Source organism: Arsukibacterium sp. (genome assembly GCF_041616895.1).
Lineage (GTDB): Bacteria > Pseudomonadota > Gammaproteobacteria > Enterobacterales > Alteromonadaceae > Alishewanella.
Map to the genome: position 1 here is coordinate 57,672 of NZ_JBFJPY010000002.1, position 45,485 is coordinate 103,156.

Annotated in this window: 41 protein-coding genes, 1 tRNA gene and 1 rRNA gene (1 of these 43 only partly in view); 14 read left to right on the top strand and 29 right to left on the bottom strand. The window is 47.9% G+C overall.

The annotated features are described in order from the left end of the window. Positions 1-216, bottom strand: partial view of a biotin synthase BioB gene (gene bioB / locus ABY802_RS00805; RefSeq protein WP_372625065.1) — the 5' portion only. 834 nt of this gene lie to the left of the window's left edge; 216 of the gene's 1,050 nt are visible here — the first part of the coding sequence; it begins with the start codon at positions 214-216; its stop codon lies off the left edge, out of view. Positions 217-331: 115 nt separating this feature from the next. Here bioB and bioA point away from each other — a divergent pair, with 115 nt between their 5' ends. Beyond that, positions 332-1,609, top strand: a complete 1,278-nt coding sequence (gene bioA / locus ABY802_RS00810; RefSeq protein ID WP_372625067.1) for an adenosylmethionine--8-amino-7-oxononanoate transaminase — start codon at positions 332-334, stop codon at positions 1,607-1,609. Between the two features lie 15 nt (positions 1,610-1,624). Here the strand turns inward: bioA and ABY802_RS00815 are convergent, their stop codons facing one another. Further along, the gene (locus ABY802_RS00815) at positions 1,625-2,008 is read right to left on the bottom strand and encodes a hypothetical protein (RefSeq protein WP_372625069.1); all 384 of its coding nucleotides are present in this window, start codon (positions 2,006-2,008) and stop codon (positions 1,625-1,627) included. Between the two features lie 103 nt (positions 2,009-2,111). Between ABY802_RS00815 and asnS the strand changes: the two genes are divergently transcribed. Continuing rightward, positions 2,112-3,512, top strand: coding sequence for an asparagine--tRNA ligase (gene asnS / locus ABY802_RS00820; protein WP_372625071.1), 1,401 nt, complete (start codon positions 2,112-2,114; stop codon positions 3,510-3,512). A 102-nt stretch (positions 3,513-3,614) separates the two neighbouring features. On the opposite strand, the gene ABY802_RS00825 is transcribed toward asnS, so the two are convergent. The 3 genes from ABY802_RS00825 to glgC all read right to left on the bottom strand — a co-directional run bounded on the left by ABY802_RS00825 (position 3,615) and on the right by glgC (position 7,049). Next, the gene (locus ABY802_RS00825; protein ID WP_372625073.1) at positions 3,615-4,172 is read right to left on the bottom strand and encodes an NAD(P)H nitroreductase; all 558 of its coding nucleotides are present in this window, start codon (positions 4,170-4,172) and stop codon (positions 3,615-3,617) included. 143 nt (positions 4,173-4,315) lie between these two features. After that, entirely contained in the window at positions 4,316-5,788 is a 1,473-nt protein-coding gene (locus tag ABY802_RS00830; protein WP_372625075.1) for a glycogen synthase, read from the bottom strand. A gap of 22 nt (positions 5,789-5,810) precedes the next feature. Then, positions 5,811-7,049: a glucose-1-phosphate adenylyltransferase gene (glgC, locus tag ABY802_RS00835; protein ID WP_372625077.1), complete on the bottom strand. Its 1,239-nt coding sequence runs from the start codon at positions 7,047-7,049 to the stop codon at positions 5,811-5,813. Between the two features lie 374 nt (positions 7,050-7,423). On the opposite strand from glgC, the gene ABY802_RS00840 reads away from it, so the two are divergent. Further along, positions 7,424-7,960, top strand: a complete 537-nt coding sequence (locus tag ABY802_RS00840; RefSeq protein WP_372625079.1) for a PEP-CTERM sorting domain-containing protein — start codon at positions 7,424-7,426, stop codon at positions 7,958-7,960. 181 nt (positions 7,961-8,141) lie between these two features. On the opposite strand, the gene ABY802_RS00845 is transcribed toward ABY802_RS00840, so the two are convergent. Both ABY802_RS00845 and ABY802_RS00850 read right to left on the bottom strand, forming a co-directional pair. Continuing rightward, positions 8,142-8,990, bottom strand: a complete 849-nt coding sequence (locus ABY802_RS00845) for a hypothetical protein (protein WP_372625081.1) — start codon at positions 8,988-8,990, stop codon at positions 8,142-8,144. Positions 8,991-9,022: 32 nt separating this feature from the next. Then, positions 9,023-9,205, bottom strand: coding sequence for a hypothetical protein (locus ABY802_RS00850; protein WP_372625083.1), 183 nt, complete (start codon positions 9,203-9,205; stop codon positions 9,023-9,025). A gap of 222 nt (positions 9,206-9,427) precedes the next feature. Between ABY802_RS00850 and ABY802_RS00855 the strand changes: the two genes are divergently transcribed. After that, the gene (locus tag ABY802_RS00855) at positions 9,428-10,147 is read left to right on the top strand and encodes a PEP-CTERM sorting domain-containing protein (RefSeq protein ID WP_372625085.1); all 720 of its coding nucleotides are present in this window, start codon (positions 9,428-9,430) and stop codon (positions 10,145-10,147) included. 214 nt (positions 10,148-10,361) lie between these two features. Here the strand turns inward: ABY802_RS00855 and ABY802_RS00860 are convergent, their stop codons facing one another. Beyond that, positions 10,362-12,380, bottom strand: coding sequence for an FAD-dependent oxidoreductase (locus ABY802_RS00860; protein WP_372625087.1), 2,019 nt, complete (start codon positions 12,378-12,380; stop codon positions 10,362-10,364). 168 nt (positions 12,381-12,548) lie between these two features. Between ABY802_RS00860 and sppA the strand changes: the two genes are divergently transcribed. Both sppA and ansA read left to right on the top strand, forming a co-directional pair. After that, positions 12,549-14,429: a signal peptide peptidase SppA gene (sppA, locus tag ABY802_RS00865; RefSeq protein WP_372625089.1), complete on the top strand. Its 1,881-nt coding sequence runs from the start codon at positions 12,549-12,551 to the stop codon at positions 14,427-14,429. Between the two features lie 65 nt (positions 14,430-14,494). Next, on the top strand, positions 14,495-15,547 hold the full coding sequence (ansA, locus tag ABY802_RS00870) for an asparaginase (protein ID WP_372625091.1): 1,053 nt from the start codon (positions 14,495-14,497) through the stop codon (positions 15,545-15,547). 13 nt (positions 15,548-15,560) lie between these two features. Here ansA and ABY802_RS00875 read toward each other — a convergent pair whose 3' ends face one another. The 9 genes from ABY802_RS00875 to ABY802_RS00915 all read right to left on the bottom strand — a co-directional run bounded on the left by ABY802_RS00875 (position 15,561) and on the right by ABY802_RS00915 (position 24,463). Next, a complete protein-coding gene (locus ABY802_RS00875; RefSeq protein ID WP_372625093.1) occupies positions 15,561-18,299 on the bottom strand; it encodes a DUF349 domain-containing protein in 2,739 nt (912 codons plus the stop codon). Further along, the gene (locus tag ABY802_RS00880) at positions 18,289-18,567 is read right to left on the bottom strand and encodes a DUF1315 family protein (protein ID WP_372625095.1); all 279 of its coding nucleotides are present in this window, start codon (positions 18,565-18,567) and stop codon (positions 18,289-18,291) included. The genes ABY802_RS00875 and ABY802_RS00880 overlap by 11 nt, the downstream gene beginning before the upstream one ends. A 4-nt stretch (positions 18,568-18,571) precedes the next feature. Continuing rightward, complete coding sequence (locus ABY802_RS00885; RefSeq protein ID WP_372625097.1) at positions 18,572-18,895, bottom strand: zinc ribbon domain-containing protein; 324 nt, start codon at positions 18,893-18,895, stop codon at positions 18,572-18,574. A gap of 29 nt (positions 18,896-18,924) precedes the next feature. Continuing rightward, on the bottom strand, positions 18,925-20,052 hold the full coding sequence (locus ABY802_RS00890) for a M14-type cytosolic carboxypeptidase (RefSeq protein ID WP_372625099.1): 1,128 nt from the start codon (positions 20,050-20,052) through the stop codon (positions 18,925-18,927). An 82-nt stretch (positions 20,053-20,134) separates the two neighbouring features. Next, positions 20,135-20,380 (bottom strand): DUF2960 domain-containing protein, encoded by a 246-nt coding sequence (locus ABY802_RS00895; protein ID WP_290613969.1) that lies wholly within the window; start codon positions 20,378-20,380, stop codon positions 20,135-20,137. Next, positions 20,381-21,232 (bottom strand): EamA family transporter, encoded by an 852-nt coding sequence (locus ABY802_RS00900; RefSeq protein ID WP_372625101.1) that lies wholly within the window; start codon positions 21,230-21,232, stop codon positions 20,381-20,383. It lies immediately after the preceding gene. Next, the gene (locus tag ABY802_RS00905) at positions 21,232-22,335 is read right to left on the bottom strand and encodes a 1-acyl-sn-glycerol-3-phosphate acyltransferase (RefSeq protein WP_372625103.1); all 1,104 of its coding nucleotides are present in this window, start codon (positions 22,333-22,335) and stop codon (positions 21,232-21,234) included. The genes ABY802_RS00900 and ABY802_RS00905 overlap by 1 nt, the downstream gene beginning before the upstream one ends. Positions 22,336-22,465: 130 nt before the next feature. After that, the gene (locus tag ABY802_RS00910) at positions 22,466-23,338 is read right to left on the bottom strand and encodes an EamA family transporter (RefSeq protein ID WP_372625105.1); all 873 of its coding nucleotides are present in this window, start codon (positions 23,336-23,338) and stop codon (positions 22,466-22,468) included. Between the two features lie 159 nt (positions 23,339-23,497). Continuing rightward, entirely contained in the window at positions 23,498-24,463 is a 966-nt protein-coding gene (locus tag ABY802_RS00915; RefSeq protein WP_372625107.1) for a DUF4382 domain-containing protein, read from the bottom strand. A 153-nt stretch (positions 24,464-24,616) separates the two neighbouring features. On the opposite strand from ABY802_RS00915, the gene ABY802_RS00920 reads away from it, so the two are divergent. Then, a tRNA-Pro gene (locus ABY802_RS00920) sits at positions 24,617-24,693 on the top strand. A gap of 96 nt (positions 24,694-24,789) precedes the next feature. Here ABY802_RS00920 and ABY802_RS00925 read toward each other — a convergent pair. Then, positions 24,790-25,167 carry a hypothetical protein gene (locus ABY802_RS00925; protein WP_372625109.1) on the bottom strand — a complete coding sequence of 126 codons (378 nt, stop codon included), beginning with the start codon at positions 25,165-25,167 and terminating at the stop codon, positions 24,790-24,792. Positions 25,168-25,280: 113 nt separating this feature from the next. On the opposite strand from ABY802_RS00925, the gene ABY802_RS00930 reads away from it, so the two are divergent. Beyond that, positions 25,281-25,970 carry a superoxide dismutase gene (locus ABY802_RS00930; protein WP_372625111.1) on the top strand — a complete coding sequence of 230 codons (690 nt, stop codon included), beginning with the start codon at positions 25,281-25,283 and terminating at the stop codon, positions 25,968-25,970. A 67-nt stretch (positions 25,971-26,037) separates the two neighbouring features. Continuing rightward, entirely contained in the window at positions 26,038-26,595 is a 558-nt protein-coding gene (locus tag ABY802_RS00935; protein ID WP_372625113.1) for a YaeQ family protein, read from the top strand. Positions 26,596-26,618: 23 nt separating this feature from the next. On the opposite strand, the gene ABY802_RS00940 is transcribed toward ABY802_RS00935, so the two are convergent. The 4 genes from ABY802_RS00940 to apbC form a co-directional block, all read right to left on the bottom strand. Next, positions 26,619-27,206: a glutathione S-transferase family protein gene (locus tag ABY802_RS00940; RefSeq protein ID WP_372625115.1), complete on the bottom strand. Its 588-nt coding sequence runs from the start codon at positions 27,204-27,206 to the stop codon at positions 26,619-26,621. Between the two features lie 42 nt (positions 27,207-27,248). Beyond that, positions 27,249-28,103, bottom strand: coding sequence for a DMT family transporter (locus ABY802_RS00945; protein ID WP_372625117.1), 855 nt, complete (start codon positions 28,101-28,103; stop codon positions 27,249-27,251). Between the two features lie 182 nt (positions 28,104-28,285). After that, positions 28,286-28,876, bottom strand: coding sequence for a dCTP deaminase (gene dcd / locus ABY802_RS00950; protein WP_372625119.1), 591 nt, complete (start codon positions 28,874-28,876; stop codon positions 28,286-28,288). 2 nt (positions 28,877-28,878) lie between these two features. Next, entirely contained in the window at positions 28,879-29,811 is a 933-nt protein-coding gene (gene apbC / locus ABY802_RS00955) for an iron-sulfur cluster carrier protein ApbC (protein WP_372625121.1), read from the bottom strand. A gap of 161 nt (positions 29,812-29,972) precedes the next feature. On the opposite strand from apbC, the gene metG reads away from it, so the two are divergent. Then, the gene (gene metG, locus ABY802_RS00960; protein WP_372625123.1) at positions 29,973-32,051 is read left to right on the top strand and encodes a methionine--tRNA ligase; all 2,079 of its coding nucleotides are present in this window, start codon (positions 29,973-29,975) and stop codon (positions 32,049-32,051) included. A gap of 4 nt (positions 32,052-32,055) precedes the next feature. Continuing rightward, positions 32,056-33,483, top strand: coding sequence for an MFS transporter (locus tag ABY802_RS00965; protein WP_372625125.1), 1,428 nt, complete (start codon positions 32,056-32,058; stop codon positions 33,481-33,483). A gap of 3 nt (positions 33,484-33,486) precedes the next feature. Here ABY802_RS00965 and ABY802_RS00970 read toward each other — a convergent pair whose 3' ends face one another. Beyond that, the gene (locus ABY802_RS00970; RefSeq protein ID WP_372625127.1) at positions 33,487-34,953 is read right to left on the bottom strand and encodes a hypothetical protein; all 1,467 of its coding nucleotides are present in this window, start codon (positions 34,951-34,953) and stop codon (positions 33,487-33,489) included. 65 nt (positions 34,954-35,018) lie between these two features. Further along, positions 35,019-36,017 carry an NAD(P)H-quinone oxidoreductase gene (locus ABY802_RS00975; RefSeq protein ID WP_372625129.1) on the bottom strand — a complete coding sequence of 333 codons (999 nt, stop codon included), beginning with the start codon at positions 36,015-36,017 and terminating at the stop codon, positions 35,019-35,021. A gap of 98 nt (positions 36,018-36,115) precedes the next feature. Between ABY802_RS00975 and ABY802_RS00980 the strand changes: the two genes are divergently transcribed. After that, positions 36,116-37,321, top strand: coding sequence for a class I SAM-dependent rRNA methyltransferase (locus tag ABY802_RS00980; protein WP_372625131.1), 1,206 nt, complete (start codon positions 36,116-36,118; stop codon positions 37,319-37,321). Between the two features lie 42 nt (positions 37,322-37,363). Here ABY802_RS00980 and ABY802_RS00985 read toward each other — a convergent pair whose 3' ends face one another. From ABY802_RS00985 to ABY802_RS01000, 4 genes are all read right to left on the bottom strand, one after another. After that, complete coding sequence (locus ABY802_RS00985; protein WP_372625133.1) at positions 37,364-37,663, bottom strand: PilZ domain-containing protein; 300 nt, start codon at positions 37,661-37,663, stop codon at positions 37,364-37,366. A 101-nt stretch (positions 37,664-37,764) separates the two neighbouring features. After that, complete coding sequence (gene hrpA, locus ABY802_RS00990) at positions 37,765-41,658, bottom strand: ATP-dependent RNA helicase HrpA (protein ID WP_372625135.1); 3,894 nt, start codon at positions 41,656-41,658, stop codon at positions 37,765-37,767. Between the two features lie 62 nt (positions 41,659-41,720). Beyond that, a complete protein-coding gene (locus ABY802_RS00995; RefSeq protein WP_372625137.1) occupies positions 41,721-42,140 on the bottom strand; it encodes a CBS domain-containing protein in 420 nt (139 codons plus the stop codon). A 63-nt stretch (positions 42,141-42,203) separates the two neighbouring features. After that, positions 42,204-43,217, bottom strand: a complete 1,014-nt coding sequence (locus ABY802_RS01000; RefSeq protein ID WP_372625139.1) for an isoaspartyl peptidase/L-asparaginase family protein — start codon at positions 43,215-43,217, stop codon at positions 42,204-42,206. A 187-nt stretch (positions 43,218-43,404) separates the two neighbouring features. Here ABY802_RS01000 and ABY802_RS01005 point away from each other — a divergent pair, with 187 nt between their 5' ends. Further along, the gene (locus ABY802_RS01005; protein ID WP_372625141.1) at positions 43,405-43,620 is read left to right on the top strand and encodes a hypothetical protein; all 216 of its coding nucleotides are present in this window, start codon (positions 43,405-43,407) and stop codon (positions 43,618-43,620) included. Positions 43,621-43,694: 74 nt separating this feature from the next. Then, entirely contained in the window at positions 43,695-45,128 is a 1,434-nt protein-coding gene (gene sbcB / locus ABY802_RS01010; protein WP_372625143.1) for an exodeoxyribonuclease I, read from the top strand. A 262-nt stretch (positions 45,129-45,390) separates the two neighbouring features. On the opposite strand, the gene rrf is transcribed toward sbcB, so the two are convergent. Beyond that, positions 45,391-45,485: ribosomal RNA gene (gene rrf, locus ABY802_RS01015) — 5S ribosomal RNA — on the bottom strand; the annotation flags it as partial.

A 45,485-nucleotide genomic window follows, 5' to 3' on the forward strand; every position in this document is an offset into this window, starting at 1 on the left:
ATTATAATGACCACTTTGTGGACAATATTTACAATCTTCGGCACATGCCCCGGTTTTAATCGACAGTAAGGTGCTGATTTGCACTTCATTCGGGGTAAAATATTGACGGTGCACTGTTTGTGCCTGAAATAATAAATCATTAAACGGCAGGGCATAAAGTGCGTTGACTTCAGCGAGAGTCCAGTTGTGGCGAACCTGAGTGGTAGCAGCGTGCATAGGGCGTGTCCATTGTTGTTCTGCGGTTTTTCGGCTAGTCTAACCGCCGGTTGCAGCTTGTCAACGCTGACCACAGCAAAAACTTTACTACTGGTTAATTTATGAGCATCGCATTATGACCGTTAACTTAGCATTTGATCGCGAACATATCTGGCATCCTTACACCTCAATGATAAATCCTTTGCCGGTGTATCCGGTCAGCCGGGCCGAAGGTTGTGAACTTATTCTTGAGAATGGCCAGCGTTTAATTGACGGTACCTCTTCCTGGTGGGCCGCTGCACATGGCTACAATCACCCGGTTTTAAATGCTGCGGTCACTGAACAATTACAAAAGATGGCCCATGTGATGTTTGGCGGTATTACTCATAAGCCAGCAGTCAATTTGTGTCAGCAGCTGGTGGAAATAACGCCGGCGGCATTAACCAAAGTATTTTTGGCCGACAGCGGTTCGGTCGCGGTAGAAGTCGCCATTAAAATGGCATTGCAATATTGGCTGGCAAGTGACACACCACAAAAAACCAAACTGATCAGCCTGCGAAAGGGATATCACGGAGATACCTTTGCTGCCATGGCGGTCTGTGATCCGGTAGATGGTATGCACGATATGTTTAGTGGCGTACTGAACCAGCACTTTTTTCTGCCGCCACCGGCCAGTGCTTTTGCAGCTGAATTTAACCCGGCAGATATGGCGCCGCTAGCAGCATTGCTTGAACAAGAGCACCAGCAGATCGCGGCGCTTATTCTGGAGCCGATTGTCCAGGGCTACGGCGGCATGCGTTTTTATCATCCGGAGTATTTACGTCAGGCCCGCGCACTGTGTAATCAGTATCAGGTATTGCTGATTGCCGATGAAATTGCCACCGGCTTTGGTCGCACCGGCAAATTGTTCGCCTGCGAGCATGCTGGTATTACCCCTGATATTATGTGTTTAGGTAAAGCCTTAAGTGGCGGCTATATCACACTGGCTGCCACCCTCTGCACTGATGAAGTGGCTCGAGGTATCAGCCACAGTGCAGCAGGTGGCCTGATGCATGGCCCAACCTTTATGGCGAACCCATTAGCTTGTGCCGTAGCAAATGCCAGTGTCGGTCTTATCCGTCAACATCACTGGCCAGCACAAGTCGCAGCAATTGAGCAACAGTTGCAGCACGAGCTGGCACCTTGCAAAGCCCTGCCGGCAGTGCAGAACGTGCGAGTACTTGGCGCCATTGGTGTATTGGAAATGCGGAAAAAGGTTGATGTTGCCAGGTTACAGCAGCAATTTGTTGAGCTGGGAGTATGGATCAGACCGTTTAACAACCTTATTTATATTATGCCGCCCTTTACCATCAGTCCGGCGCAGCTAACTACACTGACCCGCGCCATGGTAACGGTGGCAAAAGCCAGCAGCTAGCATGCTCTGGCTGGCTTAGCGCAGAATATAGAACAGCATGCCACTGGCGCTGAGTAATAAGAGAATAATATTAAAATGTAAATGATCGCTGCGCCGTTTCAGGCGCATCCGGTTAAGCACTATGCTGGCGACACTGACAAGTGCACTACCCCACAACAGATACACTAACCAAAACGTTAAGCGTGGCCGCCAGTAGTCACGAATATCCAGCCCCAGATAGCGTACCAGACCTGAATCCATTTCCGGCCTGGCATAATGGCTAACTACAAGGGCAGCGAAAAATAACAACCAGGCAATAATCGCCAAATATTTAAACGCCCGGCACAGTAAGTCTGGGCCTTCCCGGCGCTCAAACTCCGGCCCGCCTTTATCTGGCCCCACCTTGTTATATACGGTCATTTTTGGCTTCCTTCCAATTTTTACTTGTTTTCAGCTTCTGGCAAAGTATGATTACAGCTTTTATAAATATAGCCTAGTTATAACACCATCTGGAGTTTGTTGCATGACGCACGCCGTAGTTAAAGATGTGTTGGCCGGTCAATACCCTACCGGTTCACAGATCACCATAAAAGGCTGGATCCGCACCCGTCGCGATTCTAAAGCCGGCATTTCTTTTTTAGCTGTGCACGATGGCAGCTGTTTTGATGCGGTGCAAGCCGTCGCTCCGGCAGAATTAGCGAACTATGAAAATGAAATTAAGCGTTTAACCACGGCATGCTCAGTTATTGTTACTGGCACGGTGGCGCGCTCTGAGGGTCAGGGCCAGGCTTATGAAATCCAAGTTCAACAGGTTGATGTGGTCGGTTGGGTCGAAAATCCGGATACCTATCCGATGGCACCAAAACGCCACAGCATGGAATACTTGCGAGAACATGCCCATTTACGCCCCCGCACTAACGTGATGGGCGCAGTAACCCGGGTACGTCACTGCCTGGCTCAGGCCATTCACCGCTTTTTTCATGAGCAAGGTTATTACTGGATCAGCACCCCAATTATTACCGGTTCTGATACCGAAGGTGCCGGTGAGATGTTCCGAATCAGTACCCTGGATTTAGAAAACCTGCCGCGCACCGATAAAGGCAAGGTAGACTACAGCCAGGATTTTTTTGGCAAAGAAACCTATCTGACTGTGTCGGGCCAGTTAAATGGTGAAACCTATGCCTGTGCCATGTCGAAAATTTACACCTTCGGTCCAACTTTTCGTGCTGAAAACTCTAATACCAGCCGCCATTTAGCCGAATTCTGGATGATTGAGCCGGAAGTGGCCTTTGCTGAACTGAAAGACATTGCCCAGCTGGCTGAAGACATGCTGAAGTATGTGTGTAAAGCGGTACTAAACGAGCGTGCGGATGATATGGCGTTCTTTGCCGAGCGGATAGATCCAACCGCTGTGACCCGCTTACAACAGTTAGTAGACTCTTCTTTTGTACGGATGGATTACACCGATGCCATTGAAATTCTGCAAAACTGTGGCAAGGCTTTCCAGTACCCGGTTGAGTGGGGTGTGGATTTACAGTCAGAGCATGAACGTTATCTGGCTGAAGAGCATGTCGGTGCGCCTATCATCATGCAAAATTACCCTAAAGACATTAAAGCCTTTTATATGCGCTTAAATGACGATGGTAAAACGGTAGCAGCAATGGACGTGTTAGCGCCAGGCATTGGCGAAATTATCGGTGGCAGCCAGCGTGAAGAGCGTTTAGAACATTTCGACCGTCGACTAGATGAAATGGGCCTGAATAAAGAAGATTACAGCTGGTATCGAGATTTGCGCCGCTATGGCACGGTACCGCACGCCGGTTTTGGTCTGGGCTTTGAACGTTTAGTGTCTTATGTGACGGGTGTCGGTAACGTCCGTGATGTTATCGCGTTCCCGCGCACACCAGGCAATGCTGAGTTTTAAAGGGCTTAGCTGATATCCTTAATAAAAAAGGGAGCGTTATCTGCTCCCTTTTTAATAAGGTAAAATGACGTTAACAGCATGCATTTTCTGCCGCAGCAAAGGTTAAAAGTAAGAAAAAAACGCTTCTGGATCAGGATCGTTTCGCATTGGCGCGCTTCCTGCTGCAGTGCCTAAATATAAAAATCCTACTATTTCATCATCTTCACCGACATCAAGTGACTGCTTAACGAAATCTTGCTGGGCATAGCTGCCGGTGCGCCAAATGCCACCAAAGCCCTGGGCAAAAGCCGCCTGTTGCATCGCCATTACGGCACAGGCAGCCGACTGCACTTGTTCCGGAGCCGGAACCTTCGGGTGCTCGGTAACTTTAGCGATACAAACAATTACCATAGGTGCACGCAGTGGTAACTGCCTTGCCCGCTCGTGCATTTCAGGGGAAATACCCGGCGCATCTTCAATCGCTGCCTCTGCAAACACATCACCTAAGCGGTTAAGCGGCTCCTTGCCGGTAACAATGACAAAACGCCACGGACGTAAGCCGCCATGATCGGGTACCTTCAGGGCCGCCCGTTTAATTAGCTCAAGCGCGTCGCCACTGGGTGCCGGCTCGGTTAACCGCGGTGTGGAATATCGGGTGGTTAATAGCGTCAACGCATCCATAACATAACCTCTTTAAACAACTTTGCTATCAGGCTAGCAAACTTTACGTACTAAGCACATGAGAAAATTTTAACTGCCTTACTGTTTGCTCAGTCGCTCGCCACAACGTCGATTTTTACAGCGATATCATTCGCTCTGGCATGCTAATTATTCATTTTGGCAGCAGCATCGACTGCATGCCGATACAACACCAGATACTGTTCCGTGGCTTCTTCCCAGCTAAAACTCTGAGTCATCGCGCGCTGCTGGATTTTTTTATACGCTTGCTGATCCTGATACAACTTCAAAGCCTGGCGTAACGCCTCCAGCAACGCCTCAGTGTTTGGCTCGGTAAAACCTATGCCGGTAGCCTTGTTATCAGGCCAGGGCACCACGGTGTCCTTCAAACCGCCAGTCAGTCGCACCACTGGTAAAGTTCCGTAGCGTAGACTGTATAACTGATTCAAACCACACGGCTCGAATAAGCTTGGCATTAAGAAAAAATCACCTGCAGCTTCAACCTGATGTGCCAACTGTTCATTAAAGCCTTCAATAAAACGAAATTTGTCAGGAAAGACCACGGTAAGTTGATGTAATTGCCGACAGTAACTGGCTTCACCACTGCCGACAATGACCACCTGCACCGGATAATGGTTTAGTAAATGCTTCAATGCCGGGATCAGGATATCATAGCCTTTCTGACCGGTAACCCGGCTAACCGCAACCAGCAGCGGCACATTGCTTTGGGCTAACTGACACTCTTGCTGCAGCTGACGTTTACAAGTCGCTTTACCCGCTAGGTCACCGGCATGAAAGTTGGCACTAATCGCTTGATCCGTGGCCGGATCCCACAACTGATAATCACAGCCATTTAAAATACCGCTAAAATCGGGCTGGCGCAGCTGATACCAGCCAGCCAGGCCATTAGCAGCGGGCTCACTGAGCAACTCGTCCCGATAGCCCTGACTTACCGTGTTAATTTTAGTGGCATATTGCAGCGCGATTTGCAGAAAATTTAGCTGATGAGGATACTCGTGATCATGCTCATCCTGAACCGCTTGTTGCCGCAGGGGCAACCCCAGTTGTGGCGCCCAGCCGGCGTCAGATTGCTGCTGATAAGCACCATTGTGGATAGTAAAAACAAAAGGCACCCCCGCCAAACTCTGCGATGAATGTTGCCGCTGATTGTACTGATGATGCTGATGCAGATAAAACGCCGCCGGGGCGCTTTGCCAGTCATGGCCATGCAACACGTCAAACACCTGTTGTCGGGCAGCCCAGGCAATGGCTACCTTACAAAAGAAAGCAAAACGCAACGGGTTATCAGCGTAACCATGCTGGCCATCATCATAGGGTCTTTCCCGGGCAAAAAAATCATGATGTTCAACTAAATACACTGTAACACCATGTAGTTGGGTTGAACGCACCGCACAGCCAAACTGCTGCCCCCCCAGCTCAACAAATACTGACGCTTCACCCTCCGTTGTCACATTATATAATGCGCCATACCGTGGCAGGATCACGCTCACCTGATGGCCAGCTGCCAGTAAACTACTTGCCAGGCCGCGACAAGCGTCAGCAAGGCCACCGGTTTTAATTAAGCCTTCATATTCACTGCAAATAAACAGAATACGCAATACGAGTTCCTTAGTTAATTACTCAGACCTCATCAAAGCCAATTTTCGCACCTTTGGGGATCACGACAACCCCGCCCGGTGAAATATGAAAACGGGCTTTATCCTGCACCGGATCTTCACCAATAATGGTGCCCGGGGCAATCTTGACGTCTTTATCGATAATTGCCCGGCGGATACGACAGCCACGACCAATATCGTTATTACCCATTAATACACATTTTTCAATATAACTGTGACTATGCACATGCACGTTGTAACCCAGTATCGACTGATACACGATAGCACCACTGACAATACAGCCCGAGGCTACCATAGAGCTTATAGCCTGGCCGGTGCGATTAGTTTCATCATGCACAAATTTAGCCGGTGGCATCGGTGGCGTATAGCTGCGTAGCGGCCAGTACCGGTTATACACATCAAACGGCGGATTAATTGAGATTAAGTCCATATTAGCTTCATAGTAAGAATCTATGGTGCCAACATCGCGCCAGTAACCGGCACTGCTTTCTGACTCACCGCGAATACGGTTGCTGGAAAAGTCATACACATACACTTCGCCCTGTGGGTACAAGCCCGGAATAATATTATGACCGAAGTCATGTTTCGAGTCGGCCACTTTCGCATCGGCTTCCAGCACATCAACCAGGCATTTCGCTTCAAAAATATAGTTACCCATCGACGCCAGCACAAAGTCAGGCCGGCCCGGAATGGTTTTCGGATTTGTTTTTGGTTTCTCTTCAAAACCAATCATTTTGCCGTGCTCGTCCACTTCAATCACCCCAAATTCATGGGCCTGACTTACCGGCACTGGGATCGCTGCCACCGTTAGCTTGGCTTTATTATGCCGGTGAAAATCGAGCATTTGCCGCACATCCATTTTATAAATGTGGTCGCCACCAAATACACACACATGCTCAGGATCTAACCCCTCTATTAAATGCAAATTCTGATAAATGGCATCAGCAGTGCCCAAATACCAATGCTTACCGGTTTGCATCTGGGCGGGTATCGGATCAATAAAACGGTTAGTTAAGCCACTCACCCGCCAGGCACGGCCTAAGTGTTTCATTAACGAGTGCGATTTAAACTGGGTAATAACGAAAATCTGCAATAAGTCGGAATTAACAAAATTGTTTAGCACAAAATCGACAATTCGGTAGTTGCCGCCAAATGGCACAGCTGGCTTAGCACGAATACCGGTAAGCGGTGCTAAGCGGGTTCCCTCGCCCCCGGCAAGCACCATGGTTAACACACCTGACATAGAGACTCCCTGTATGGCTTTGTTATGTTAAAAATACAAGCAGAGTAAAACTCGCCTATACCCACGATAGCAGCATTAATAAATAAAGCACCAGAAAAGTTAGCGACATTAATAAATTCAGATGTCGATCGCTCAATGTTTAAAAAATGCGGTTGGGCTGCTCTAAGACGTGTTGACGTCATAAATTACATATAGCACATAATTAACCACAAAAATATTACAAGCTGCTGTCAGAATTTATTACACCTAACCTCCGCTTCTCAGTTGAAGAGTCGTAACTATCTGTTTTAAATTAATTTAAATAGTTGGTATAAAACCTGCTTTGAAGGAATTGGCAAAAGCCATGTTGTAAAATTTAAAATGGAATTAATTAGATGAACAAAACAATAAAATTATTTACTTTACTATTTCTGGTCACTTTTTTTGCTGGTACTGCTAAAGCGGCGTTAATAACAAATTTTGAGCTTGAATGCACTTCATGCGGAAGATATGGTGACTTTACTTTGATGTGGCAAACAACGACTGATGCGACTTTAGCTGCTGGTTTTGTCGATTGGGCACCAGGCTTATTTTTCAAAGTTGATATTCCAGAATTAAACGGTATTTTTTGGGCGCATACAACATCGTACGGCGGTGGTTATAATTTTTCTGATAATAATTTCTATGTTGCTATGGCACCGGGAAATGTCATTTTTGATGGCCCAACTTCCGCTCCGGTTTGGAGAGCAGGTGTTTATGAAGATATTGTGAATTATTTTCAAGCAGGCACAGATCAAGGTTTTTCCCGCCTTACAATAAGCAACGTGTCAAGTGCAGTTGATGTGCCAGAGCCTGGCTCTATTGGTGTACTTGCACTGGGCTTGATGTTACTAAACCTTAGCAAACGAGTGCGTTTTAACCGTAAAGCCTGATCACTACACTGCGGTTTCATAGTTACGTCACTTATGTAGCCTGTAAGCAATGTCAGCCAAGTTTGCCTGGCATTGCTTTAATCACGTCCATACATCGTTTCTGGCAGCGCTCTCAAGACAGATCAGATAGAATAAGCGGCAACCCGTTGCTGGTATTTTTAAAAAAGTAAGGCTGCTTCGATTAAATAGCTCCGCTGCCCTTCTTATTTATTGCCGCATTATCTTTGCCCGATTCAACCTCTGCATTTAATGCTTCGACTTTCTCAGTGGTTGCGCTATCCGCCTTATTGTTAGACGCTTCAGGTATTGGCTGAACATTTGTTGCAGGGTCGGCTAAAGGTGCTGGCGCAATAGGCATTATTACCGCAACATTCGCATGGGGAATGACTCTTACCTGTTTCCGATAATATACAAACAGATAACTGCTGGTCCTGGCAATAACCTGTACCTGATCAAACTTAAGAGTATTCACCGCATCCTGCACTGGATATATTAAGCTGACGTGAAACTTTGGCTGTTTATCATTTTTAATTCGTTCAGCAAGTTTAGCAGACTCCTCTTTGGCTGCATTATATAAAAACAGCAGCGGAATGAGCACGAAAATTAAATTATACCGCTGAAACTGTACCGGATTATAGTATTTTTCTGACCAGACTGCGTATATATGAACGTGCCGCCTGACGAAACGATCTACAGCAAATAACATTACTAAGAGCAGCAGCCAGCCAATAACATTAAGTAAAATCCAGGGGTGAGTTAATGCCGCCAGCATAAAGTCTGTTAATTCTAAGTAAGGCAAAATATTAAAGTCAAAAAGAGCAAATAATCGGGTGGAAAACAACATACCCAATACGCTGCAAAGTAAATAACCAAACGTTAGTATCATACTGGGATGGCGCAGCATAAAATTACAAAACCGACGTAACATTGAATTTAAATGCGCATCGTATAACTCGCCGTGCAAAGTAGATGATGCAACTGGTGTCGATCCGTCCAGCTCTGCTGCCGCAGTCTTGTGCGATGTCTTCACAACATAACCTTCTGTTATAGCTCTGATTCTCATCAGACATTATTTTCAGCAATTAGACAAGTAGTCAGCAAAAAAGCGAAGTAATCAACATACAAAATAAAAGCCCTACTTAAGTTATAAATAATAACGTTGTCGACATCGAGACAATAATCTTCACCGGCGATTTCACGCCACAGGCCACTGTCATCTACCCGCAAACAGTTAACGCCACCCATAGATTCCACGTTTTTTTATTTAACGAAGCGCGGTGAGTCCAGCCGCTGGTTTTGCTTAAGGCTGCCCCCCTTCACCAACATTGATGAACTGTCAGTTTTTTATACAAACGCAGATTAAAAGCTAGCCAAGAATCTCTGGGGCCCTTGCTGTATAACGACGGCATGCTTTTTGCTTATCCAGTTAAGTATTCACAAAAAACGCTTATAAATTAGGATAATTAAATGCTTATAATAAAAAATGTAGTTAGGCAGCTTGCCACTTTAACCTTTTGCGGATTGGTATCATCTGCAGTTTATGCCACGCCTATAGAACTCGTCACCAACGGTGGCTTTGAGTCGGGCGATTTTACCGGCTGGATTGTCACCGATTCTGGCTCTGGAACATTCGAGGTTACTTCAGCATTAGCTCCATCAAATGGTACCTTTACTACCGTGGGTGCATCACAGGGAAGTTTTTACGCAGTTTCCTCTCAGAGTGGTCCTGGAACACATGCTTTGAGCCAGTCATTTTTGGTCCCGCTCAATGCAACCCAAGTAATCATGACATTTGATATGTTTGTGCAAACCTTTGCGGGTCTTACGATCAATCCAGCTGGATTGGATGAAACTGCATTCCCAAATCAACATGCACGGGTCGACCTCTTAAGCGCTGGCGCTCGAGCATTTGATACGGGCGCTGGCGTGTTGGCCAATTTTTACATCGGATTAGATGGTATTCCAACTCAGCCTTATATCTCTTACCTATTCGATATAACGGCCTTAGTAACTCCTGGCCTTTCTTATGATATTCGCTTTGCGCAATCAGATAATCAAGGTAATTTCAATCAGGGCGTAGACAATGTCAGCATACAAGCACAAGTTCAAGTGCCAGCACCAGCTACCCTCGTCTTGCTCGGACTTGGAATCGTAGGCCTAGGCTGGTCACGCCGCAAGAAAGCGTAAACAGAAGTCTAGGATCCGGCCCGCTTCGGCGGGCTTTTTGTTGCCGCCGATTTGTAAATGATTTATCTCTCTACCGGCAAAAAACAGGAGTATAGAATAGACAATGAACTGAACTGTACGACAGCAGAACGGAAAAGACAAAAAACCGCATTAACTCATGCGGTTTTTTGACTAAGCAATTTTAAGAACGTAAAAGTAGTTGCACTGTGGCTATTTAAATTTGCGCTGCCAACTCTGCCCCTTGGCGGATGGCACGCTTGGCATCCAGTTCGGCCGCAACGTCGGCGCCACCAATTAAATGATTGGGAATACCCCGTTCGGTTAAGCCTTGTTGTAGTGCACGCAGCGGTATCTGGCCGGCACAGATAATCACGTTATCCACATCGAGACAACGCTCTTCACCGGCGATTTCAAGCCACAAGCCGCTGTCATCTACCCGCAGATAGTTAACGCCCCCCATAGATTCCACGCCTTTTTTCTTTAACGAAGCGCGGTGAGTCCAGCCGGTGGTTTTTCCTAAGCCTGCGCCTACCTTAGTAGTTTTACGCTGCATTAAGTAAATTTTACGCTGGGCAGGCTCTGGCAGGCTGTCAGGTAATAAGGCACCACGACCTTCATAGCTTTTATCTACGCCCCACTCTTTTAACCAGGCATCAGGCTGCAGCGTCAACGAATTCTCTTCAGTCAGGTATTCTGCCACGTCAAAACCTATACCGCCGGCGCCAATAATGGCTACATTTTTACCCACGGCTTTATGGTCGCGCAGCACATCTAAGTAGCTAAGTACCTTCGGATGATCCTGACCTTGCAGCGCAATATCTCGCGGCACAACACCCGTTGCCAGAATAACCTCATCAAAGCCCGCCTCTGCCAGGCTTTCAGCCGTTTGCTCTGAGTTTAAATGTAATTTAATGGCGTGTAATTGCAGCATTTTGCCAAAATAACGCAGCGTTTCGTGAAATTCCTCTTTACCGGGGATTTGTTTAGCGTAATTAAACTGACCACCAATTTGATGCGATTTATCGAACAAATGTACCTGATGACCACGCTGCGCTGCATACACGCTAAAGGCCAAACCGGCAGGCCCAGCGCCGATGACAGCCAGCTTTTTAATGTTGGTTGCCGGGTTAAAATTAAGCTCGGTTTCAAAGCAGGCCCTGGGGTTTACCAGACAACTGGCACGCTTGTTCTGAAATACATGGTCGAGGCAGGCCTGGTTACAGGCAATACAGGTATTAATTTGATCGGCATTGTTAGCGGCCGCTTTATTAACAAAGTCGGCGTCAGCTAAAAACGGCCGGGCCATACACACCATGTCAGCCTGACCATTGGCCAGAATGTCTTCGGCTACCTGCGGGTCGTTAATCCGGTTGGTGGCAATAACCGGAATGCTCAGTTCTTTTTTCACTCGTTCGGTTATCCAGCTAAAAGCCGCACGTGGTACCCGGGTAGTAATAGTCGGTACCCGGGCTTCATGCCAGCCAATACCGGTATTAATTAAAGTTGCGCCTGCTTCTGCTATAGCTTTACCCAGCTCGACCACTTCATCAAACGTATTACCGTCTTCGACTAAATCGAGCATTGATAAGCGGTAGATAATGATAAAGTCGCTGCCACATTGTTCGCGCACCGCTTTTACGGTTTCTATGGCAAAGCGGCTGCGATTAGCAAAGCTACCGCCCCACTCGTCTTTGCGCTGGTTGGTGCGCTGACAAACAAACTGGTTAATTAAATAACCTTCAGAGCCCATCACCTCTACGCCGTCGTAGCCAGCTTTTTTGGCAAGTTTTGCGGCATAAGCAAAATCTTTAATGGTGCTGGCAATTTGCCGTTTTGACATTTCTGCCGGCTTAAACGGAGTAATTGGCGATTTAATTTTGCTGGGGGCGACATTAAACGGATGATAACCATAGCGACCAGCGTGCAATAACTGCAAACAAATTTTCGCATCAAATTGATGCACTGCTGCCGTTACCTGGCAATGTTTTTTAACCTGCCACCAGTGGCTCAGCTGGCTGCCAAAAGGCACCAGGTTGCCACGAAAGTTCGGACTGATACCACCGGTAATAATTAAGCCAACGCCTCCTTTTGCCCGCTCGGCGTAAAATGCAGCCAGTTTAGCAAAACCGTTTTTTTCCTCTTCAAGGCCGGTATGCATAGAGCCCATAATTACCCTATTTTTCAGGGTCGTAAAACCTAAATCCAGTGGTTGTAATAATTTTTGATATGCCACCGCAGCCTCTCTGGTCGTACCTGTAAAATAGGAAGAATGTAGCCGCTTTGGCTAGTGATAGCAAGTGCTAAACATTTACTTACAAATTGCATTTAGTCTTTGCCGGTAAATTGGTTAGCATAGCAGGATTACCATAATATTATTTTGTCATCTATACGGGAATTTACTATGACTGAACCACGAAAAGGTTTAATACGCCGCTTCTTCGGCGCGATCTGGACGGTTTTCAAAGCCTTTAAAGCCATTGTGCTTAATTTGTTGTTTATCTTTATCGTCGCTATTGTACTGGTTGCTATGTTCAGTGGTGAAGATGAAGTGAAAATAGCGGAAACCAGCGCGCTGCTGCTTAACCTGAACGGCGACCTGGTAGAAGAAAAACGCTGGGTTGACCCCGTTGCCAGCGCGATAAATGAAAGTCTGGGTGCGGGCGAAGAGTTACCAGAAATGCTGGTATCGGATGTGGTTAAAGTGATAAAAACAGCCACTACCGATAATCGGATCCAGGCAATGGTGCTTGATGTATCGGGATTGGGCTCTGCCTCGTTGGATAAAATGCAACGGGTGGGTGTCGCCATCGAAGACTTTAAAGCCGCGGGAAAAAAAGTGTTCAGCCACGGTGCCTACTATGGCCAAACCCAGTACTACCTGGCCAGTTATGCCGATGAAATAAGCTTAAGCCCAATGGGCGCCGTTATCCTTGAAGGATATGGCAGCTACCCGATGTACTATAAAGACGCCTTAGAGAAACTAAAAATCAACACGCATGTATTTCGGGTGGGTACATATAAATCTGCGGTAGAACCTTTTTTACGCAGTGATATGTCAGAGGCGGCCAAAGAAGCCAATATTGCCTGGTTATCCGGTTTATGGGATAGCTACAAGCAAGACGTAAGCAGCCGCCGTGGCTTTGACATCAGCAACTTTGATGAAACCTATGAAGCCTTGTTCCAGAAACTGCAAGCTGCTGATGGCGATACCGCCCAGTATGCTATTGATAATGGCTTTGCAGATAACCTGGCAACCCGCGAGCAGTTCAGACAGAAGCTCATTGATATTGTTGGTGAAAACGACAAGCATGTGTATAACCACGTGGGTTTTGATGACTACGCCAAGTACGCGATTGCCAACAAAAACTTTGTGAATCCGTTAACCTCAAAAGTAGCGGTAGTGGTTGCCCGCGGCATGATTGTCGATGGTAGCGCCAAAGCCGGAACCATTGGTGGTGATTCTACCGCGGCCTTATTACGCAAAGCGCGGTTTGACGATAAAGTAAAAGCCGTAGTACTGCGAATTGACAGCGGTGGCGGTAGTGCCTTTGCTTCAGAAGTGATTGGCCAGGAAATAAGCCTGCTGCGTGAGGCCGGCAAGCCAGTTATCGCCTCAATGGGCGCGGTAGCAGCCTCAGGTGGTTACTGGATTGCAGCTCCCGCCAATGAAATCTGGGCCTCACCTACCACCATTACCGGTTCAATCGGCATTTTTGGTCTGCTGCATACCCTTGAGAACTCTCTGGATGCTTTGGGCTTAAATGTTGATGGTGTTGGCACCACTGAACTGGCCGGTTTGTCTTCAGGCGTACCGCTTTATCAGGGGCTGAATACCAAAGCAAAAGATATCTTCCAGCTGCTGATTGAACGCGGCTATACCGAGTTTTTAACCATGGTAGCCAGCAACCGTAATATGTCTATTTCTGAAGTTGATGCCGTAGCACAAGGTCGGGTTTGGACGGGTAACACCGCATTGGAGCTTGGCCTGGTAGACAAACTGGGTACCTTTGATGAGGCCATCGCAGCGGCAGCCGAGAAAGCAGGCCTGGACAATTACGATGTTCAGGTTATTACCCAGGATTTGAGCCCTACCGAGCAAATGCTGAAAGAGCTGTTTGGTACAGCGCAGACGAATGGCTGGTTACCACAGACGCAAGCCTCGCCTGAGCAGCTGATGCTGCAACGGGTTGGCAAACATCTACGGAAGGACTTTGTTATTCTGAACCAGTTTAACGATCCAAATGGTATTTACTCCTATTGTGTAACCTGCAGCATTAACTGACAGTTAGCTTAATCTCTATTACAATGCCCGCCATGTTGCGGGCATTTTATTGGATTGTTGCCTTAATGAACGAGACGAATACGCAGAAAACGATCAGCAGAAAACGCATATATGTTGCTTATACCGGCGGTACTATTGGTATGCAGCAGTCGAGCCAGGGATTTGTGCCGGTTCCGGGTTTTTTGACGGCCACTGTAAAGAAAATGCCGGAGTTTTATCATCCGGATATGCCGCTATTTGACATTCATGAGTATCATCCGGTTATCGACTCCTCCGATATGACACCGGCCCATTGGCAGCATATAGCGAATGACATTCAGCAACATTACCAGCAATACGACGGTTTTGTGGTACTGCATGGTACCGATACTATGGCCTATACCGCATCGGCACTGTCTTTTATGCTGGAAAACCTGCAAAAGCCGGTCATTATAACCGGCTCGCAGATTCCGCTGGCACAGTTGCGCTCTGATGGTCAGGTCAACTTATTAAACGCATTATATCTGGCCGCCAACTACCCGATCGCTGAAGTGGCGTTATTCTTTAACAATCAGCTGTTTAGGGGGAACCGTGCGACGAAGGCCGACGCTGATGGCTTTAATGCGTTCGCTTCGCCTAACTTTTTACCCTTACTTGAAGCTGGCATTAATATCGATCTGATTGAAGGTATGGTAAGCCCGGTAGCCGGAAAAGTTGCAGATTTGCAGGTAGCAGCCATTACGCCGCAACCCATTAGTGTGGTGACCTTGTACCCGGGGATCAGTACCGATGTGATCAGTAATATGCTTCATGCGCCGGTACGGGCACTTATTATAAAATCATTTGGAGTGGGTAATGCCCCGCAGCGGCCAGAGCTATTACAGGTGCTGCAAAGTGCCACAGAGCGTGGCCAGATCCTGGTTAACTGTACCCAGTGTTTTAAAGGTAAAGTAAATATGGATGGCTATGCCACCGGTAATGCGTTAAAAACCAGTGGCGTCATTAGTGGCTATGATATGACACTGGAAGCCACGCTGACGAAACTGCATTACCTGTTAAGCCAGCAGTTAGATGCCCGTCAGATCCGTCAAAAAATGCAGCAGAACTTACGCGGCGAGCTTACTAATCAGGGCGCCTAAGCGCCCTGCTCGTTTACTCACTAATAAATAGCGCTTTAACCCGTGGCACTAAACTAAGTTCTTGCTGCTCAAGCGGGCCAAATGCCAGCCAGTGTTGTAACAGTCTATTTTTGTCTGTCACTTCTCCGGCGTTGTGTTTTAGGGTAAGTAAGGTAAGTTGCACCTGCTGACGCTCAGCACGCTCCGACTCAGGACCCGTTTGTCCACTGATTATCTCCAGTGCCTGTGTTATCCCCTTTCGATCGAGTCCCAGGGCACCGGCTAACGCTGCTTGCGGCTTAAATTGCTGCGGCCAGTTATCGCTGCTACCATCAGGAACTGCCATGCAGGTAAACAGCGCAATAATATCCTGCTGCGCTGCCTGACTGACCTGCTGCTCAATTAGCGCTTGTACTTGCTGGCGCAAATTATCTCGCTGCTTGCGGGCATTGGCAATGACGCCAACATCCAACTGCTGCAACTGCTCATTAACCGCCATTAATTCGCTACTGCTATTGGCGGGAGTTAATGCCTGGACCGTCTGCGCAATGTCACTTAACGCCGCGCTAAGCGCCTGCTCCTGGGCTAATTGCTGTTGTTGTTGCTCAGCAAACACCGCCTGGCGTTGGCTAAAGAAGTCATCGCACACTTTGCGAAACTGTTGCCATAACTGCTGATCAAGTTTTTTACCGGCGTAACCGAGTATCTTCCAGCGCTGCTGTAACTCTTTTAATATTTTACTTGTTTGGTTGCTATCGCTAAGTGTCACAGCGGCTTTTGCTTCCGTTAGCAGCGCGTTTTTTTGATCGGCAACCTGTTGTTGAAATTGAGCAGCCTGTTCTTTTAACACGTTAAGTGCAGCCTGATAACGTTGCTGCACGCTAAGGTAATCCTGGCGTTTAACTGGCCCGGCCTGCTGCCAGGCCTGGGTCAGCGATTTTAAGCCACTTTCCAGAGCGGCGGCATCAGGTTGGGTTGCGCCTAACTGCTCCAGCTCAGTGATAATCTGCTCACGAGCGGTTAAATTCGCCGCTTTTAGTGCATCCTGCTCGGCAAAATACACCCGGCAAGGTGCGTACGCCTGCTCACAGGCAACATCAAAAGCCGTATTTAATTCAGTATCCTGCTCGGCGCCGGCTTTACCAAAACTGCCCCATTGTTGCCTGGCCTGTTTTACCTGCTCAGCCCGGGCCGGAATATCCGCTGGTTCAACCAGAGCCAATTGCTGCATCTGCGCCAGCGCTTCCTGTTTTCGCGGTGTAGCAATATATTCCTGCCAGTCGGTCAGCTCGGCGATCCGGGTACTGACCAGCTGAAAATCTGTCGCCAGCTTTTGCTGCTCGGCTGTATTTAGCTGCGCATAATCGGCACTAATCCCTTTAAATAAGCCAAACAGTATTTTGTAACGGCCTTGTTGATCAAGCCGTTTAAATTCTGCAATTTTACTGCGACATTGGCGTACAGCACGTTCTGATTGATTGGTTGCTGCGGCAATAGCCTGCTGCCACTGGTTTTGTAATTGCTGCTTTGCCGTTAGCACAGCCTGTGGCACTGCCAATGGCAAATCGGCCGTGATATCGCGCCATTGAAGTTTAAACAATTGCAGTTGTGCTTTGGCAGCGTCAAGCTCAGCAGGATCACCTGGCAAGGACTGAGCCGCCCAGTCACTGACTAACCGCGATGCCTGGCTTAACTTCTCAGCGGTTTGCGGCAAACTGGTTAACTGCTTTGCCAGCGCGCTATGTTGTTGCAATAAGCGTTGACGCTGTGTCGCATTCAGCTCACTGGTGTTAGCAATTTGTTTAGCGATCGAACCCAACTGTTCGCCTACCTCTTCCGCTGCACTAATATCAACATTGGCTAACGCATCGCTTAGCTGACTGGCTACCTGATCTAATGCCTCGGTATAGCGGATGGCATGTTGTTCGGCAACTTCCATCCGGTCGGCTTCAGCCTGCGCCTGAGCCAGCTGCTGCAATTGTGGCGCCAGCCAGCTTTCCAGCTTTGCAACCAATTGCTGATATTTATCACTGAAACTGGTCGCTTCAGCTGCTGGCAAGCAGCTAAGCTGCGCAGAGCAAAGCTGCCACTGATTTTGCAGCTCAGTCAGCTGCGCGGTAATATCTGCGGCACTAAAACGCTCACGTAGCGAATTCAGACGGGCCAGCAGCAGGGTGATTTCTTTACGTAATTTTGCCGGGCGTTGCTGTTGCTCATAGCGCGCTGTTAATTTTTGATCCAGCTGCTCGGCGAGTTCACCACTGAGTACTTTGTTCAGTTTATCCAGCTGTTTCGGGTCTTCAAGCGTTGCCAGTAGTTGTTGTTTCTGAGCTATAGTAAGCACATCTTCGGTTAACGCTTTGGCGTTTAGCTCCGGTCGGTTTAAACGCTGCAACACGATAAACAGAATTTCAGCATCGCTTTCCTGCTCTGCCAGTTGTTCAAGCAAGCTAGTGCGATTGCACTGCGCAATAAACTGGCGTTTAAGCTGGCTGCTAATTTGCTGGGTTAACAGCATGGTAAGCAATTGTTGCTCTGCCTGCTGACGCAACCGGTCGCTGCTATCCTGCTTACTGGCCTGCCACCATAGTGAAAAATCATTCAGATGTTCCAGAGCGCTGCGGCGCACCGTCTCACTGCTGTCGTTAAACGCCAGCTCGTGCAAAATTTCCTTGTGCTCGCGCTGACTGGCAGACAGACTGGCAATCGCGTGTTGACGCACAGCATGGTCGGGATGTTGCCACTTCGGTTTAAACCAGTTTTTAAATATCATCGTGTCCGAACCTTGCTATTGCATCACTATCAAATTGCTTCTTAAGTTCAGCTTTTGTTTTTTGGATCAGCTGACCGTCAGCGCCTACTGTAAATAATTCATCTGACTTAAGCACTGTCGACTGGTATGCCAGCACCAGTTGCAGCGTTTGGGCCTTTTGCTGTTCACTTAACACATTACCATCTGCCCAGCGCCCTGTAGCGACGGCATCAGCCAGTTTTTGATAGGTGTCAGGCGACATTGCACCAACCAGAGCTTTAAAATCCATAGTGTTACTTTCGCTTCAATAGAATAATGCGGGCCCGGGAGACGACGTACCAGCAGAATCCGAGGCCGATTGCCGCGTTAGATACATACTGGTTATAGTTATGGTTAACGGGCTGCCACCAATACAAAATGCCAAAACCGGCTAAAAACAATACCATCGCCAGCATGGACTGGTTCATCAGGGATTGCATTTTCCGATTTTTTCTATCCCGCTCGATAGCTGCCAGTTTCTCCGGCGTGTTACTGCTAAGATCGCCACCACATTTATTACAAGTGGCGGCTTTGTCAGAAATACGTTGCCCGCAGTACGGGCAGGAAATAATGGCCATAATACTTTACTAACCTTATCGCTGTTATCTTAACGAAGTTTGTCCACTACCTGTAAAATAGCGCTTAAACAATCCTGACCCAGCTTCATAGAGCGAATGTCAGACCAGCCAAACGCCTCATCCGGTAAATTGGCATTATCTTTAAATGGCATTTCTACGGTGTATGCTAGACATTTAAACTGTTCCGCCACCCAAGAGGTGGCAACGGTTAAATTGGCCTGACCCGGCGCATCTTTGTCATAACCATACTTGACCTGAAATTCCGGAGTTACTGTCAATAATGCAGCTTTGAAGTCATGCTCCAACTGCTGCATGTGGTCATTGTACGAAGGAACTCCTTCGGCACCGGCGACAAAGTTGTAGGGTAAATTTTCATCGCCATGAATGTCGAGAAACATATCCAGGCCGGTTTCCAGCATTTTTTGGCGGACCAGATAAACTTCCGGGCTATGATCCAGGGTCGGGTTTTGCCACTCCCGATTCAGGTTGGCGCCAGCGGCATTGGTGCGCAGATTACCGCGAACACTGCCATCCGGGTTCATGTTCGGCACAATATAGAAAACCGCTTTGGCCAACAAACTGCGCGCCACACCATCATCCTCATCCAGTAAGCGGTCGAGCAGGCCTTCGATAAACCATTCTGCCATGGTTTCGCCCGGGTGCTGGCGCGCAGTGATCCAGATTTTCTTTTTGGTGTCATCCGGCTCGCCGACTACCAGTAAACTCATATCACGGCCATCAAGCGTTTCGCCCAAATCAACCAGCTGACAGTTGTAGTCGTTCTGCGCCTGATGCAATAAATCTTGATGCCGCTCGTAGCTGTACGGGGCAAAGTAGGCAAAGTAAACCGATTCTGCCTCAGGGTAATGATTAATTATTAACGCTTTACCATCATATTCCGTTTCTACCCGGAACCAGGTTTGGCGATCGTACGAGGCAACCGCTTGATAATCTTGCCAGCCATCTGGATAAGCCGAACCCGCTGCATTGGTTAGGGTTATTTTGTGCAGTTGGGAATGCGGACTATTTAACCGAAAATGAAACCACTGGTAAAAGTCGGAATTATTGTCTTTACGAATAGCCAATTGAATATCAGCCGGGTCATCGGCTTTAATTATCTCAATGTTACCACTGTCAAAATTACTGGTAATTTTCATATTTCAATTCCTGTTTTACTTTCCATTCGTGATTTCTAAAGCGGTAAAGCCTAACATAGCCAATGAGGGCTGAACATTATTCTCAGGGCTCATCCCGCAGAAAAATGATGTTGCTAAAACCCATTTTGGTAAAGGCTTGCTGCCGGAAATTCTTTATTGCGGCCTTATCTTTCGCTGTTTTTGCTACCTGTTGTTCCATAGCAAGAAAGCTGCTTAAATCGATACCCTCCGCAGCCGCCACCGCCTCGTATAAATCAACGAAACGATCATAACTAAAAGCGATAACCTTGCTGGTACCTTTAAAGGTATATTGTACTTGTCTTGCCACTTAACCTCCCTGCCCGGCCGGCCTGCGGCACAACCAGATTGAAAAACCGATCATAGCGCAGCCGATGCTTAAGCGCACTAAATCTGTGTCGCGCTGCCAGATGATAACATTTACCAGGAGCCCAGCCGGGATAAGCGCATTGTTCATCACCGCCAGCATACCGCTCGTTACCTGGGTCGCCCCTTTATTCCAGCCATAGTAGCCAAGACCAGAGGCGGCCAGTCCAAGCCACAGTAACACGGCCCAGTGCAACGTGGTCGTCGGATACTGAGCACTGCCGAGCAGCAGCCACGCGGGTAGCGCGACCAATGCAGCGCCGGCATAAAACCAGCCAAATAACTGATGCTGTTTAATAGCCGGGTGGCGGGCCATCAACCTTTTATAACCCACCTGGCCTAATGCAAAACAGATATTAGCGCCCTGCACCACAGCAAAGCCGGTCCAGTAATCCGTACTTACCGATTGGTAGCGCATCAACGCCGCTGCCAAAACAGCAATAAGCGCTGCTACAAAAAATTGTGGGTTAAAGCGTTTGGCCAGTACGTCGTGCAACAAGGTAATGTACAACGGAGTAAAAATCGTAAAAACCAATACCTCTGCCACGCTTAACAGCAAAAAAGACTGATAGTAAAACAGATACATCACACCCAGTTGCACCGCACCAAACGCCATCACCGGCCATACCAGCCGGGCAGCAAAACGATAGCGAAGCAGCAGCGGACTGAATAACAGCAGCGCCAGCCCTATCCGGGTTACCACGGCAAAGTACGGGTCAACCTGTCCGGCCAGATACACGCCAATCAGACTGAACGAAAAAGCCCACAGTACGGTGACACTGAGTAAATAACCCATTATTGCTGCTGTTTAATCACAGGGGTAGCATACAATTTGGTCATCAATTCCTGCGCTCCTGGTGCCACACTTTGCAACCGTTGCTGCCATTGCTCAATGGCTTGCTCGGTGGCCTCAGGCTTAGCACTGCCAGCGGCCAGGGCATTGATCGGGTAACAGCGATAATGTTGCCAAATCTGCTGGTCGATCTCGGCGGCAGCAGCATCAGGATCATCCGGCAAAGCGTGCACGGGCTTGGCAAACGCGACATGCACTTTGCCTTTGTAACCCACTATGCCTTTGATAATGGCATCAATATCTTCAAATTCCGTTTTCTGATAGTTACCTTGCGTTTTTTTCTGCCACAACTCATTTATTTTGTCCGTGTCGCAAGGATCGTACTCATAAGAGATGCATACCGGCACGATATTCAAGCTTTGCAGATATTCACTGAAACTCAGGCCCTGTTTTTTTCCCTGCATGTAAAACATTTTTAAGATGGTTGGGTCAGTTTGATCATTACCGTCTTTGGCCCGTCCTTCACGCTGGGCAATCCAGACAGAATGCTGCTGGTCCAGCGAGTGTTTAATATAGGCAGAGAGCTGGGTCAGGTTTTTCAGCATTTCGCGCGGCCCCTTGGCCCCACGTTTCACAATAAAGCTTTTATTTAACTTCATTAATTCGGTGGCACAGGCTTTACGCAATAAGTTGTCGCCAATGGCGATCCGCACCGTGGCAAAGCCCTGCTGGTGCAAACACCAGTTTACCAGCGCCGGATCCATGGCGATGTCACGGTGGTTTGATAAAAATAAATATGGCTGTTTTGGATCTAGATTTTCAAGACCGGAATAAGTCACTTTATCGGTAGTACTGGCAATCATTCGGTCCATAAAGCCGGCGACCTGTAACTGCACTGCCCTAACTGACTTCAATCTGGACCAACGCCGCTTTAACCACAGCTGCACTAGTGGCGACAGCAACCAACCAAAAGGCCCGGACAACCGCGGAAAACGATAATGTAAAATAGCCTGAATAAACTCACGGTCGGCAATTAAGAGCGCAATAGCCGGTGCAACCTCGTTATCATGATATGGCCGGATGTCGGCAAAAGGATCCTGCTCCACTAGTACTCAGTTCGGTTAGTTAAAACAGCGGCCTATTTTACTGAGTTAGCAAAATTTCACCAGCATAGAACGCATTTAATTCTGTGAAAACAGCCACAGCCGCCAACAACAATGCTATGCATTGGTATGTTCAGGCCCACATCACACACATTGCGGCTAATACTACCAGGGCTAAGCCCAGATGATCATTTCGCACCAGCGTTTCTCTCAACACAAACGTTGAAATGAGTAACATAAATAATATTTCAACCTGACCAAGGGTTTTCACCAGGGCCACCGACTCAAGGCTCATGGCGGTAAACCAGCCAACAGAGCCAACACAGCTGCATACACTGACCAGCACGGTTAACTTAGGCCGCCGCCATAACGCTAAAAGGGTTGGCCGGTCTTTCATACTTAACCACAGCACGAGCAAAAACGTTTGCAATACAATAACCAGCAGTAATACCCAGGCCGCTCCGTGAGGAAATGGCAACCCCAGCACCAAACTGGCCTGTCGTACCCAAAGCGACGTCAACGCAAACGCCAGGCCGCTGCCAAGGCCAAGTAACATAACCGGTAAGGACAACTGACGTAAGCTGGCACCACTTAATAAAAACACTGCACCGCCACCCAGCGCCACGCCCAGCCAAGCCAGTGGCGTGAGTGTTTCACTGAAAAATAGCACGCCAAGCACTGCTGCCAGCACTGCCTCACTTTTTGCCAGGCCCGCACCAATAGCGTAGTTGCGTAGCATAAAAAGCTTAACCATTAATGCCGTTGCCAGAATCTGTGCCAGCGCCGCACCAATAATAAAACCCGTGAAGCTGCCACTAACCTGTGGTAGTGGCGCCGGTTGCCACTGGTAAAGTGCCCATAAATACAACGCAGCCAACGGCGAGGCCCAGATAAAGCGCGCCAGAGTTACCCCCGCCACGTTGACTTCTTTGCTTAACTGTTTTTGAAATGCATTGCGCCAAGCCTGCATAAACGCAGCCAGCAAGGTAAAGGGGATCCACAGCATGGCACAAGCCCAGAGGCGTAAAGACGTCTATGCTAACAATAAAGAGGGGTGAATGAAAGGTTGCAACCGGAATAGCAGCTATTTAAAAAAGGTTATACAACCGCGTAAAACACTGGCATATAACCCTTTTGCTATCTAATACCTTTAACGTAATGTCACTTAATCAACAAAGTTCAGCTCAACTGGTGTGGCACTGGCGGGAACAATCGCATTTTCAGCTTGTAAAAAGACTATCTCATCAGCAGCTTCAGGATCGTCAGTTACATCACAGCTTAAGGCTGCAGTGTAGGTATCGGCATCAATATAACCAATACTGTAATTATATTCACTGACACCGTCGAAATAGACATTAGTACTGGCATAAGGCGTATAGGTTTTATCCCCACCGTTATCTGACAACTCGTCTAATGGTCTGTCAGCTCCCTGATAAAGGTATACTGTCGCCACTGCCATCTTTTCATCGACAGGCGCTACCGTACAGTTGTTGTTGATCAGAATACCTTCTGCAACCTGACCGATGACATGACCAATTTCACTGTTGTCAACCAACCGCAGTCCGGTAGGCTTCAACAGATAACCGGCCTGACCAACCGGATTTACCATGGCCTTACGCAGGTCAAATTCTAAGGTATAACTAAAAGTGCCGCCGGCAGATAACGTTAAACCACCTAGTTTTAACTCATTTGAAGGCACGCGAAGTGGCAAGCGACTACCATCTTCTAATTCAACATAACTACCTTCAGCTATTTCCAGGCGTAACTGGCCGTAGTTACCGGCGGTAAACTCAGCACCGCTAACCAGTGCCTCCGATTTAGCACCATCGAGCAGTAATAAATCTATACCGCGGGTGTTTGGGATAATAGTTCCCTGACTGTCGCGACATTTGTCGTTCGCTTCGGCTGCAACACTGTCATTACCAATAATGAAACTTTGGTTACCTACCCCATTGCCGGTTAGCTCAACTTCATTAAAACAGACCATGACTGCCCGGGCACCGTTTACCGGCGCATCACTGACGCCCAAGCTAAATTGGACCACCTGTGGCTGATCCTCTGCCCCCCCCCCACATGCGGTTAATGTTGAAATGGCAGCAACAACTGCACCTGCTACAAATGCTTTTTTCATTATATTATCCTCTATGTTAGTGGCCTTAGTTAACAACACTCTGGCTGAACCTCTGGTTAATTTAGGTTGTGAGCCGCCAACTGGCGAAAATTGCTGCAGTTAGCGCATCGAGCATTGCTTTCTGGCGGGGAATCATTATGATACGCCCTACGTCGGTACGTAGCGCAGCTTGGTAGCGCACTTCGCTGGGGGTGAAGGGGTCGGAGGTTCGAATCCTCTCGTACCGACCAAATATTTCATTAAAAAAGCCGCTAAGTTTTGCTTAGCGGCTTTTTTAATGAAAAGGTTAATGCGGGTATCTTTTCAATCTTCTGTTATTTAAGCTCCTAAAGACGTCTTAATTGTTTCGATAATCTGTCAATCTCGCTATCTACCGCGCGGATGTCGGTATCGTATTTTGCTTTTATTGCTGCTATCTTTTTTGACACGCTATCTTCCCACACGGCGCCAGCCAGATTATTGTTAGCTTGCAGCTTAGAGCGACGCAAATTTGTAATCTCGATATCACGCAGACTCTGCAACCTGGCCTTTTGCCCCTTCAATTTGGTTATTTCACTCTGCAAATCGCGTTTTACCTGAGCATCCGTTGTCTTTATTGGTGTTGCTGACGGGCTTTCAGATTGCTGTGCCTGTTGCGGCGGGTTGTCCTGGGCCGAGCACGATAAAACCCAAAGCAGGCTAATGATAGGAATGATGAGTTTCATTAACACACCTTTAAATTCCTTTAATTGAACCAATAATAAACGATAGAACGTAAACATCCAGTGTGTCATATCTGAAACCGACCAATTTTTTTGTTTAACAGGAGTGCTCCACCATGCTTAAAACCGCCACATCCCTTTTGCTTGCTACAATAGTTTCCTTAGGCTGTGTCACTACAGTTGCAGCAGATACCTTTACCCTGCCGCCCCTGCCTTACGCGGCCGATGCACTGGCGCCAGTAATAGATAAAGACACCATGCAAATACATCATGGTAAGCACCATCAGGCTTACGTCAATAACCTGAATGGTCAGGTTAAAAACTTCCCCGAATTAGCAGAGCTGCCACTGGAAGCCATTATGGCGCGGATGTCACGCTATAACAGCGCAGTACGCAATAATGGCGGTGGCCACTATAACCATCAACTGTTCTGGCAGGTTATGGCCCCACCGGGCCAGGGCGGTCAACCTTCGGCTGAACTGCAGGCCGCAATTAATCGTGATTTCGGATCGTTAGTTTCGCTGCAAGAAACGTTTAACCAGGCAGCGGCAACCCGCTTCGGCTCTGGTTGGGCCTGGCTTATTGTCGATGAAAACAAAAAGCTTGTCGTAACGTCAACAGCAAACCAGGATAACCCGCTGATGGATGTAGTTGATGTACAAGGCACCCCGATATTGGCACTTGATGTGTGGGAGCATGCGTATTATCTGCAATATCAAAACAAGCGTGGTGACTATGCCACCGCCTGGTGGAAGCTTGTTAACTGGAATAAAGTAAACACGTTGTTTAATACTGCCAGCAACTAAACTGTTTTTAATGCGATAGCCGCGGTGCTGCGTTACACTGCGGCTTTTTTATGGCTGGAATACCTTTATGGCACTTAAAGCGACGGTTTTTAAAGTTCAGCTGCAAATCGCAGATATGGACCGTAATTATTATCAGGACCACAGCTTAACCCTGGCACAGCATCCATCGGAAAATGATGAGCGGATGATGGTACGTTTATTGGCATTTATGCTTAACGCCTCTGACAGCCTGACGTTTACCAAAGGGCTAAGTGCTGAAGAAGATCAGGCCGAGTTGTGGGACTGCGACTTAACCGGCAATGTGAATTTGTGGATCGAGTTTGGCCAGAGTGATGAAAAATGGTTACGTAAAGCTTGTGGCCGGGCCCGCCAGGTACAATTATTTTGCTATGGTGGTCGCAGTGTGCCGGTGTGGTGGAAAAATATTGAACCTGCCCTGCAACGCTATCAAAACCTGCGGGTTATCGACATTCCTGAAGCTGCAGTAAAGGAAATGGCGGCTCTGGTAAGCCGCAATATGCAACTGCAATGCAATATCAGTGAAGGCCAGATTTGGTTATCTGATGTCACTCAGAGTGTGCTGATTGAGCCGGTAGTGCTGAAACACGGGCCACAACCGGCCTAGCGGATCACTGACAAAAGCTGGCGTTATGTTAATCTTGGATCAGATTCAATTACCATCGGCTGCTGTTGCTGCTGGTCAATGAACGCCAGTAGCGCCGGATACTCATCCAGCTCCAGCAGCTCTCGAAATAAAATCCAGTCAAGCAGGCTGTACAGTGCTATTGCCGGATAGTTCCAGTTCGCGAACTCAGCATTAGCGGCTTGTTGCTCCAACACATACATAGACGTTGCAATACGTTCACGCTGCAGGTTAAAAAATAATTTATCATCGTTTGTATCAAACCCGCTGCGACTACATTGGTAAAGCATGACTAGCGAGTCATTTACGGCATTGATCACCGTCAGCTGATTTTCCTGATACCAGCTTAGCGGTCCGCCTTTGGTCGTGGCTTTGGTCTTCGCCGCCAGGTAACGAAAGATCACCCCAGAATCAAAAATAACATTGCCATCCTCTTCCAGCATAGGAACCCGTAACGTTGGATTCATGGCTGCCAGCTTTTCACGATCGGAACCGTCCAGAATATTAAGCCTGACAAACTCGCAGGAGGTGTCTGCCAGAAACAAACGGATCCGCCGTACATAAGGTGAAGTTTGTGAACCGTATAATTTCATTGTGATTCCTTTAACGCCGCCGCAGTTCGCACCGCATTTAAATTAAAACCGGTAACCAGCATAGTGCCGATGATAACAATACCGGCCCCGACCAGGGTGTGCCAGCCTATGGTTTCGTTTAAAAAAAAAGTGGCCCCACATTACACCAAACACCGGGATCAAAAAAGTGACGGTCAGGGTGGGTGTCGCACCAATATCCTGCACCAGCCTGAAGTAGAGTAAATAAGCCACACCGGTGCAAAGCACACCTAATGCCACTACCGAGAGTATTGTGTGCGTTGCTGGCTGAGTTTCAGCCAGCGGGATAAACCACAATACCGGTAACAACCATAAGGTAGCGCCCCACATACTACCATGTGCATTAATAAAGGCCGGTACCGGCCTGGCCTGCCGGGTATACCAGGTGGCAATACCATAACAACAGGCGGCACCGGCAGCCGCTGCGATAGCAGGTAGTGCAGCGCTATCTGCCACTATTGGATCGAAACCAACCAGAATAGCCACACCACTAATCCCCAATAATAAGCCTGCCAGCACTTTATAGGTCATAACCTGTCTGAAAAACAACCAGCCGATTATCGCCCCCCACAACGGCGCGGTGGCATTTAGCACGGCCAGTAATGATGCGGTTAGTGTTTGCGCGGCATAGGCAAACAATAAAAAAGGTAAGGCGGTATTAAAAAAGCTGAGCAGCAAAAAGTGGCCAGCATACTGACGAATAGGCAGACTCCGTCGATAGCCTATTGCCACCACCGCCAGAAACAGCGATGCCAGCAATACCCGGCCAAACATTAACCAGGCAGGCCCAAGCTCAGGCACGGCCAGGCGCATAAACAGAAAGGATGCGCCCCATATGGCGGCCAGACTTAATAAACGGATAATACTGGCAAACGCCACAGTACAGCTCCCTGCAAAAATACTGACTAAATCTATAAAAATCAGCAATTATTTAACAGCAGGATATTGCCAAGCTATGCAACTTTATTGCATAATAATCCTGCTTCATTTTTGCTTTATAGCTTTATGCTTTTGACCCACGCATTGTCGTGGGTTTTTTAATTTTAGTAAGCTGGCTTTACTTAGCCTTTGTCATCATGGCCAATCCGGCTGGCATCAGCGCCGGTTTGCTGCCGGTATTTTGCATCTGCCCGGGTGTTATAGGGCCTATCAGCCGGGGTAGTCATTAACTCAAAGTTAAGCGCGCCAATTTTCATATGCGGACGCAGCGCCAATGGCAGTTTACCGCTGTTATAAAATTCCAGCACGATATTGCCCGACCAGCCCGGATCAATCCGATGCGCGGTAACATGCACCATTAAACCCAAGCGAGCCAATGACGAGCGGCCATCCAGCCAGCCGACAATATCTGACGGTAAGCGCACTGACTCCTGGGTGACACCTAGCGCTAACTCGCTGGGGTGCAGAATAAAAACCTGATCATCTGCTATATAAATTTCATCGCTCATTACTGAATTAAGTGCAGCATCTACCTGCGCCCGCGGGCCGCTTAGGTCAATATAAGGTGCAGCATGGGCCTGAAAAACTCTGAATTTATTCCCCAGGCGAATATCAACGCTAACGCCGCTTATCATATCGGCATCCGGCGCCGGGGTTATGCCTATTTTACCTTCAGCCAGGTAACGCTCTATATCGCGGTCACTCAATCTCATGCTTAGTCATCCGTTATTACAATTTCTACCTGTTGCGCGGTGGCGCCGGTGATATTAGTTAACATTTTGCTGCTGATTGTACGGTAAATCTCGGCAATTGGCTGCAGCTTTAATACAGCCGGTTCACCCTGATCAGCATGTTCGCGAATTTGTCGCTCCAGCGGCAACTGGCCCAGTACCGGAACGTGGTAACGTTCAGCCAACCGCAAGCCGCCCGCAGTGCCAAATATATCATCCGTTTCGCCGCAATGCGGACAGAGGTAATAGCTCATATTTTCTATCAGGCCCAGTACCGGAATGTTAACCTGTTTAAACATGGCAATTGCTTTTCCCGCGTCCGTTAATGCCACATCCTGCGGGGTAGTTACAATCACGGCACCACTGACTTTCAGTTTTTGGGCCAGGGTAAGCTGAATATCACCGGTACCCGGTGGCATATCAACAATCAGAATATCCAGCTGTGGCCATAAGGTTTCATTAATCAATTGCAACAGCGCCTGACTGGCCATTGGCCCGCGCCAGACTGACGCCTGGTCCGGATCAACCAGAAAACCAATAGATTGCAAATTAATGCCAAAAGCGTGCTTTGGATTAAGTAGTTTATTGTCTGGTGAGTCGGCTCTAGCACCCGCCAGGCCGAGCATTAACGGAATAGAAGGCCCGTAAATATCCGCATCCAGTAAGCCGGTTCTCAGGCCCATGGTTGCCAACGTGCTAGCCAGATTAACCGCCGTAGTCGACTTACCTACTCCGCCCTTACCTGATGCAACCAAAACAACATGCTGAATATTGGCCATGACTGGTTGCGTTGACCGCAGGCCCTCCAGCAGAGTTTCCAGCGCCACTGTGTCATCGGTCTGGTTGGTATCACGTTTTTTTTCGCCCGGAGCTGGTGGCTGAGCTGTTATTGCCGATTTTTTTAACCAATTGAACATTGTTGCTCCAAACTAAGCTACAAACTGTGCTGCAAACAAAACTAATTCGCAGTTAACTGCGACAATTTTGCAGCATACCGCCTTTGGCGGATGCGATTTTATGCTGGCTATTGTATCATTCAGCAATATTTTTTCAGTTATTTATGCAAAGAGCCCACCCGATGTCGCAACGGAAAATTTTAATCACCAGTGCTTTACCTTATGCTAACGGCCCGATCCATTTAGGCCACTTGCTTGAATATATTCAAACCGATATCTGGTCACGCTTTCAAAAAGCCCGAGGCCACGAATGCTACTATGTTTGCGCCGACGATGCCCACGGCACCCCTATTATGCTCAAAGCACAGCAACAGGGGATCTCACCGGAGCAAATGATTGCCCAAACCAAAATTGAGCATGAGGCCGATTTCGCCGGTTTCGCCATTGGTTTTGACAATTATTATTCTACCCACAGCGAAGAGAACCGGCAGTTTGCCAGCCTGATTTACCAGCGTCTGGATGACGCGGGCCATATAAAACGTAAAACCATAAGTCAGCTTTACGACCCACAAAAAAATATGTTTTTACCAGATCGCTTTGTTAAAGGCGATTGCCCTAAATGCGGCGCACTCGATCAAAATGGCGACAGTTGTGATGTATGTGGCGCCACATACAGCCCCACCGACGTTAAAAACCCCCGCTCTGTCGTCTCGGGTGCTACGCCGGTATTAAAAGATTCTGAACATTACTTTTTTGATTTGCCGGCGTTTAGCCAGATGCTGCAAGACTGGACCCGCAGTGGTGCATTGCAGGAAGAAATGGCGAATAAATTACAAGAGTGGTTTACCGATGGCCTGCAAATGTGGGATATCAGCCGTGATGCTCCGTACTTTGGCTTTGAGATCCCCGGAGCCCCCGGTAAGTTCTTCTATGTCTGGCTGGATGCACCCATCGGCTATTTAGCCAGCTTTAAACATTATTGCGATAACAACAACATCGATTTTGATAGCTTCTGGCGGCAAGACTCAAGCGCAGAGGTTTACCATTTTATCGGTAAAGATATTATTTATTTTCACAGCTTATTCTGGCCTGCCATGCTCGAAGGCGCTGGTTTCAGAAAGCCAAATGCGGTTTTTGCTCATGGTTTTGTTACCGTAAATGGCGCCAAAATGTCTAAGTCACGCGGTACCTTTATTAAGGCACGTACTTATCTTGATAACTTAAACCCGGAGTATTTGCGCTATTACTTTGCCTCTAAGCTAACATCAGGCATTACCGATCTGGATTTAAATCTGGACGATTTCACCCAGAAAGTAAATGCCGATTTAGTTGGTAAAGTGGTAAATATTGCCAGTCGTTGTGCCGGTTTTATCAGTAAGCGCTTTGACGGAAAGCTGGCAACAAGCATTGCCGAACCCGACTTATTGCAAGAGTTTGTGAATGCCGGCGATAGCATTGCGGATAGTTTTGAAAAGCGGGAGTTTGCCAGAGCCATCCGTGACATTATGGCGCTGGCAGATAAGGCTAACCAGTATATTGATAACAAGGCGCCTTGGGTTCTGGTAAAAGACGAAGCCCGCCAACAGGAAGCGCATGATGCTTGCTCAATGGGCCTGAATTTATTCCGGATATTAATGCATTATTTAAAGCCAATATTGCCGGTAATGGCGAAAGAGGTAGAAGCATTTTTAAATACGGAACTCAGTTGGCAAAACTATCAAACCCCACTGCTTAACCACAGCATTAACCCGTTTAAAGCGTTAATGCAGCGGGTTGACCCGTTAAAAGTAGCGGCGATGGTGGCTGAATCAACTGAAAACCTGCAACCTGTAGCGCTAAATCAGCCACAAGCTACACCGGACAAGGCAGCCCCCGCAACGAGCGGTAGCGAAGCGAAAACCCTACAACGTCCCGCTCGTGAACCCATCAGTGAGACCATCAGCATTGATGACTTCGCTAAAATTGACTTGCGGATTGCCAAAATCATCAGCGCCAATGCAGTTGAAGGTGCAGATAAACTGGTGCAATTGCAGCTCGATATTGGCGAGGGTGAAACCCGTCAGGTATTTGCCGGCATTAAGGCCGCTTACACGCCTGAAGATTTAGTTGGCCGCAGCACCGTAATGGTTGCCAATCTGGCACCACGTAAAATGCGCTTTGGCTTGTCAGAGGGTATGGTACTGGCGGCAGGGCCCGGTGGCGGTGATCTGTTTATCCTAAGCCCCGATGACGGCGCCATGCCGGGTATGCGAGTAAAATAAACCTATGCAAAGTTCTTTTCGCAGTTTCTCATCACTGTTCGCCACCACGCTAATCATGGTGTTAGGAGCCGGCCTGTTAACCACTTATCTGGGGTTATCACTGGCTACCGATGGTGTTGAGCAACTGTGGATTGGCGGCATGATGTCGGCCTATTATCTGGGATTGGTAGTGGGCTCGAAACTGGGCCATAAACTGATTGGCCGGGTTGGCCATATCAGAACCTTTGTGGCCAGTGCTGGTATGGTTACTGCGTCAGCGTTAGGGCACGCGTTGACCGATGATCTGCAGGTATGGTTGGTATTACGCCTGATGGTAGGTACCGGCATGATGTGCCAATACATGGTGCTGGAAAGCTGGCTTAACGAACAGGCTGAAACGAACCAACGGGGTACCGTATTCGCCAGTTATATGATTGTCTCCTATGTTGGGATGGTCGGTGGCCAGACCGTATTATCGTTTTTTCCTGAACTCGGCTTACAACCGTTGCTGCTCGTTGGCATTTGTTACGCGCTGTGCATTGTACCAATAGCATTAACAAAACGGATCCATCCGGCGCCTTTACATCCGGCACCATTGAAAATACTGCCGTTCTGGCGCCAGGTACCGCAATCACTGACTACCATCCTGATGGCTGGCGGGATCTCGGGCTCATTCTACGGCTTGGCACCAGCATTTGCCGCAGGTTCCGGCTTGTCGACTAAAGAAATAGCGGTATTTATGTCAGCCACCATTTTCGCCGGATTACTGGCCCAGTGGCCCATGGGTAAGCTGTCCGATAAAATACCGCGCAGCCGGTTATTACGGATAAATAGTGCGCTACTGGGACTAATCGTGCTTGCCATGGCTGCTTTGCCGATAAAAGGCCCACTGTTAATTGGCATGACCTTCTGCTTTGGCATTCTGGCATTTACCCTTTATCCGCTGGCTACGGCGCTGGCTAATCAACATATTGACGCCAACGAGAGAGTGGCCTTGTCCGCAACCATACTGTTAACCTTTGGCATCGGCGCCACCATAGGCCCATTGATTGCCTCAGGCTTAATGCAGTTATTGGGTAACAGCATGTTGTATGGCTATATGTCACTGGCCTGCCTTATCCTGTTTATACGGCTGCAGCGGGTTAACTACAATCAGAAAATGGCCAAACGGATGTTGTCTCAACAAACATCGTCCGATTATCAGGTTGCATCAGGTGATTTAGTGTCATCACCATTGGCCGCGGCACTTGATCCGCGGGTCGGCCAGGATTTAGTACAACAACAAATGCGGGATGACGCGATCCTCCCTGCAGAAAAAGAACCAGAGCCCACTTCAGAACCAGTGGCTACTACTGAAAATACAGAAAACACAGAAAATGCAGATAACGACCCTGTAGACGCCAAAGATAATTCATTAGCAGAAAAAAGCACGGCGCCCACCAAACCAGATTAACGATTAATTTTGATTTATCAGTGCTTTATTCCACAAGTTTTGATTTTTGGAGTAAGAGAAATATTCTTCTGGGTGCCAGCACTTTGGTAGCAATGCCATGCTTTTGCGCTCTTCAAAATTAGAGACCAATTTACTTAAAATCTCCAATAACCGTTCCTCACTGATCCGCTCCAGCTTTTTCCGGGCCAGTGGATAATATAAGTTATTCTCCACACTGACCACACAGCCCTGAGCAGACACATTATAAGTCAGATTACGGGTTACCATGCGGCAGATTGGGGTTTTAGGGTCCTCTGGATATAAACCGGTAACAATAGCATATTCGTAACGATCTAAATCCTGGCGATCGGAATCTTTTGGAATATAGGTTATGCCAAAACCCTGCGGAAACACTCCGGTGATTTGAAGCAGGCCAGATACCGCTACCGGGCTGTAAACGCCCTTCTCCACCCCTTTTTCCAACACTAAACCGACTTTCGGTAATGACTCGTAGCTATAATTTGCTTTAGTCGACAACACCACCGAAGTATAGATTTGCGGTATTTTTAATAAGTTACCGACACCCTGCTCAGGTTTGATGGCATTTTTAAGCAGAAAAATCAGCAACGCCTGCTTTTCACGCTCAATTTGCAAATACCGGTCACGTTGCTCCTTAGAGTTCCCCTGATAAGCGCCAATACCAATCGCCTGCACTACAAAATTTAAGCTTTCCCGATAACTGATTTTTAAAAGCTCGGTCCGCTCATCATTTTCCAGCACCCTGAATTCATCCAAATCGCCTGCAACGCCTTTAAGGATAAGTTGTGCGTCGGGATGGCAACTACCAATATCCTGCAGCAGAGCCGCCATAACCAAAGGTACCTGCACATCGTCACGAAACGGTTGATATTCATCCTCAGCAGCGGTCTGCTTCGCAGCCTGATACCGCTGCACGATAAAAGGATGGTTAATATGATTATCGAGTAACAACCGATCCAGCAAGCGGATACTAAGCAATGCTTTATAAAGATGTTTACTTTTCTGATTGGTCGGCGCGACATGTTTGCCGTCGGTCGGTGACATAAGCTGAATGGTTCCGAGCATCTTAGCCGTCTGAATATTAGTTTCGTCAAAAGAGTCGCTTTCAGACAGCGCCAGAATATCCAGACATAAACGCCGCAACGATTCATAACGGTTTAGCTTGTCTTGTTGTAGCTGATTATTGAATAATTCGTGTTCGTTTTGCGCCTGTTGCAGGTTTCGCTCGATCAGCGCTTGATCGCCTTTATTAGCCTGGGCTTGCCGGTTCTTAAACAAAAATACCTGCTGCTCAAGCTCTGCCTGGCGCTGCTCACGCTCAGCAGCGCCTCTAAACCATAGCTTCGCCTGCTCAAATAATGAATCGGCTACAGATGTGTCGTCGTAAATTCGGTTTAACAGGGCTTTGACAGCTTTTGTAAAATTGGATTTACCTACAGTTCCAATTGGCATTGTTCGTCTTTATCCTTATTTGCTTACCCTAAGCAACACTTTACATTGTCGCCCCATTTAAGACTTTAAAATGTCAACACCAACTTGCCAATATTAATGTTACTAATCATAACGTTGTGAGCATCTTGTGTCTTTTCCCAGCGATGGCTTTCATAAACCAATGGTGACAATCGGCCATCTTGCATATGCGCCTTAAAGTCGTTACTAAAGCGTGCTGTTAGTGTTGCTTTATATTCATTGCTTCTATTTCTAAGAGTGCTGCAAATCAGCTGGCCGCGTTTTTTAAACAGTGGTGCCATATCAAAATGCTCAATCATCCGTCCCCCCATCAGGGCGTAAACAATAATAACGCCATCTACTGCTAAAACTTTAACGTTATCTTCAATATAAGCACCAGCGACAGGATCAAGAATAATATCAGCTCCTGCTGGCCAACGTGCTGCCAGCTCATCAGCAAAACGACGTTGTCGATAGTTTACGGCGATATCAGCACCGAGTTGTAAACAAGCAGCTGCTTTTTCTGGCTGACCAACCGTTACCGCCACAGTCGCCCCTGCTAATGTGGCTAGCTGAATGGCGCTGGAACCCACACCGCTGGCGCCCGCGTGCAGTAATACTTTATAACCCGGCTGCACATTACCCAGCATAAATAGTAACTGATATGCGGTTAAAAACGTTTCAGCGGCAGCGCCGGCTTGTTCCCAGCTCCATGTTGCCGGCTTGTTGATCGCATGACTGGTTTGCAATAGCGCATACTGAGCATAACCGCCGCCGGCGACAATACCAAACACTTCTGATCCTAACCACTTTTCATCGGCTTGGCTACCAACCTGCACCACTATACCGGCAACTTCGAGCCCAAGAATGTCGCTCTCACCCGGTGGCGCTGGGTAATGCCCCTGGCGCTGCATTAAGTCGGCACGATTAACCCCGGCTGCTTTTACTTGGATTAATAACTGGCCAGCAGCAGGTTTGGGTACAGGTTGTTGCTCCATCACAAGTGTGCTGCTTTTACCTGGTTGCTGCACTGCAATAACCTGCATCAGCGAAGGAACGTCTGCCATAACACCTCTAATTGTCAGCCACTGACAGTTTTTACTTTAGCTTTGCTGTCAGCTTCTCTAAAATGCGGTTTTTAGTCTAGCACAGTGTAACCAAACGAATGAGCAAGCAAACTGCGAGTCCGGCCATTATTCTGGCCCCCGGTCGGGAAAAAGCGTTAAAACGGCAACATCCCTGGATTTTTTCTAATGCCATCAGTCAGGTTATCAGTACCCCAAACAGCGGTGATATTGTCGATGTGCTAAGCAGTAAAGGAGATTGGCTGGCAACTGCTGCATACTCTCCCCGCTCTCAGATCCGCGCCAGAGTATGGAGCTTTGTGCAGAACCAGCCAATTGATGAAGCTTTTTTCACGAATCGTTTGGACGATGCCTGGCAGTTACGGCAACAACTGTTTAACCAAAGCACCACCAATGCCGTCAGACTTATTGCTGGCGAATCTGATGGTTTGCCCGGCATTACTATCGATAAATACGCCGATGTATTGGTCTGTCAGTTATTATCGGCCGGTGCAGAGGCCAGTCGTAAACCTCTGCTGGCAGCCCTGATTAAACGGTTTCCTGAGCACAGTATTTATGAACGCTCTGATGTCGATGTCCGGAAAAAAGAAGGGCTTGAGCCAGTCATAGGCTGGCTTCATCTGCCCCGGGATAGCGGTGAGGTCATTATTCAGGAGCATGGTATGGCGTTGCTGGTCGACGTCATTAATGGTCACAAAACCGGTTTTTATCTGGATCAGCGGGCCAGTCGTCAGGCAGTAAAACGCTATGCCAATGGTAAAACCGTTTTAAACTGCTTTAGCTACACCGGCACTTTTGCGGTTGCGGCATTGCAAGGCGGCGCCACTAACGTTACTAATGTTGATTTGTCAGAGCTGGCGTTAGCGACTGCCGAGCGCAATGCCAGTTTAAATCAGCTGGATCTTAGCTTGCTGGAGCAAAGCAAAGCCGACGTATTTAAGTTACTTAGACAATATCGGGAGCAAGGCCGGCAGTTTGATATGGTGATCCTGGATCCGCCAAAATTTGCCGACAACAAGTCGCAAATGGCAGGAGCATGCCGCGGCTATAAAGATATCAATATGGTAGCAATGCAACTGGTGAAGCCAGGCGGATTACTTTTTACCTTTTCCTGTTCAGGTTTAATGGAAGATAGTCTGTTTCAGAAAATTGTCGCCGATGCCGCTTTAGATGCCAAACGGCAGTGTCAGTTTTTAGAACGCTTACAGCAAGATAGCGATCATCCAGTACTCAGCACCTTTCCCGAGGGGCATTATCTGAAAGGGCTGGTGTGCAAAATTGCTTAGAAAAAAGCAATTTTGCCAAAACTAACCTGCTGAGAAAGCGGGTTAGTTTAATTCCATAAACGCCAGGCCAATCTGATAGCCGTCTTCGCTTTCCTGCGCGCACCTTACCACTTTCGCCGTGGCATCGAGCGGCGGGATACTGGCATTATTAGATTCCAGGCGCACTTTAATCATCGTTCCCATTTCCAACGGTTCGTCAATATCAACTGACATACCAGATGCACTCAGGTCACGACAAACCCCATCTATAGTCCGGCCTGCTTCAGGATCATTAAGCAGTAATTGCACATCTGCATTCACCATCATTCTGAAATAATGACGTCCATCGCCTTTTGTTAACATAACTTTCCCCTGTCAATACAACAACCCTAGTTATAGAACTTTCCTAGCGGTGTGTAAAGTACCCTCTGATACCAGCGACATCAGAGAAAAACTACCACCGGCTAATTTTTTAGCTCTGCTACAGCATGCAGTATACGCTTTACCGATACGGGATAGGGCGTGCCTAATTGCTGAGCATGCAGTGATACCTTTAGTTCCTGCAACATCCAGTAAATGTCCTGCAGTGGCGCGGGTGCTATGGCAGCACCAGCGTATTTTCCCAACAAGTTGTTATACGCATCCACTGCTTTTTGATACTCGTGCATCAATAACCGGTCTCGCTGAGGATCAACCGGCAATTTTTCCAACCGTTTTAACATGGCTTGTAAATAGCGCAGAATATCAGCCAACCGAGCCGCACCGTGGCTGCTGACAAAGCCTTTAAAGACTAATTCATTCAGTTGCTGCTTAATATCACCCTGTGATTGAATATGCGCCAAATCCACTTTACCTTTTAAGCGCTTCTGGATATCGTGGCCCAACGTTAAAATTTGTTCGACCTGCAATGCTATCGCCACGACGGTATCACCCAGTTCGGCTCTGACTTTGTCGCGCAACACAGTAAATTGCTGATCAGTCGTCGGCAAAGCATCTGTTGCAATCAATGCATCCACACCGGCAGCAATGCAGTCGTCAATCAGCTCCAACACCCGGCCAAACGGATTAAAATACAAACCTAATTTTGCTTTGTTGGGTAACGACTCTTGCAAGTACTTGACCGGTGACGGTACGTTTAGCAGCAGTAAACGCCGCAGCCCCTGTAACGTGACTTGCTTTGCCTGTTGCGGGTTATCTAACAGCTTGATTGAAACGGAATCCCGCTCGTCAACCAGGGCTGGAAACGCTTTAATTTCGTATCCCGCCTGTAATTTTACATACTCCTGTGGCAGAGTTCCAAAGTTCCACTGCGTCAGGTTCTCTTGCTCAATGCCCTGCTCGGCTACCTGGCTAAGACTTTGTTGCACTTCGCCTTGCAAACCTTGCTTTAACACGGTCAGAGACCGGCCTTGTTGCAACGTTTTACCGGCTTCATCCACTACTTTAAAGTTCATGATTAAATGCACAGGTATAGCCGTTAAATCCCAGGCATCGTCCGGGATCGTCACGCCCGACATTCGCTTTAAACGCTGACTGACCACTTCAATAAGTTTGCCCTGCTCGGGAGCGATCAGCTGCATTAAGGCATCGGCATAGTTCGGAGCCGGCACAAAGTTTCGTCGATATTGTTTTGGCAGCGACTTGATTAGCGCCACCAGCAGTTCATGGCGCAGTGCTGGAATAAGCCAGTCAAAACCACTGTCTTCTATCTGATTGAGTAAAGCCAGCGGTATAATGACACTAATACCATCATCAGGTTCGCCCGGCGCAAAATGATAATTTAGTGGCAAGGTGACGTTACCCTGATGCCAGCTCTCCGGGAACTTATCGGCGGTAATATCGCTGGTATCACGATTAAGCAGACTGTCGGGATCAAAGTTTAAATAACCGGGATCAGCAGCGCGTTGCTTTTTCCACCACTTTGCAAAATCGATGCGGTTATTTGCCCACTGCGGAATTTTCTCTGCATAAAAGGTGGCCAGGGTATCTTCATCAACCAGAATATCCCGTCGACGCGATTTTTCCTCCAGCGCCGTCACATCGTCAATTAATCGCTGGTTAAAGGTCAAAAACGCGTCGTTAGTGCCTAACTCCTGATTAACCAGTGCCTCCCGGATAAAAATGCTATGAGACACCGCTTCATCTATTTTACTGTAAAGCACAGCCCGTTTTGGCACGATAACCAGGCCATAGAGCGATACTTGCTCAAATGCTACCACCGCACCACGTTTTTTCTCCCAATGCGGCTCGCTGTAACTACGGCTGACTAAATGAGCTGCCAGTGGCTCTATCCACTCGGGTTCAATTTTTGCCAGACTGCGGGCGTAAAGTTTACTGGTTTCCACCCATTCTGCCGCCATTACCCATTTGGGTTTGCGTTTAAACAGGTGACTGCCCGGAAACGCATAAAAGCGCGTTTGCCGTGGTCCAAGATAATCGGCCTCAGTATCCTTAAATCCTACCTGTCCCAGTAAACCGGTAAGCAATGCACTATGTAGTTGCTGATAGCCTGGTGGATTGCTATTGAGGGTAAGCCCCTGCTCTTTTGCCAATTGGCTTAACTGGCCGACTAAATCCTGCCATTCCCTGACGCGAAGATAATTTAAAAATTCCTGGCGGCATAACCGCCTGAATTGGTTATTGCTCAGCTCATCCTGTTGTTGCTGCAAATATGCCCAAAGTTTCAACCAACTGCTAAAATCGGAGTCGGGATCGGCAAAGCGGCTATGACATTCATCGGCTTTCTGTTGCTTGTCCAGCGGCCGTTCACGCGCGTCCTGAATAGACAGCGCCGCGACGACCACCAGCACTTCCTGCAGCGCAGCAGTGCTGCTTGCCGCTACTACCATCCTGGCTAGCCGTGGATCGATTGGTAGCCGGGCAAGTTGCTTGTCCAGAGCCGTTAAGCATAATTTTTGCTTGCCACGCTGAGGCTCGATTGCCCCCAGCTCTTCCAGCAATTTGATACCATCGTTAACAAAGCGACTATCAGGGCGTTGTAAAAACGGGAACGCATCAATATCGCCCAACCCAAGGGCCAGCATTTGCATAATAACAGAGGCTAAATTGGTGCGCAGGATCTCTGGATCCGTAAACTCCGGCCGGCCGTTAAAATCTTCTTCACTGTACAACCGGATACAAATACCTGCTGCTACCCGGCCACATCGCCCCTTGCGCTGGTTAGCACTTGCCTGACTAATGGCTTCTATCGGCAGTTGCTGCACTTTTGAGCGGTAACTGTAGCGGGATAATCGGGCCGTACCAGGATCAATAACGTAGCGAATCCCCGGTACCGTCAGTGAGGTTTCAGCAACGTTCGTTGCCAACACAATCCGTCTTCCGGTATGGCCCTGAAATATCCTGTTTTGTTCTGCAGCACTTAATCTGGCATATAATGGTAATACTTCAGTGTGAGGTAGCTTTAGCTTCTCCAGCGCATCGGCAGTATCCCGAATTTCCCGCTCACCGTTTAAAAAAATCAGGATGTCGCCAGCTGGCTCCCGGTACAACTCCTCTACCGCATCAAAAATGCCCTGCAACTGGTCGGCGTCTTTATCTTCTTGCTCAGTGTACGGACGGTAGCGGGTTTCCACCGGATAAGTACGGCCCGACACTTCAATAATCGGCGCATCAAAAAAGTGTTTTGAAAAACGTTGCGGGTCAATCGTAGCTGAGGTAATAATCAGCTTTAGGTCCGGCCGCTTTGGTAATAACTGCTTTAAATAACCCAGTAAAAAGTCGATATTGAGGCTGCGTTCGTGGGCTTCATCAATAATGATAGTATCGTACTGATTTAAATAGCGATCCTGCTGCATTTCCGCCAGCAATACCCCATCTGTCATCAGTTTTACCAGGGTTTGATTTGTAGTGTGATCACCAAAACGAATTTTATAGCCAACTTGCTGGCCTGCCGTACAATTAAGTTCCTGCGCTATTCGATCAGCGACGCTACGCGCCGCCAATCGCCGTGGTTGGGTATGGCCAATAGTGCCCGCAATGCCGCGGCCAAGCTCAAGGCATATTTTAGGTATTTGGGTGGTTTTGCCCGAACCGGTTTCACCCGCAATAATCACCACCTGGTTAGCGGCAATGGCAGCTTTAATATCCTCTTTACTGGCAGCAACAGGCAACTCTGGCGGATAACTAATAGCTGGAATAGCAGCCTGACGCTGTTGTCGCTGGACGAGTGAGCGCTGAATATCCGCTGCTATTTTTTGCAACACCGATTGCAGTTCGGCCTTCCCACTTATTTTTTTACTGTTTGCCAGGCGACGACGCAGCCTGAATTGATCCTGCAACAGGCAATCGTTAAGTTGGGAATATAAAGATGATACAGTTACTACGGGCTCAACAGACAAAATAACACCCTCAGAAATCAGAGGGCGTCATGCTACCAAGCTAGCGGGGTCAAGGTCTAGCGTTATACAACACGTCGGTAGTGAGAATGTAATTCTTTGTCAATTGCTGCTAACACGTCTGACCGGGTAATGATACCCAGTAATCCCCCATTATCATCCACTACCGGATAGAGCTTGGGCTTGGTTTTAAGCATCATCTGGGCTAAATCGATAATGCCATCATAAGGCTTAACGGTTAATACTTCGGCGTTCATTACATCGCTGACCCGGGCTGATTGCTGATCATGATAAGTAGACATTAACATTCTGGCCAGGCAATCCTGTTCAGAAACAAAACCGACAATTTTGTTGTTAGTATCAACCACGGGTCCACCGGTCTGGTGGCCTTTAATCAGCAAAGCCACTGCCATTTCAACCGGCATATCAACCGTAAACGTTACCGGATGACGATGCATATAGTCAGCTACTTTCAGTAAGTCCATACGTTCCCCTATAATCCATCCAACTTAATGCTGCACCTGTTAAATAGTCTAGCCAATAATGATTTAATTGCCCGGTTTTTCACTATCATCGGCGAATATCTCGATCACTGTGCCAGCCTCATTTCGCTTAGCACGATACATTCCAGGCGTGTTAAACGCCCAGCTAAGCTCGCCCTGTGCATCCACAACAATAACACCGCCGGTACCGCCTGCTTGCAGTAACTCTGCAATAACTTCTTTAGCGGCCAGCGCCGCATTCTTATCCTGATATTTAACCCTGGCACATATATCTGACGCCACATTGTAGCGAATAAAATACTCACCATGGCCGGTGCCTGAGACGGCACAGCTGGTATTGTCGGCAAAGTTACCCGCACCAAGTACAGGAACATCGCCCACCCGGCCCCAACGTTTCGCGGTCATGCCACCGGTGGATGTCGCAGCTGCCAGATTACCTTTCTCATCAATAGCAACCGCGCCAACTGTACCCATTTTCCAGTTAGGATCAGTCACAATTGCTGCCTGATGTGGCAAGGGTTGCTGGGCCTGCTTGGCCCGCTTCAATGCTTCATAACGAAACTCGGTATTAAAATAGCGGTTATCTACTTGCTCTAACTTTTGAGAGAGTGCAAATTGTTCGGCGCCCTTGCCCGTTAACATGACATGATCAGATTTCTCCATCACCGCGCGGGCGAGTAAAATTGGATTTTTTACTGTGGTAACACTGGCAACCGCACCGGCATTCCGATCGTGACCTGTCATGATGGCGGCGTCCAGCTCATGGGTTTCATCCCAGGTATACACCGCGCCTTTTCCTGCGTTAAATAAGGGTGAATTCTCCAGCACGGTAACAGCAAGCGTTACAGCATCCAGGCTACTGCCTCCTGCAGCAAGCAACTCATAGCCTTTGTTTAAGGCTTCAGCCAGAGTGGCTTCGTAGCGTTGTTGCTGTTCGCTGCTCATCTGGCTGCGCTCAATCGTGCCGGCACCGCCGTGAATAACGATACCAATGGGTGGTGTTGCCGCGATTGCCGTAGTTGAAAATAATAGTGTCAAAACCAGCATAAATGATTTCATGTTTGCTCCTAATATTTAGTTATGATGTTCTTTTTACGTGATTTATTAGCCACTCACAATAGGCTGAAGCCTTATTTAACCACAACTTAAATGTCTTAACAGGCAATAGCTGCCGCTCATTCAAACGTTGCGTTATCACTACAGATGCCTATACTTTACCAAGTAATTTCTTTATTAAACTGAGCATATGTCCAACGATACCAATCAGAATAATAGGCAAATTGATGAGCGCAATGATAAACAGCGCGATACTCATAATACTGATTTTAAACCAGAGAGTGAAAAGCCAACCAAGCCCCTTTCGCACCAGGATGCAGAGGCAGCAGCGCCTGAAGACAATTCTGTCTGCGGAGAAGAGGACCCAGGCTCTGCATTAGAGAGTTTGATGGATCCCGACAAATAACACAGCCGCCATACATTAGTGTATTATCTTGGTATTGATACACGCCGCAACTTCACTTCTTAAAGAACTAAAATATGTCGAAACCGATGTCTTACTATTTTCATGACTATGAAACCTGGGGTGCAGATCCAAAACGCGATCGTCCCGCACAATTTGCAGGTATTCGCACTGATTTAGAATTAAATATTATCAGTGAGCCTGACGTATGGTACTGCCAACTGGCAAATGATTATTTACCCCATCCGCAAGCGGCGTTAATCACCGGACTTACCCCACAACTTTGTAATAAAAAAGGCCTGAGCGAAACCGATTTTATGCAGAAAATAGTGGAACGTCTCAGTGAAGCGAATACCTGCGTTCTGGGTTATAACAGTTTGCGCTTCGATGACGAGGTAACACGCTACAGTTTATACCGTAACTTTTATGAGCCCTACGGCCGGGAATGGCAGCATGGAAACAGCCGTTGGGATCTAATCGATGTGGTTCGCGCCTGTTATGCATTGCGACCAGAGGGCATTAACTGGCCGCTGCGTGACGATGGCAGCCCAAGCTTTAAGTTAGAGCATTTAACCAAAGCCAATGATCTGGTACATAGCCAGGCACACGATGCGTTGTCAGATGTGTATGCCACTATCGCTATCGCAAAGTTAATTAAAGAAAAACAGCCTAAACTGTTTAATTATTTATTCGAGCTACGTAAAAAAAATAAGGTAAGCGAGCTGATAGATGTGGCAGGATTAACTCCACTGGTGCATGTGTCGTCTAAGTTTTCTGCAAGCTCAGGCTGTGTTAGCTGGATAGTGCCACTGGCCTTTCACCCTACCAACAAAAATGCCGTCATTTGCTACAATCTGCAAGCTGATCCTAAACCGTTACTGGATGAAGATCTGGCAACGCTCACCACCAAACTTTATACCCGTAGTATTGATTTGGCCGAAGGAGAACAGCGACTTGGCTTAAAATTAATTCATTTAAACAAATGCCCGGTGCTGGCTAATGCTAAAACGCTCAGTGTCGAGCGTGCGACTGAACTGGGTATCAACCGCGCACAATGCCTTGAGCATCTTGAATGGTTTAAACAACATCGGCAGTTGCAACAAAAAGTGCTAGAGCTATACCAACAACCCTCTGACTATCCCAGTGAAACCAATCCAGACTATCAGCTTTACAGCGGCTTTATCAGCGATGCAGACAAACAAAAAATGCAGCAGCTGCATAGCTTACCCCCTGAGCAACTAGGCATAAATGCCCCGCTTTTTTCTGATGATCGCTTAAACAATTTACTGTTTTTGTACCGGGCACGGAATTATCCACAAAGCCTGAATGATACTGAACAGCAAAAGTGGCAACGCTATCGCACGGATAAACTGATGCATGGCGTAGACAATCCCAACCTGACCATGGAAGCGTTCAGCCTGGAGCTTGAAAACCTGGCGCATGAGCATGCCAGTGATGAGCAAAAAATGAAGATCTTAAAAGCCTTGTATTTGTATGTGCAAAGCTTGTAACACAAGCTTACATCAAAGAATGACACCGTAGATTTCAGCAAATAAAACAGCGCTTCTCGATATCGATATAGCATGGCGACAAAACTGCCGGGAGCAGTTTTGGACTGCCGCAGGCAGGTCGCGAAGCGACGAGCCCCAAGGATGGGGCGAGCAATGCCACTCCCCGCAGGGGCTGTGGCTGGCGTGGGAGTGTAGTGCACCCGCGCAGCGGATAAAGCAAAAAAGCCCACTCGATTGAGTGGGCTCTTTAGCTTAATTGGGAGCCTGGCGGTGTACTACTCTCGCATGGCGAATGCCACACTACCATCGTCGCAGCTGCGTTTCACTTCTGAGTTCGGAATGGGATCAGGTGGTTCC

Bases quoted from the DNA above. Each gene is read 5' to 3' on its own strand.
- ABY802_RS00915 (WP_372625107.1), bottom strand. From the start codon at position 24,463: ATGAAAAAAGCATTTGTAGCAGGTGCAGTTGTTGCTGCCATTTCAACA.
- ABY802_RS00880 (WP_372625095.1), bottom strand. From the start codon at position 18,567: ATGGATTTTAAAGCTCTGGTTGGTGCAATGTCGCCTGACACCTATCAA.
- ABY802_RS01005 (WP_372625141.1), top strand. From the start codon at position 43,405: ATGTCCAACGATACCAATCAGAATAATAGGCAAATTGATGAGCGCAAT.
- sbcB (WP_372625143.1), top strand. From the start codon at position 43,695: ATGTCGAAACCGATGTCTTACTATTTTCATGACTATGAAACCTGGGGT.
- ABY802_RS00815 (WP_372625069.1), bottom strand. From the start codon at position 2,008: ATGACCGTATATAACAAGGTGGGGCCAGATAAAGGCGGGCCGGAGTTT.
- apbC (WP_372625121.1), bottom strand. From the start codon at position 29,811: ATGTTCAATTGGTTAAAAAAATCGGCAATAACAGCTCAGCCACCAGCT.
- ABY802_RS00875 (WP_372625093.1), bottom strand. From the start codon at position 18,299: ATGATATTTAAAAACTGGTTTAAACCGAAGTGGCAACATCCCGACCAT.
- ansA (WP_372625091.1), top strand. From the start codon at position 14,495: ATGAACGAGACGAATACGCAGAAAACGATCAGCAGAAAACGCATATAT.
- ABY802_RS00890 (WP_372625099.1), bottom strand. From the start codon at position 20,052: ATGAAAATTACCAGTAATTTTGACAGTGGTAACATTGAGATAATTAAA.
- ABY802_RS00850 (WP_372625083.1), bottom strand. From the start codon at position 9,205: ATGGGTGGCGTTAACTGTTTGCGGGTAGATGACAGTGGCCTGTGGCGT.
- asnS (WP_372625071.1), top strand. From the start codon at position 2,112: ATGACGCACGCCGTAGTTAAAGATGTGTTGGCCGGTCAATACCCTACC.
- ABY802_RS00940 (WP_372625115.1), bottom strand. From the start codon at position 27,206: ATGAAATTATACGGTTCACAAACTTCACCTTATGTACGGCGGATCCGT.
- ABY802_RS00985 (WP_372625133.1), bottom strand. From the start codon at position 37,663: ATGTTAACAAAAGGCGATGGACGTCATTATTTCAGAATGATGGTGAAT.
- ABY802_RS00975 (WP_372625129.1), bottom strand. From the start codon at position 36,017: ATGGCAGACGTTCCTTCGCTGATGCAGGTTATTGCAGTGCAGCAACCA.
- ABY802_RS00900 (WP_372625101.1), bottom strand. From the start codon at position 21,232: ATGGGTTATTTACTCAGTGTCACCGTACTGTGGGCTTTTTCGTTCAGT.
- ABY802_RS00995 (WP_372625137.1), bottom strand. From the start codon at position 42,140: ATGGACTTACTGAAAGTAGCTGACTATATGCATCGTCATCCGGTAACG.
- ABY802_RS00965 (WP_372625125.1), top strand. From the start codon at position 32,056: ATGCAAAGTTCTTTTCGCAGTTTCTCATCACTGTTCGCCACCACGCTA.
- ABY802_RS00855 (WP_372625085.1), top strand. From the start codon at position 9,428: ATGCTTATAATAAAAAATGTAGTTAGGCAGCTTGCCACTTTAACCTTT.
- ABY802_RS00910 (WP_372625105.1), bottom strand. From the start codon at position 23,338: ATGCTGTGGATCCCCTTTACCTTGCTGGCTGCGTTTATGCAGGCTTGG.
- ABY802_RS00840 (WP_372625079.1), top strand. From the start codon at position 7,424: ATGAACAAAACAATAAAATTATTTACTTTACTATTTCTGGTCACTTTT.
- bioA (WP_372625067.1), top strand. From the start codon at position 332: ATGACCGTTAACTTAGCATTTGATCGCGAACATATCTGGCATCCTTAC.
- ABY802_RS00930 (WP_372625111.1), top strand. From the start codon at position 25,281: ATGCTTAAAACCGCCACATCCCTTTTGCTTGCTACAATAGTTTCCTTA.
- ABY802_RS00825 (WP_372625073.1), bottom strand. From the start codon at position 4,172: ATGGATGCGTTGACGCTATTAACCACCCGATATTCCACACCGCGGTTA.
- ABY802_RS00925 (WP_372625109.1), bottom strand. From the start codon at position 25,167: ATGAAACTCATCATTCCTATCATTAGCCTGCTTTGGGTTTTATCGTGC.
- ABY802_RS00970 (WP_372625127.1), bottom strand. From the start codon at position 34,953: ATGCCAATTGGAACTGTAGGTAAATCCAATTTTACAAAAGCTGTCAAA.
- glgC (WP_372625077.1), bottom strand. From the start codon at position 7,049: ATGTCAGGTGTGTTAACCATGGTGCTTGCCGGGGGCGAGGGAACCCGC.
- ABY802_RS00935 (WP_372625113.1), top strand. From the start codon at position 26,038: ATGGCACTTAAAGCGACGGTTTTTAAAGTTCAGCTGCAAATCGCAGAT.
- dcd (WP_372625119.1), bottom strand. From the start codon at position 28,876: ATGAGATTGAGTGACCGCGATATAGAGCGTTACCTGGCTGAAGGTAAA.
- metG (WP_372625123.1), top strand. From the start codon at position 29,973: ATGTCGCAACGGAAAATTTTAATCACCAGTGCTTTACCTTATGCTAAC.
- ABY802_RS00980 (WP_372625131.1), top strand. From the start codon at position 36,116: ATGAGCAAGCAAACTGCGAGTCCGGCCATTATTCTGGCCCCCGGTCGG.
- ABY802_RS01000 (WP_372625139.1), bottom strand. From the start codon at position 43,217: ATGAAATCATTTATGCTGGTTTTGACACTATTATTTTCAACTACGGCA.
- ABY802_RS00885 (WP_372625097.1), bottom strand. From the start codon at position 18,895: ATGGCCATTATTTCCTGCCCGTACTGCGGGCAACGTATTTCTGACAAA.
- sppA (WP_372625089.1), top strand. From the start codon at position 12,549: ATGACTGAACCACGAAAAGGTTTAATACGCCGCTTCTTCGGCGCGATC.